The organism is Vibrio fluminensis (assembly GCF_015278125.1).
GTDB classification, from domain to species: domain Bacteria; phylum Pseudomonadota; class Gammaproteobacteria; order Enterobacterales; family Vibrionaceae; genus Vibrio; species Vibrio fluminensis.
Window position 1 is genome coordinate 57,672 of the sequence record NZ_JADILO010000007.1, and the last position, 57,671, is coordinate 115,342.

48 protein-coding genes and 1 riboswitch (2 of these 49 cut by a window edge) are annotated in these 57,671 nt (G+C 45.0%); of the genes, 25 read left to right on the top strand and 23 right to left on the bottom strand.

The window, feature by feature from the left end:
- From IRQ95_RS07270 to IRQ95_RS07280, 3 genes are all read right to left on the bottom strand, one after another.
- Window positions 1–1,072: the 5' portion of an ABC transporter permease gene (locus tag IRQ95_RS07270; protein WP_194436317.1), read on the bottom strand. It extends 53 nt beyond the left edge of the window; the window shows 1,072 of its 1,125 coding nt (coding positions 1–1,072); its start codon is at window positions 1,070–1,072; its stop codon lies off the left edge, out of view.
- Complete coding sequence (locus IRQ95_RS07275; protein ID WP_194436318.1) at window positions 1,069–2,631, bottom strand: ATP-binding cassette domain-containing protein; 1,563 nt, start codon at window positions 2,629–2,631, stop codon at window positions 1,069–1,071. The genes IRQ95_RS07270 and IRQ95_RS07275 overlap by 4 nt, the downstream gene beginning before the upstream one ends.
- A gap of 111 nt (window positions 2,632–2,742) precedes the next feature.
- Window positions 2,743–3,738, bottom strand: a complete 996-nt coding sequence (locus IRQ95_RS07280) for a BMP family lipoprotein (protein ID WP_348541587.1) — start codon at window positions 3,736–3,738, stop codon at window positions 2,743–2,745.
- Between the two features lie 325 nt (window positions 3,739–4,063).
- On the opposite strand from IRQ95_RS07280, the gene IRQ95_RS07285 reads away from it, so the two are divergent.
- The 6 genes from IRQ95_RS07285 (at window position 4,064) to deoD (ending at window position 11,298) form a co-directional block, all read left to right on the top strand.
- Window positions 4,064–4,834 (top strand): TatD family hydrolase, encoded by a 771-nt coding sequence (locus IRQ95_RS07285; RefSeq protein WP_194436319.1) that lies wholly within the window; start codon window positions 4,064–4,066, stop codon window positions 4,832–4,834.
- Window positions 4,835–5,042: 208 nt separating this feature from the next.
- On the top strand, window positions 5,043–6,326 hold the full coding sequence (locus tag IRQ95_RS07290; RefSeq protein WP_194436320.1) for a NupC/NupG family nucleoside CNT transporter: 1,284 nt from the start codon (window positions 5,043–5,045) through the stop codon (window positions 6,324–6,326).
- A 524-nt stretch (window positions 6,327–6,850) separates the two neighbouring features.
- The gene (deoC, locus tag IRQ95_RS07295) at window positions 6,851–7,630 is read left to right on the top strand and encodes a deoxyribose-phosphate aldolase (protein ID WP_075651278.1); all 780 of its coding nucleotides are present in this window, start codon (window positions 6,851–6,853) and stop codon (window positions 7,628–7,630) included.
- A 233-nt stretch (window positions 7,631–7,863) separates the two neighbouring features.
- Window positions 7,864–9,192 carry a thymidine phosphorylase gene (gene deoA, locus IRQ95_RS07300; protein ID WP_194436321.1) on the top strand — a complete coding sequence of 443 codons (1,329 nt, stop codon included), beginning with the start codon at window positions 7,864–7,866 and terminating at the stop codon, window positions 9,190–9,192.
- Window positions 9,193–9,249: 57 nt separating this feature from the next.
- Complete coding sequence (locus tag IRQ95_RS07305; protein WP_194436322.1) at window positions 9,250–10,470, top strand: phosphopentomutase; 1,221 nt, start codon at window positions 9,250–9,252, stop codon at window positions 10,468–10,470.
- Between the two features lie 108 nt (window positions 10,471–10,578).
- A complete protein-coding gene (deoD, locus tag IRQ95_RS07310; protein ID WP_194436323.1) occupies window positions 10,579–11,298 on the top strand; it encodes a purine-nucleoside phosphorylase in 720 nt (239 codons plus the stop codon).
- Between the two features lie 368 nt (window positions 11,299–11,666).
- Here the strand turns inward: deoD and IRQ95_RS07315 are convergent, their stop codons facing one another.
- A complete protein-coding gene (locus tag IRQ95_RS07315; RefSeq protein ID WP_194436324.1) occupies window positions 11,667–12,272 on the bottom strand; it encodes a YtjB family periplasmic protein in 606 nt (201 codons plus the stop codon).
- Between the two features lie 152 nt (window positions 12,273–12,424).
- On the opposite strand from IRQ95_RS07315, the gene serB reads away from it, so the two are divergent.
- Window positions 12,425–13,405, top strand: coding sequence for a phosphoserine phosphatase (gene serB, locus IRQ95_RS07320; RefSeq protein ID WP_194436325.1), 981 nt, complete (start codon window positions 12,425–12,427; stop codon window positions 13,403–13,405).
- Between the two features lie 63 nt (window positions 13,406–13,468).
- On the opposite strand, the gene IRQ95_RS07325 is transcribed toward serB, so the two are convergent.
- Window positions 13,469–15,811, bottom strand: a complete 2,343-nt coding sequence (locus IRQ95_RS07325; RefSeq protein WP_194436326.1) for a PilZ domain-containing protein — start codon at window positions 15,809–15,811, stop codon at window positions 13,469–13,471.
- 132 nt (window positions 15,812–15,943) lie between these two features.
- On the opposite strand from IRQ95_RS07325, the gene radA reads away from it, so the two are divergent.
- Window positions 15,944–17,323 (top strand): DNA repair protein RadA, encoded by a 1,380-nt coding sequence (gene radA / locus IRQ95_RS07330; RefSeq protein WP_194436327.1) that lies wholly within the window; start codon window positions 15,944–15,946, stop codon window positions 17,321–17,323.
- Between the two features lie 202 nt (window positions 17,324–17,525).
- Entirely contained in the window at window positions 17,526–19,613 is a 2,088-nt protein-coding gene (gene fusA / locus IRQ95_RS07335) for an elongation factor G (protein WP_075652249.1), read from the top strand.
- 83 nt (window positions 19,614–19,696) lie between these two features.
- On the opposite strand, the gene IRQ95_RS07340 is transcribed toward fusA, so the two are convergent.
- From IRQ95_RS07340 to chrA, 3 genes are all read right to left on the bottom strand, one after another.
- Window positions 19,697–20,605, bottom strand: a complete 909-nt coding sequence (locus IRQ95_RS07340; RefSeq protein ID WP_194436328.1) for a LysR substrate-binding domain-containing protein — start codon at window positions 20,603–20,605, stop codon at window positions 19,697–19,699.
- A gap of 405 nt (window positions 20,606–21,010) precedes the next feature.
- On the bottom strand, window positions 21,011–22,699 hold the full coding sequence (locus IRQ95_RS07345; protein WP_194436329.1) for an AMP-binding protein: 1,689 nt from the start codon (window positions 22,697–22,699) through the stop codon (window positions 21,011–21,013).
- A 295-nt stretch (window positions 22,700–22,994) separates the two neighbouring features.
- A complete protein-coding gene (chrA, locus tag IRQ95_RS07350; RefSeq protein WP_194436330.1) occupies window positions 22,995–24,140 on the bottom strand; it encodes a chromate efflux transporter in 1,146 nt (381 codons plus the stop codon).
- Between the two features lie 116 nt (window positions 24,141–24,256).
- On the opposite strand from chrA, the gene IRQ95_RS07355 reads away from it, so the two are divergent.
- Window positions 24,257–25,180 carry a LysR family transcriptional regulator gene (locus IRQ95_RS07355; RefSeq protein WP_194436331.1) on the top strand — a complete coding sequence of 308 codons (924 nt, stop codon included), beginning with the start codon at window positions 24,257–24,259 and terminating at the stop codon, window positions 25,178–25,180.
- A 61-nt stretch (window positions 25,181–25,241) separates the two neighbouring features.
- Here the strand turns inward: IRQ95_RS07355 and IRQ95_RS07360 are convergent, their stop codons facing one another.
- The 3 genes from IRQ95_RS07360 to IRQ95_RS07370 all read right to left on the bottom strand — a co-directional run bounded on the left by IRQ95_RS07360 (window position 25,242) and on the right by IRQ95_RS07370 (window position 28,100).
- On the bottom strand, window positions 25,242–25,901 hold the full coding sequence (locus IRQ95_RS07360) for a hypothetical protein (protein ID WP_194436332.1): 660 nt from the start codon (window positions 25,899–25,901) through the stop codon (window positions 25,242–25,244).
- Between the two features lie 154 nt (window positions 25,902–26,055).
- Window positions 26,056–27,399, bottom strand: a complete 1,344-nt coding sequence (locus IRQ95_RS07365) for an MATE family efflux transporter (RefSeq protein ID WP_194436333.1) — start codon at window positions 27,397–27,399, stop codon at window positions 26,056–26,058.
- Between the two features lie 146 nt (window positions 27,400–27,545).
- Window positions 27,546–28,100, bottom strand: coding sequence for a gamma-glutamylcyclotransferase family protein (locus IRQ95_RS07370; protein WP_194436334.1), 555 nt, complete (start codon window positions 28,098–28,100; stop codon window positions 27,546–27,548).
- 255 nt (window positions 28,101–28,355) lie between these two features.
- Here IRQ95_RS07370 and IRQ95_RS07375 point away from each other — a divergent pair, with 255 nt between their 5' ends.
- Window positions 28,356–29,540, top strand: a complete 1,185-nt coding sequence (locus IRQ95_RS07375) for an NnrS family protein (protein WP_194436335.1) — start codon at window positions 28,356–28,358, stop codon at window positions 29,538–29,540.
- Window positions 29,541–29,586: 46 nt separating this feature from the next.
- On the opposite strand, the gene mltC is transcribed toward IRQ95_RS07375, so the two are convergent.
- From mltC to IRQ95_RS07400, 5 genes are all read right to left on the bottom strand, one after another.
- On the bottom strand, window positions 29,587–30,699 hold the full coding sequence (gene mltC / locus IRQ95_RS07380; RefSeq protein WP_194436336.1) for a membrane-bound lytic murein transglycosylase MltC: 1,113 nt from the start codon (window positions 30,697–30,699) through the stop codon (window positions 29,587–29,589).
- A 139-nt stretch (window positions 30,700–30,838) separates the two neighbouring features.
- Window positions 30,839–31,870 (bottom strand): 2,3,4,5-tetrahydropyridine-2,6-dicarboxylate N-succinyltransferase, encoded by a 1,032-nt coding sequence (dapD, locus tag IRQ95_RS07385; RefSeq protein ID WP_194436337.1) that lies wholly within the window; start codon window positions 31,868–31,870, stop codon window positions 30,839–30,841.
- A gap of 261 nt (window positions 31,871–32,131) precedes the next feature.
- Entirely contained in the window at window positions 32,132–33,124 is a 993-nt protein-coding gene (locus tag IRQ95_RS07390; protein ID WP_194436338.1) for a GGGtGRT protein, read from the bottom strand.
- Between the two features lie 23 nt (window positions 33,125–33,147).
- Entirely contained in the window at window positions 33,148–33,840 is a 693-nt protein-coding gene (locus IRQ95_RS07395) for an iron-sulfur cluster assembly scaffold protein (protein ID WP_075650426.1), read from the bottom strand.
- Between the two features lie 127 nt (window positions 33,841–33,967).
- Window positions 33,968–34,044, bottom strand: a riboswitch (Fluoride riboswitch).
- A gap of 256 nt (window positions 34,045–34,300) precedes the next feature.
- The gene (locus IRQ95_RS07400) at window positions 34,301–34,909 is read right to left on the bottom strand and encodes a peroxiredoxin C (RefSeq protein ID WP_075650424.1); all 609 of its coding nucleotides are present in this window, start codon (window positions 34,907–34,909) and stop codon (window positions 34,301–34,303) included.
- Window positions 34,910–35,108: 199 nt separating this feature from the next.
- On the opposite strand from IRQ95_RS07400, the gene IRQ95_RS07405 reads away from it, so the two are divergent.
- Complete coding sequence (locus tag IRQ95_RS07405) at window positions 35,109–36,014, top strand: hydrogen peroxide-inducible genes activator (protein WP_194436339.1); 906 nt, start codon at window positions 35,109–35,111, stop codon at window positions 36,012–36,014.
- On the opposite strand, the gene IRQ95_RS07410 is transcribed toward IRQ95_RS07405, so the two are convergent.
- Window positions 35,977–36,342: a hypothetical protein gene (locus IRQ95_RS07410; protein WP_194436340.1), complete on the bottom strand. Its 366-nt coding sequence runs from the start codon at window positions 36,340–36,342 to the stop codon at window positions 35,977–35,979. The genes IRQ95_RS07405 and IRQ95_RS07410 overlap by 38 nt on opposite strands.
- A gap of 330 nt (window positions 36,343–36,672) precedes the next feature.
- Here IRQ95_RS07410 and aceB point away from each other — a divergent pair, with 330 nt between their 5' ends.
- Together aceB and aceA are read left to right on the top strand one after the other, a co-directional pair.
- Window positions 36,673–38,310 (top strand): malate synthase A, encoded by a 1,638-nt coding sequence (aceB, locus tag IRQ95_RS07415; RefSeq protein ID WP_194436341.1) that lies wholly within the window; start codon window positions 36,673–36,675, stop codon window positions 38,308–38,310.
- 120 nt (window positions 38,311–38,430) lie between these two features.
- Entirely contained in the window at window positions 38,431–39,738 is a 1,308-nt protein-coding gene (gene aceA / locus IRQ95_RS07420) for an isocitrate lyase (RefSeq protein WP_194436342.1), read from the top strand.
- A gap of 217 nt (window positions 39,739–39,955) precedes the next feature.
- Here aceA and IRQ95_RS07425 read toward each other — a convergent pair whose 3' ends face one another.
- On the bottom strand, window positions 39,956–40,399 hold the full coding sequence (locus IRQ95_RS07425; RefSeq protein WP_194436343.1) for a CBS domain-containing protein: 444 nt from the start codon (window positions 40,397–40,399) through the stop codon (window positions 39,956–39,958).
- 230 nt (window positions 40,400–40,629) lie between these two features.
- On the bottom strand, window positions 40,630–42,570 hold the full coding sequence (locus IRQ95_RS07430; protein ID WP_194436344.1) for a HAMP domain-containing methyl-accepting chemotaxis protein: 1,941 nt from the start codon (window positions 42,568–42,570) through the stop codon (window positions 40,630–40,632).
- Window positions 42,571–42,853: 283 nt separating this feature from the next.
- Between IRQ95_RS07430 and queA the strand changes: the two genes are divergently transcribed.
- From queA to IRQ95_RS07470, 8 genes are all read left to right on the top strand, one after another.
- Window positions 42,854–43,906 (top strand): tRNA preQ1(34) S-adenosylmethionine ribosyltransferase-isomerase QueA, encoded by a 1,053-nt coding sequence (gene queA, locus IRQ95_RS07435; protein ID WP_194436345.1) that lies wholly within the window; start codon window positions 42,854–42,856, stop codon window positions 43,904–43,906.
- Window positions 43,907–44,257: 351 nt separating this feature from the next.
- A complete protein-coding gene (tgt, locus tag IRQ95_RS07440) occupies window positions 44,258–45,391 on the top strand; it encodes a tRNA guanosine(34) transglycosylase Tgt (protein ID WP_194436346.1) in 1,134 nt (377 codons plus the stop codon).
- Between the two features lie 192 nt (window positions 45,392–45,583).
- Window positions 45,584–45,910, top strand: a complete 327-nt coding sequence (yajC, locus tag IRQ95_RS07445) for a preprotein translocase subunit YajC (protein ID WP_075650407.1) — start codon at window positions 45,584–45,586, stop codon at window positions 45,908–45,910.
- Between the two features lie 20 nt (window positions 45,911–45,930).
- On the top strand, window positions 45,931–47,787 hold the full coding sequence (gene secD / locus IRQ95_RS07450) for a protein translocase subunit SecD (protein WP_194436347.1): 1,857 nt from the start codon (window positions 45,931–45,933) through the stop codon (window positions 47,785–47,787).
- A gap of 14 nt (window positions 47,788–47,801) precedes the next feature.
- Window positions 47,802–48,749 (top strand): protein translocase subunit SecF, encoded by a 948-nt coding sequence (gene secF / locus IRQ95_RS07455; RefSeq protein ID WP_075650403.1) that lies wholly within the window; start codon window positions 47,802–47,804, stop codon window positions 48,747–48,749.
- 138 nt (window positions 48,750–48,887) lie between these two features.
- A complete protein-coding gene (locus tag IRQ95_RS07460; RefSeq protein ID WP_194436348.1) occupies window positions 48,888–49,220 on the top strand; it encodes a DUF1904 domain-containing protein in 333 nt (110 codons plus the stop codon).
- 16 nt (window positions 49,221–49,236) lie between these two features.
- On the top strand, window positions 49,237–50,115 hold the full coding sequence (gene mepA / locus IRQ95_RS07465) for a penicillin-insensitive murein endopeptidase (protein WP_194436349.1): 879 nt from the start codon (window positions 49,237–49,239) through the stop codon (window positions 50,113–50,115).
- Window positions 50,116–50,390: 275 nt separating this feature from the next.
- On the top strand, window positions 50,391–50,699 hold the full coding sequence (locus IRQ95_RS07470) for a hypothetical protein (RefSeq protein ID WP_194436350.1): 309 nt from the start codon (window positions 50,391–50,393) through the stop codon (window positions 50,697–50,699).
- 46 nt (window positions 50,700–50,745) lie between these two features.
- Here the strand turns inward: IRQ95_RS07470 and IRQ95_RS07475 are convergent, their stop codons facing one another.
- The 3 genes from IRQ95_RS07475 to rdgC all read right to left on the bottom strand — a co-directional run bounded on the left by IRQ95_RS07475 (window position 50,746) and on the right by rdgC (window position 53,510).
- A complete protein-coding gene (locus IRQ95_RS07475) occupies window positions 50,746–51,000 on the bottom strand; it encodes a YfhL family 4Fe-4S dicluster ferredoxin (RefSeq protein WP_075650395.1) in 255 nt (84 codons plus the stop codon).
- 2 nt (window positions 51,001–51,002) lie between these two features.
- On the bottom strand, window positions 51,003–52,418 hold the full coding sequence (trhP, locus tag IRQ95_RS07480; RefSeq protein WP_194436351.1) for a prephenate-dependent tRNA uridine(34) hydroxylase TrhP: 1,416 nt from the start codon (window positions 52,416–52,418) through the stop codon (window positions 51,003–51,005).
- 177 nt (window positions 52,419–52,595) lie between these two features.
- On the bottom strand, window positions 52,596–53,510 hold the full coding sequence (rdgC, locus tag IRQ95_RS07485) for a recombination-associated protein RdgC (protein WP_075650391.1): 915 nt from the start codon (window positions 53,508–53,510) through the stop codon (window positions 52,596–52,598).
- 269 nt (window positions 53,511–53,779) lie between these two features.
- Here rdgC and phoB point away from each other — a divergent pair, with 269 nt between their 5' ends.
- The 3 genes from phoB to IRQ95_RS07500 are packed head-to-tail and all read left to right on the top strand — an operon-like array spanning window position 53,780 to window position 56,779.
- A complete protein-coding gene (gene phoB, locus IRQ95_RS07490; RefSeq protein ID WP_114766381.1) occupies window positions 53,780–54,469 on the top strand; it encodes a phosphate regulon transcriptional regulator PhoB in 690 nt (229 codons plus the stop codon).
- Between the two features lie 18 nt (window positions 54,470–54,487).
- Entirely contained in the window at window positions 54,488–55,786 is a 1,299-nt protein-coding gene (gene phoR, locus IRQ95_RS07495) for a phosphate regulon sensor histidine kinase PhoR (RefSeq protein ID WP_194436352.1), read from the top strand.
- Window positions 55,787–56,779: a PstS family phosphate ABC transporter substrate-binding protein gene (locus IRQ95_RS07500; protein WP_228481330.1), complete on the top strand. Its 993-nt coding sequence runs from the start codon at window positions 55,787–55,789 to the stop codon at window positions 56,777–56,779. It abuts the gene before it with no gap.
- Window positions 56,780–56,838: 59 nt separating this feature from the next.
- On the opposite strand, the gene ppx is transcribed toward IRQ95_RS07500, so the two are convergent.
- A protein-coding gene (ppx, locus tag IRQ95_RS07505) for an exopolyphosphatase (protein ID WP_194436353.1) crosses the window boundary here: on the bottom strand, window positions 56,839–57,671 show its 3' portion. Its footprint extends 673 nt past the window's final position; 833 of the gene's 1,506 nt are visible here — the last part of the coding sequence; the start codon falls outside the window, past its right edge; it ends in the stop codon at window positions 56,839–56,841.

Here is a 57,671-nt window from a genome sequence, read left to right on the forward strand (position 1 = left end):
ATGCACGCTCTAAGTGAGGTCTGAACATATGCTCTAAAGCACCAGAGAAGAGAATCACCAGACCTTGCAGTACTACAACGATGTTACGGTCAACACCATATTCAAAGCTAAGCTCTGCACCGCCTTGGTAGAGGAAACCAAACAACAAACTTGCTAGCAGGACACCAATTGGGTGGTTACGGCCCATTAGCGCCACTGCGATACCGGTAAAGCCAAAGCCTTCGACAAAGTTAAGTTTGATTTGATGCAACTCACCTTGCAGTACGTTGAGACCAAAGAAGCCCGCTAACATGCCTGAAATGATCATTGTTATTACGATGACTTTAACGTACTTGATACCCGCATAGCCCGCAGCGGTTGGGTTTGCACCCACAGCACGGATTTCATAACCCCAACGCGAGTTCCACATCAACAGCCAAACGAATACACAGCAGAGTAGGGCAAAGATAAAGCTTAAATTGAGTGGGCTTGGCGCGGTTTCAATGCCAAATACCGCTAAGATTTCATGCATCTTAGGTAGCCAGCTACTAACAGCAAACACGCGGCTTTCGGTTGCCATCGTATTATCTGGTTTTAGGATATCAACCAGTAAGTAGGCCATTAGCGATGAGGCAATGAAGTTAAACATGATGGTGGTAATTACGATGTGCGAGCCACGTTTTGCTTGCAGGTATGCAGGGATAAACGCCCATGCTGCGCCAAATGCACCGCCGACCAGAATAGCTACGGGAAATACCACCCACCACGGAGCGACTTCACCTAGCGTCAGACAGATAAGACCGATGCCCAAACCACCAATGTATGCTTGACCTTCACCACCGATATTAAATAGACCTGCGTGGAAAGCGACCGCTACCGCGAGACCGGTAAATACAAAGCCAGTAGCGTAGTACAAGGTATAACCAAGCCCCTCAGCGTAGCCAAAGGCACCAGTCCACATCACTTTTGCAGCATCAATCGGATTAATGTCGATATAGATAAACAACAAAGCAGAAACAAGAAACGCGACTAACACGTTAATGGCGGGTAGTAACGCCATGGTTACCCAAGCGGGTACTTTCGCTTGACTCATGATTGGGCTCCTTGCGTCTCTGGTTGTTTAAGGTGATCCGGCAAAATGTTTGCCATCATCAAACCAAGGGTTTTCTCATCGGCTTGTGCGGCAGAAACTTCACCGACAATAGTGCCGTCAAAGACCACCAAAATACGGTCTGCAAGGGCCAAGATCTCATCCAACTCTACCGATACTAGCAAGACGGCTTTATTCGCATCACGAGCGGCAATTACTTGCTGGTGGATGTATTCAATCGCGCCGATATCTACGCCACGAGTTGGCTGACCGATGAGAATCACATCTGGGTCTTGCTCCATTTCACGGGCAATCACCAGTTTTTGCTGGTTACCACCAGAGAAGTTAGCAGTCTTCAGAGATGGATCATTCGGGCGCACATCCCATTTGTCCATGCTGGTTTGGCAGGCGTGTTCAATCGCTTTTTTATCTTGCAAGAACCCTTGGTTGTATTGTTCTAGGTGTTGATGGCCTAAAATAAAGGCTTCTTTGGCAGAAAACTTATTGATCAAACCTTGCTTGTGGCGATCTTCTGGAATATGGCTAACACCAATAGCGCGCACTTGTTGAGGGTCGAGTACCTGACTTGCGGTAATTTCACTGCCGTTAAGATGAATGGTTCCCGAGCTTGGTTGGATGATCCCAGAGAGTAGGCTTAAGATCTCTGATTGACCATTACCAGATACCCCCGCAATACCCACGACCTCACCTTGACGTACAGAGAAGTTGACTTTCTTCACTCGCTCTACGCCTGATTGGTCAAAGTACTGTAGGTCTTTGACTGTGATCAGCTCTTTTTTCGGTTGAGCTGGCTCTTTATCGACTTTGAGGCGAACTTTTCGTCCAACCATGAGTTCTGCAAGCTGCTCTTTATCGGTTTGTGCCGTGACGACGTGCGACACCATCGCGCCTTGGCGCATGACCGAAATATTGTCGGTAATTGCCAGCACCTCGCGCAGTTTGTGCGTGATAATCATGATCGTGGTACCTTGTTTACGCAGTTTATCGAGAATGCGGAACAAGTGATCGGCTTCTTGCGGCGTCAGTACGCCAGTTGGTTCATCTAAGATCAGAACTTTAGCGTCACGATAAAGGGCTTTAAGAATTTCAACGCGCTGCTGTAGTCCCACTGGTAGTTGGCCTACAGGGGTATCGAGCGGTACATCCAGTCCGTAGTCTGTTGCCAGAGCTTGGAGTTTTTTGCGCGCCTTTGATAGGGTGTCTTCCAGCTTCCAGCCTTCTTCCGCCCCTAGAATAATGTTTTCTAGTACGGTAAATGTATCCACCAACATAAAGTGTTGGTGCACCATACCTATCCCTGCACGAATAGCGTCTTGAGAGTTATTTGGTTTATATGGAGCGCCATTGACTGACATGGTGCCAGAATCAGCGTGATAGAAGCCGTAAATAATACTCATCAGAGTCGATTTGCCCGCACCATTTTCCCCGATAATGCCGTGGATTGTGCCTGCTGGGACTTTTAAATCGATTTCACGGTTTGCATGTACTGAGCCAAATCGTTTATCGATACGATTTAGTTCTATCGCAATTTTTTGTGTCACAGGATAAAGCCTTTTTAGATAACAACACGCCGCTACTACGTCAGCAGCGGCGTTTATCGTATTGCTAGACCAGCACTGTGGCAGTGCTGGTTTTATGCGTTACAGATAGTATTAGATGTCACATGAGTTGTTAGACATGTAGTCATGGACTGCAACTTTGCCGCTGATGATGTCTGCTTGGATTTTCTCCAAGTAAGCGCGCTCTTCAGCAGAAACAAGATCTTTGTTGTTGTCATCGTATGCCCACTCAACCGCACCTTCTTTTAGGCCTAGCACTTTAACACCTGGAGTCCACGTGCCTTTTTCTGCTTGATCCCAAGAGTTGTATGCTGCAACGCCTACTTTCTTAACCATTGAAGTCAGCATTGTGCCTGGTTGTAGGTGGTTTTGGTTTGAATCAACACCGATAGCGAATTTACCCGCATCTTTCGCCGCTTGGTAAACACCCATACCAGTACCGCCAGCTGCTGCGTAGATTACGTCAACGCCTTTAGAGAATTGAGATTTTGCTAGCTCAGAGCCTTTCGCTGGGTCAGCAAACGCTGCTGGTGTTGAACCTGTCATGTTTAAGAAAGTTTCAACGCCTGGATTTGCGTATTTAGCACCTTGACGGTAGCCACACTCAAATTTACGAATTAGCGGAATATCCATACCGCCAATGAAACCCACTTTACCTGTTGCAGATGCTTTAGCGGCAAGAGCACCGACTAGGAAAGAGCCTTCGTGCTCTTTAAACACAATCGATTGTACGTTTGGTTTATCAACCACAGAGTCAATAATCGTGAATTGAATATCAGGGTATTCAGTAGCAACTTTTTCAACCGCAGAAGACATGTTGAAGCCAACAGCAACGATAGGAGTAAACCCACGGCTAGCTAGGCGACGTAAACCTTGTTCACGTTGTGCTTCGTTTTGTGGCTCGAACTCACGTACAGTGACGCCTTTATCAGCGTTAAATACTTTCACGCCGTTTTGGTAAACTGCTTCATTGAAAGATTTATCGAATTTACCTGCAGTATCATAAACAACCGCTGGTTTCGCTGCGAAAACACTGAACGATGACATAGCAAGCGCTAGAGTAGAGAGTTTCAGAATTGGATTTTTCACTATCAGATCCTTAGTAGTGCAAATGCGATATGAAAGTAGCTGCTCTCTGTTTTCATGATTTATTAACAAATATGAAATCAATGTTTCGCTACATAGAGTAAATTAGGTGGAAATGTTGCCTAAAATACAGGTAAGTCCCATTTATAGGTCAGACCATTAACTAGTCATTTTATCGTTTGCTTGGTGTATTTGAAACCAGTAAAGAATACAAAAATGTGATGCATATCAATGGAAAACGTTACCGTCATACAGGTAAACGTCATATTTGTGATGTACGCATTTGTTACTCAAATGTAGTGCAATAGTGTTGGGGGAAAAGTTAACTATGAGCTTGTTTGATACGCACTGTCATTTGGACCTAATGGTTGAAAAAGACATTGATCTTGATGCTGCTTTGCGTGAGGCAAAACAGGCAGGCGTTGACCAGATATTGGTACCTTCAGTTGATGAAAGCAATTGGGACCGAATTGCCAACTATGCAAAAGAGTATTCAATGGTTAAGTGGGCGATTGGCATCCATCCAATGTTTGTTACCCGACAAAGCCTTGAGCAGCTCAATCATATGCGGCTGCGATTGGAAGCCAGTGCGAGTTGCGTAGCCATTGGTGAGTGTGGACTTGATTTTTATCATGGTCGAGATAATCAGCAACTCCAAACAGAGGTGTTGATCGAGCAGCTTAAGCTCGCTCAACAGTTTGAGTTGCCAGTATTGCTTCATGTAAGAAAAGCGCACCAAGAACTGGTTAAAGTGCTTAAGCAATATCCATTATCTTGCGGGGGAATTGTACATGGGTTTACGGGCAGTTATGAGCAGGGGATGGATTACATAAAGCTCGGTTTGTGTCTCGGGGTCGGTGGCTCGATAACGTATGCAAGGGCCAATAAAACTCGTAATGCCTTCGCTCGTTTTCCTTTAGAGAGTTTAGTTTTTGAGACAGATGCACCAGATATGCCATTGAGTGGCTATCAAGGAGAGGCAAACCAACCCAAATTCGTCAAAGATGTTCTATCTTCTTTTATATTGCTACGAAATGAGTCCGAGCAAACGATTAGCCGAATAGTGGCAAAAACAGCCAAAAAAATGTTTAATTTTTGAGGTTTTATTGTGGTTTTTGTGTGAAATGACTCATTTAAACGGTTGCGTTTTGTGATTGATATCTCAATTGTTAATGTATCGTACCTGTTGTGTGGTAAAAAGTGCGATGCGGGTACTACTTTTACTGAGTTCGATAAGTATAATCCACCGCGCTTTTGTAGCTCCACTTTGTAACACGCCAATAAATAACATAAGGAAGTCATAAACTATGAGCCTGTTTATGAGCCTAGTCGGTATGGTAGTGCTTCTTGCTATTGCATTTGCATTCTCATCAAACCGAAAAGCTATCAACTTAAGAACTGTAGGTGGCGCATTCGCTATCCAATTTGTACTTGGTGCATTCGTTCTATACGTGCCTTGGGGTCGTGATCTACTAAACGGTTTCTCTCAAGGTGTATCAAACGTTATCAACTACGGTAACGACGGTATCTCTTTCCTATTCGGTGGTCTTGTTTCTGACAAGATGTTCGAAGTATTTGGCGGCGGCGGTTTCATCTTCGCATTCCGTGTACTTCCGACACTGATTTTCTTCTCAGCACTGATTTCAGTACTGTACTACCTAGGCGTGATGCAATGGGTTATCAAAATCCTTGGTGGTGGTCTACAGAAAGCGCTAGGTACATCTCGCGCGGAATCAATGTCTGCGGCAGCTAACATTTTCGTAGGTCAAACTGAAGCACCTCTAGTGGTTCGCCCATTTGTTCCTAAAATGACTCAATCTGAGCTGTTTGCGGTAATGTGTGGTGGTCTAGCTTCAGTTGCTGGTGGTGTACTTGCTGGTTACGCTTCAATGGGCGTGCCTCTAGAATACCTAGTAGCGGCATCATTCATGGCAGCACCTGGTGGTCTACTATTCGCTAAGATTCTTCACCCAGAGACTGATAAGCCTGAAGAAGATATCGCAGCGGCAATGGACGGTGGCGATGACAAACCAACGAACGTTATCGACGCAGCAGCAGGCGGTGCGGCATCAGGTCTACAACTAGCACTTAACGTAGGTGCAATGCTAATCGCATTCGTAGGTCTAATCGCTCTAGTTAACGGTATGCTAGGTGGCATCGGTGGTTGGTTCGGTATGCCGGATCTAACGCTACAACTAATCCTAGGTTACCTATTCTCTCCACTAGCATTCCTAATTGGTGTGCCGTGGGATGAAGCAATCGTTGCAGGTTCATTTATCGGTCAAAAACTGGTAATCAACGAATTCGTAGCTTACTTGAACTTCACACCTTACATCGGTGAAAGCGCACAAGTAGTTGCAGCAACAGGTGAGATCATGTCTGAAAAGACAGTGGCAATCATCTCGTTCGCTCTATGTGGTTTTGCAAACCTATCGTCTATCGCGATTCTACTAGGCGGTCTAGGTAGCTTGGCTCCAGCTCGTCGTGGTGATATCGCACGTATGGGTATGAAAGCGGTTCTTGCTGGTACATTATCTAACCTAATGGCAGCAACAATTGCAGGCTTCTGTCTAAGCCTAGCAGCTCTATAATTCGAGCTCGCTTAATATAGACGCCACTTGAAATTATGCCCTGTAGCACTCATATGCTGCGGGGCATTTTTTGTTTTTACCTAGGGCTATTTTCTTTTTCACAAGGCTTGTGAATAAAGGCGAATACCCGGTAAAATTTTTTGAGATACAAACCGTTTGCGCGCTATTTGCCACTACAGTTTTACGCGGTTTCTTTATAAGGTAAGCGTCATTGATTGAATTTGGATTGAATTGCGTTCAATTTAGCAATGAATTCTCACTATCAGATAAATGATTTATCTGACAAAGCATATAGCACGAGCCAGAGGCAAGGTTATATGCTATTAAAGACACCACAATCATTGATTGTTGTGCCATAGGGCCAAACTGGTACTGTGCGGTGACAAGGATAGCAATTGGGGCAAATTCGCTATTTGCCACCGAGTCTTCAAGGAACCAAGTCCGTTCATCAATAACTGTTTTCTCAGCCTATACTCAGAGTGCAGAGAATCAGTCACATTTTTGAATATTGATCGGAGATAGAAATGAGCGATTTAAAAGCAGCAGCGTTACGTGCACTTCAACTTATGGACCTAACGACGCTAAATGACGACGACACAGATGCGAAAGTTATTTCACTTTGTCACGATGCAAAAACAGCTGTTGGTAACACAGCTGCGATCTGTATCTACCCTCGCTTTATTCCTATTGCTAAGAAGACACTTCGTGAGCAAGGTACGCCAGAAGTACGTATCGCAACTGTAACTAACTTCCCTCACGGTAACGACGATATCGAAATCGCAGTAGCGGAAACGAAAGCGGCTGTAGCATACGGTGCTGATGAAGTAGACGTAGTATTCCCTTACCGCGCCCTAATCGCAGGTAACGAGGAAGTGGGCTTTGAGCTGGTTAAACAATGTAAAGCAGCTTGTGGTGACAGCGTACTACTGAAAGTAATTATCGAAACTGGTGAGCTAAAAGAAGAAGCGCTAATTAAGAAAGCATCACAAATCTGTATCGAAGCAGGTGCTGACTTTATCAAAACTTCAACGGGTAAAGTGCCAGTGAACGCAACACCAGAATACGCACGCATGATGCTAGAAGTGATTCGTGACATGAACGTGGCTGAAACTGTTGGTTTCAAACCAGCAGGTGGTGTACGTACAGCGGAAGATGCACAAGCTTACCTAGCAATGGCAGATGAAATTCTAGGTGACAACTGGGTTGACGCTCGTCACTACCGTTTCGGTGCATCAAGCCTACTAACTAACCTTCTTAATACATTAGAAGTGACAGACGAGAAAGCGGATCCAGCTGCTTACTAATATACCCGTCATATTTGACGCTGCAGCGTTGTTGACTTCGTAAGTTCATCCTAATCACATAGTTATCTATGCTCATAGGAATGAACTTACTTGTCGCCTAGCTGCAACGCCAACTATTTAGGGTATGACTGATCGAATCAGTTTATGTCTGAACTAAGATAGGTCGGCAGACCGCCGTCCTGTTTTGACCTCTTTACCTTACAACCTTACTCATGCGAGTACGGGAGGACCTAATGTATTTACCACAAGAGATCATTCGTAAAAAGCGTGATGGCGAAGTGCTAACCGCTGACGAAATTAACTTCTTTATTCAAGGCGTTGCCAACAACACCGTTTCTGAAGGTCAAATCGCAGCGTTTGCGATGACGATTTTCTTCAATGAGATGACAATGGATGAGCGAATTGCACTGACGTGTGCGATGCGTGATTCTGGCATGGTTATCGATTGGAGCCACATGAACTTTGGTGGTCCAATTGTTGATAAACACTCAACCGGTGGTGTGGGCGATGTAACTTCACTGATGCTTGGCCCAATGGTGGCAGCATGTGGTGGCTTTGTACCAATGATTTCTGGTCGTGGTCTCGGACACACGGGTGGTACGCTAGATAAGCTTGAGTCAATTCCAGGCTACAACATTACGCCAACCAATGATGTGTTTGGTCAAGTAACCAAAGACGCTGGCGTTGCCATTATTGGTCAAACTGGCGATCTAGCGCCTGCCGATAAGCGTGTATACGCAACTCGTGATATCACCGCTACCGTAGACAACATTTCTCTTATTACTGCGTCAATTCTATCGAAGAAACTGGCGGCAGGTCTTGAATCACTAGTGATGGATGTAAAAGTAGGTTCTGGCGCATTTATGCCAACTTATGAAGCATCTGAAGAACTCGCGAAGTCTATCGTGGCTGTGGCAAATGGTGCTGGCACCAAGACCACGGCAATTCTAACTGATATGAACCAAGTGTTGGCTTCATCAGCGGGTAATGCTGTGGAAGTGCGTGAAGCGGTCCGTTTCCTAACGGGTGAATACCGTAACTCACGTCTACTTGAAGTGACTTTGGCCTCGTGTGCGGAAATGCTAGTACTTGGTAAGTTGGCAGAAAACACCGAAGCTGCGAACGCTAAGTTGATGGAAGTATTAGACAACGGTAAAGCGGCTGAATGTTTCGGTAAGATGGTTGCGGGTCTTGGCGGTCCAGCAGATTTTGTTGAAAACTACGACAACTACCTAGAAAAAGCAGAGATTATCAAACCTGTGTTCGCAGAACAGCATGGTGTGGTTTCTGCGATGGATACACGTGCAATTGGTATGGCAGTAGTCTCTATGGGTGGTGGTCGCCGAGTTGCGACTGACAGCATTGATTATGCGGTAGGCTTTGATGGCTTCATTCGTTTGGGTGATGTTGCTGATGAAAGCAAACCACTGGCAGTGATTCACGCACGTAGTGAAGCGCAGTGGCAAGATGCAGCGAACGCGCTGCGCAAAGCGATTACTATTGGTGGTGAGTACACCCCAACTCCAAACGTTTACTGCCAGATCCGCGCAGAAGACGTTTAATAATAATAAGGCCTGCTTTCACAATAACGATTTCTAAGTGGGCCTGAGGAACGAGCAATGAAAAGAGCATTTATTTTAGTCCTAGACTCATTTGGTATCGGCGCGACAGCGGATGCTGATAAGTTCGGTGATGTAGGTTCAGATACGCTAGGTCATATCGCAGAGCAGTGTGATAAAGGTTTGGCAGACAATGAAAAGCGTAGCGGTATGCTAACGCTACCAAACCTATCTAAATTGGGTTTGGCGATGGCACATAAAGAGTCGACTGGCTATTTTGCGCCTGGTTTAGACGCAGATGTTGAGATCATTGGCGCTTACGGCCACGCTGCAGAGCTATCTTCTGGTAAAGATACTCCGTCTGGTCACTGGGAAATCGCTGGCGTACCAGTATTATTTGATTGGGGTTATTTCACGGATAAGGCAAACAGCTTCCCTAAAGAGCTAACCGACCGCATTCTTGCTCGCGCAGGTCTTGATGGCTTCCTAGGTAACTGCCACGCATCGGGTACGCAAGTATTGGATGATCTTGGTGAAGAACATATGAAAACTGGCTTGCCAATTTTCTACACCTCAGCAGACTCGGTATTCCAAATTGCCTGTCATGAAGAGACATTTGGCTTAGAACGATTACTTGAACTTTGCCAAATTGCGCGTGAAGAATTAGTTGATTACAACATCGGTCGTGTTATTGCCCGTCCATTTATTGGTTCTGGAAAAGGTCAATTTGAGCGTACTGGTAACCGTCGCGATCTATCGGTTGAGCCGCCAGCGACGACTGTTTTGCAAAAACTTGCGGAAGAGAAGCAAGGTGAAGTGGTTTCTATCGGTAAGATTGCCGATATCTATGCGAACTGCGGTATTACCAAAAAAGTGAAAGCAACCGGTATTCCAGCGCTGTTTGAAGCCACGCTAGAACAGATCAAAGCGGCGGGTGACAATACTATCGTATTCACTAACTTTGTTGATTTTGACTCTGCATTCGGTCACCGTCGTGATGTTGCAGGCTACGCTGCGGCGCTAGAATACTTCGACGGTCGCATTAACGAAGTACTAGAATTGATGCAAGAAGATGACATCTTGATCCTAACGGCTGACCACGGTTGTGATCCAACATGGCCAGGTACTGATCATACACGTGAACATATTCCAGTGCTGGTATATGGTCAAAAGATCCCGGCTGGCTCACTAGGTCGTCGTGAATCATTTGCTGATATTGGTCAGACGTTAGCTGAATATTTTGCAACGTCACCAATGGATTACGGCAAGAGCTTCTTGTAAATTATAAGACTTGGGCTGCTTTGGCGGCTTGAGTCAGAGTAAACTGAATACTATTGGCGTCAATGCCGTTCATTTGGCGCCTTCTTCTATATTGAAAAGGAAAACACGATGGCAACTCCACATATTAATGCTGAAATGGGTGCGTTTGCAGATGTAGTACTAATGCCGGGTGACCCGCTACGTGCTAAATACATTGCAGAAACATTCCTAGAAGACGTAGTTCAAGTATGTGATGTTCGTAATATGTTTGGTTACACAGGCACTTACAAAGGTCGTAAGATCTCTGTAATGGGCCATGGTATGGGCATCCCTTCATGCTCAATCTACGTGACTGAACTAATTAAAGACTTCGGCGTGAAGAAAGTGATTCGCGTGGGTAGCTGCGGTGCAGTAAACGAAGATATTAAAGTACGCGACGTTGTGATCGGTATGGGTGCTTGTACAGACTCTAAAGTAAACCGTATCCGTTTCAAAGGTCACGATTTTGCGGCTATCGCGGACTACAAAATGGTTCGTGCAGCAGAAGAAGCAGCAAAAGCTCGTGGTGTTGATGTAAAAGTGGGTAACCTATTCTCAGCTGAGCTTTTCTACACGCCAGATCCAGAAATGTTCGATGTAATGGACAAGTACGGTATTGTCGGCGTTGAAATGGAAGCGGCGGGTATCTACGGCGTTGCAGCAGAGTACGGTGCAAAAGCACTAACGATCTGTACTGTTTCTGACCACATCAAAACAGGTGAGCAAACCACTTCTGAAGAGCGTCAAAACACGTTCAACGACATGATGCTTATCGCACTAGATTCAGTTCTACTGGGTGACGCAGAGTAATCGAGCGAAGCTCCAGGAACGCGGTGCTTACGGAGTCGGGAACGTTTCACTTACGGAACGCTCAGCTACGGATAAGCAAAACTGCGTAAGAATTATAAGGGTTGGCTTAAGTGCCAGCCCTTTTTTATGCGCATACGTTTTTTTCACCTGTCATTGTAGATATGTGCAGGTTTACTAAAAACTTGCCATTGTTGATATAAATAGCGTTGCAAAAAAGTTGTCATTCTCGAGAGCGCAGCGAGTCGGGAATCTTGCTTTTGTTTACGCATGGTATTGAATGACAACCTGATAGCGCTATTGCTTTCCCGCATCCCGCATCCGTAGCGTCAGCGTTCCCGAATAAAAAACCGGCTTACGCCGGTTTTTGTCTAATTCATTTCTTTCAGTAACAAATTCTCGCCTTTGGCTTGTGGCTTACGGCGAATAATAAACGCCAGTAAGAAGCCGGCGATAAAGCTCACACCCACCATTGAGTACATGTAGCGGTCACTCTTGCGGTAGTAGTGATCAGAGAATGCGGTTAGCTTGCCGGTTTCAAACGTCATGCGGATAAAGCCGACAATCGCGTTGTCGTGCATGATGGGTTCAACTAACTGTTGGCGTCCAATACGCGCGGTTTCTAATGGGGTATCTAAGCCTAAAATTTCACGCACCGACTTTGCTTTATCACTCGAAGCGAGGCGAATACCCTCGGCGTCATAAATTGTTGCGTCAAATACTAGCTTATCCTCAGCCAACTGGTTGGTTAGATTGAGCAGACGCTCTTGGTCCGCATCGGCAATCATAGAGCCAGCAGATAACGAAGCTTGAGAGATAAGTACTTTAGTTAGCGTCTCTAATTGATTCGTTTGGATCTGCTCATTACCTTTGGTGATCTTAACGCTGTTGATTGCGATCATGATACCGCCTGCAATCAAGAACAGGATGATCAGCGCTCGAATGACCATACGGAATGAAAACAAAGATGAGTTCATAAGTTACCTTCCAAACCTCACTACACTATGCTTTGATGGTAGTGATTATGGGCTAAAAATCTATATTTATCGTGTACAGTGCGCATATTGAGACTTGCGCAACCAAATTGCAATAGGTTAACTTGGAAGCAACTTTAATAGGAATGCTTTACATGGATATGTTGAAAAAACTGGCGATTAAACGTCGTACTACATTGCTAAACCGCCTACCAGAAGCGCAAACGTCGACCAACTTTGATCGAAGCAAAGCTGGGTGGATTGTTTTTGGGCACTATTTGAATCCGCAGCAGTTTGAAGATATCGATTTCTTCACCGGAGAATACAACCCTATCGTTGATGTGTGGCAAGTTGGCTCTTACGAAGTGGCCTTGATGGCCGGTCAACTAACAGCTGAGCATGAAGAAATCCTTCAAGCGCTCGAGCTAGACTATGCTTCGCTACGAGAGTTTCCAGAGCTTACCAAACCCGGACTGATGGTGTTTGATATGGACTCGACTGCGATTCAGATTGAGTGTATTGATGAGATTGCCAAATTAGCGGGTGTCGGTGAAGAAGTCTCAGAAGTCACCGAGCGAGCCATGCAGGGTGAATTGGATTTTGAGCAGAGCCTGCGACAACGGGTTGGCAAATTAGCTGGTGCAGATGAGTCTATTTTGGAGCAAGTAAGGCAGTCTTTACCGCTGATGCCAGACTTTCCAGAACTGATTGCAACTCTGCAACAGTTTGGTTGGAAAACTGCAATAGCTTCAGGTGGTTTCACTTATTTTTCCGATCACCTTAAGCAGATGTTGAATTTAGATCATGCACAGTCAAACCAATTAGAAATCATTGACGGTAAGTTAACCGGGAAAGTATTGGGTGAAGTGGTAAGCGCGCAAACAAAAGCGGAGATCTTAGTCCAATTATCAGAGCAATATGATATTGAACCACACAATACTGTTGCGGTGGGTGATGGGGCCAATGACTTAGTGATGATGAGTGCGGCGGGCTTAGGTATTGCTTACCATGCGAAACCTAAGGTCGAGCAACAAGCGCAAACAGCGATTCGTTACATTGGTTTAGGCGGAGTATTGTGTATTTTGTCTGCTCAATTGCTTAAGCAACAAAAGGTAAGCTTTAAACCTTTGCCATAATTCTGTTCAACTTAAACAAAAGCGAGCTGTTTAGCTCGCTTTTCTGTTGCTGTCAGTAAAGCATTACGTTGTCAGCTCAAGGCGAATTAATACTTCCTCTGTAATATCAACATACTCACTGTAGCCGACTAAGGTCGATATCTCTTTTTCCAAGCTTCGAGCTTGATGCAAGCTAATACTAGTGAGTTCTTCAATATCCCTTCTTAACATTGCGGTGATAGGATCGAAGATCGGGGTTGAGCAGATACGTATCGCATAGAACTCGCCCATATGCTGGCTGGTTTTGATAAATTCGATGCGTTCCTTGGTTGATTCGAATTCGCTACAAAGTTTGGCCTTTAGTGTTTGTAAGCGAGTGCCAAATTTAATGGCACAAATGTACAACTCATGAGCTTGTGGAACTGCTCCTTGCACTCGTTTCATTGGTGCTGCTAAAAGAGTCGTTGTTCGCCCTTTATACACAGAATCTAGTTGCAATTGGTTGTTTTTACTTACTTTGGCAAAAAGAGCCAAGTAGTTACGCAGAGGATAGCTTACCCCAATAACTTTAGGGGTGAGTGTGTTGCCTTTCTTTTCAATAAATAATGGTGTGCTGACCATTTTTTCAAGCAAAATGTTATGCAGATTCTCTAACATGCTCTGACTTGGCAGCGTTTCTTTGGTGGCAACGAGTTTGTTCTGGTTGTGTGCGATGAGTTTGCCAAAAAACGTGATCGTTTTTAGATTGGCGGAGTGATCATCCATCACTAGCTGAACCCTTTTACCGCCGGGGCTGATACGAATGATTTTGTATGGTACAGCGTTGAGAGGCAGAGATTTGTCATAAAGTTGCAGTTCGCTAAAATCAATCGTACACAGATCGCCTGCTTTAACGTCAATGGGTGAATTTAACGCGATATACAACCCACGCTTAGATATGTCGAGCGTCACTCCAGCCGCTTGCTGTCCTTCGACGGAGATAAATAGAGGTGAACGTAGCTGGTATCGTGGTTCTTTACGACGATTTTGTGCATCAAAATAGAGACTCACCGGTGTATTGGTACAGTTTCGCTTATGACAAAACTGCTTCAGTACCGAGCTGTTCAAACGAGGCTTCTCACTTAAGAGATAGTCGGTACCTACACGATGATCTGAGATTTCTTGTAACATGGCGAAGTGAGTCAAACCATTATCCAGATCGATGATATCGCTGGGTAAATCTTTAAAAACTTGTTGCTCTACTTCGCCAAGTTCAAACACCGATATACGGAAGACTTTCCAACTATCGCGATGAGCGCCAATATGCCAAAACAGCTGACGTAATTCCCGATCAGCTTCGGGGATCATCATGGAAAAGAAATAGTCTTTATCGTTTTTATTGTGTTTAAACGTATAAAGTACACTGTTACCGCCGCGCATACCTGGCTTAATCATTTGCTCCATACGTTCAGGGCTGAACAGATTGGATAGAGTGAACTGATTGCGTTCGTCATTCCAATATTGCCAAATGCTTTGGTTATTCTCTGTCATTAAGACAATTTTGAGTTCATTGCCGCTAAAGAAAATCGGCAGACTAAAAGTATGTTTGAGGTGATTATGTTCATAGCCTCGTGATCGAGCTCGAATGACCTTGTCTTGGTTATCATGACGCGATTTTTGCGCTTGATTTTGTAGGCTGTAAGCCATGATATTGTCGATAAGATCTGCGTTATCAAGCCGAATGACTCTTAGGAAGTTGATCGCGTCGTTTTCAAAAGACTCATCAATACCTACTATACGGTAGCAAACCTGTTGACTGATTTTGGCAATGTTGGCTGACTTCTCCAATTCAACAAACTGGATGGAAATGACTTCCCCTAATTTGTAGTTGAATGCAGAAGGGACTTTAAACTTTCCTCCAGATGAGGAAAGGTCGATAGTGACGCCATGTACTTGCTGATTGTTTGCCAGCTGAATAACAATTTGGCTGGAGATTTTAAGGCGATTCTCTTTTCGCTTTAAATCAAACCCCATGACAATAGGCTCGACGCAAAAGCTTGTTGAACTTTTATCATTATCGGAGGTGGAGGCTTTGTTTCTTTGATTTATGACTTTGAAGCTATTGTGAGTATTCGATAAAGCTTCAAAGACGCCTTCGGTATAGCCTTGATATTTGCGCACGTTTTTGTGGTAGGTGTTAAAAGCCACATCATCAAGCCAGTGTGTAATCCCATCCAACTCATATTCTCTACACTCACCCTTTACCCTCCCACGAAGATCGATAGTGCGGTAGCATGGAGATGTAATGCGTTTTAGCTCCATCTTCACTAAGATCTTCAGAGATGGGTGCTCACCATCTGTTAACTTAGATAGCAAGAGATCAAAATCTTCCGTGTTATATGCTGGGAGCAATTTTTCGGTCAGTGATAGAATTTCAGTTTGTAGCATGCTTTCTTAATGAATGTTCCGTGTCAAAGTAATATCGGCCTTGATAAATAGATCTTTAGTGATATGTTACGGCGAATCAAGCCCATAAACGTTACATGGGTTGTCATTTTTACAAAATTTAGATGAGGTCACATGGCAAAAGCAAAGCGAGCGTATGTGTGTAATGATTGTGGGGCAGATTTCCCTCGCTGGCAGGGGCAATGTAGCGCCTGTGGAGCTTGGAATACGATCAGTGAAGTACGTTTAGCCGCGTCACCGACCGTTGCGCGCAATGAACGATTATCGGGTTATGCCGGTGCCGTTTCTGAGACTCAAGTTCAGACATTATCAGAAATCGATTTGCAAGAAGTGCCTCGATTTACCAGTGGTTTCAAAGAGCTCGATCGTGTTCTTGGTGGCGGTATTGTACCTGGTGCAGCGATTTTGATCGGTGGTAGCCCTGGTGCAGGTAAATCGACTTTGTTGTTGCAGACCATGTGTCATCTGTCGTCACAAATGCCAACGCTTTATGTCACGGGTGAAGAATCACTTCAGCAAGTTGCCATGCGAGCTTCGCGGTTAGGCCTACCTAAAGATCATCTCAAAATGCTCTCAGAAACCAATGTCGATCGCATTTGCCAAATTGCTGAAAAAGAGCAGCCAAAGATCATGGTGATTGACTCAATTCAGGTAATGCATGTATCGGATGTTCAATCTTCGCCGGGTAGTGTGGCGCAAGTTCGAGAGTCGGCAACCGCGCTTACTCGCTATGCTAAGCAAAACAACGTTGCAGTCTTTATTGTTGGCCACGTAACCAAAGATGGTACCTTGGCGGGCCCGAAAGTTCTTGAGCATATTATTGACTGTTCTGTGTTGCTTGATGGTGGAACAGATAGTCGGTTTAGAACTTTACGTAGTCACAAAAACCGCTTTGGCGCAGTCAATGAGCTCGGTGTTTTTGCCATGACCGGACAAGGATTGCGCGAAGTGAGTAACCCATCCGCTATCTTCTTATCTCGTGGGGAGGAAGAGACATCAGGCAGCTCTGTGATGGTGTTATGGGAAGGTACGCGACCTCTATTGGTTGAGATCCAAGCGTTGGTGGACTATTCACAGCTTGCTAATCCCCGTCGTGTTGCCGTGGGTCTCGAGCAAAACCGTTTGTCTCTATTATTAGCCGTACTGCACAAGCATGGCGGGCTACAAATGGCTGACCAAGACGTATTCGTGAATGTCGTTGGCGGTGTGAAAGTAACAGAGACCAGTGCTGACCTTGCATTAGTGATGGCGCTCCTTTCTAGCTTTAGAGATCGTCCATTACCGAAAGACGTGGTGGTGTTTGGTGAAGTTGGCTTGGCTGGTGAGATTCGCCCGGTACCGAGCGGACAAGAGCGTCTCAACGAAGCATTTAAACACGGCTTTAAGAAAGCAATTGTGCCAGCGGCCAATATGCCCAAAGGCGGCATTGAAGGAATGCAGATTCACGGCGTGAAAAAGCTATCAGAGGCGTTAGATGCGTTTGATGAGCTGTAAGTTGCTGCCAACTTAGACACTCACAATAATTGAAAGGCGAAAAACTGGGATTTTTAACCGCAAAATACTACACTTGGCTATTATTTTGGGGTAGATTCGCCCGCTAAATATTTTTTATACATAGCCGCACGCAAGGGTATCAGTCTTGACAGAATGTGATATACTCTGCGCGCACTTTATACCTTATTAACAGAGTAAGACAATGACTGATTTATCAAAATACAGAAACATTGGTATTTTTGCTCACGTAGACGCGGGTAAAACTACCTCTACAGAGCGTATCCTTAAGCTAACTGGTAAAATCCACAAGATCGGTGATACACACGACGGTTCAACTACTACTGACTTCATGGAGCAGGAAGCTGAACGTGGTATCACAATCCAGTCTGCAGCTACTACTTGTTTCTGGAACGATCACCGCCTAAACATCATCGATACTCCTGGACACGTTGACTTCACAATCGAAGTTTACCGTTCTCTAAAAGTACTTGACGGTGGTATCGGTGTATTCTGTGGTTCAGGTGGTGTTGAGCCTCAGTCTGAAACTAACTGGCGTTACGCGGACGAGTCTCACGTATCTCGTCTAATCTTCGTTAACAAACTAGACCGTATGGGTGCTGACTTCTTCAAAGTTGTTGACCAAGTACAAAACGTTCTAGGTGCTACTCCACTAGTTATGACTCTACCAATCGGTATCGAAGATGACTTCTGTGGTGTTGTTGACGTACTAAGCCAAAAAGCTTACATCTGGGATGACTCTGGTCTTCCAGAAAACTACTCAGTAGAAGATATCCCTGCTGATCTAGTAGACCAAGCAGCTGAATACCGTGAAATGCTAATCGAAACTGCTGTTGAGCAAGACGATGAGCTAATGATGGCTTACATGGAAGGTGAAGAGCCTTCTCTAGAAGACATCAAGCGTTGTATCCGTAAAGGTACACGTGACCTAGCATTCTTCCCAACTTACTGTGGTTCAGCGTACAAGAACAAAGGTATCCAACTTATTCTTGACGCAGTAGTTGACTACCTACCTTCTCCAACAGAAGTAGATCCTCAACCACTAACTAACCCAGACACTGGTGAAGCAACTGGCGAATTCGCAACTGTATCTGCAGATGAGCCACTAAAAGCGCTTGCGTTCAAGATCATGGACGACCGCTTTGGTGCACTAACGTTCATCCGTATCTACGCTGGTAAGATGAAGAAGGGTGACACTATCCTTAACTCAGCTACTGGTAAAACTGAGCGTATCGGCCGTATGGTTGAGATGCACGCGAACGACCGTAACGAGATCGATTCAGCACAAGCTGGTGACATCATCGCAGTTGTTGGTATGAAGAACGTGAAGACTGGTCACACTCTATGTGATCCTAAGCACGAAGTTACTCTTGAGCCAATGATCTTCCCAGAACCAGTAATCTCTATCGCTGTTAAGCCTAAAGATAAGAACGGTTCTGAGAAAATGGGTATCGCGATCGGTAAAATGGTTGCAGAAGATCCATCATTCCAAGTTGAAACTGACGAAGATTCAGGCGAAACCATCCTTAAAGGTATGGGCGAACTTCACCTAGACATCAAAGTTGATATCCTGAAGCGTACTTACGGCGTTGAGCTAGAAGTAGGTGCTCCACAGGTTGCTTACCGTGAAACTATCACTCAAGCAATTGAAGATAGCTACACGCATAAGAAACAGTCTGGTGGTTCAGGTCAGTTCGGTAAGATCGACTACCGTATCCGCCCAGGGGAGCAAGGTTCAGGCTTCACGTTCAAGTCAACAGTTGTTGGTGGTAACGTACCTAAAGAATTCTGGCCTGCAGTTGAGAAAGGTTTTGCTAGCATGATGGACCACGGTGTTCTAGCTGGCTTCCCAACTCTAGACGTAGAAGTTGAACTATTCGACGGTGGTTTCCACGCAGTTGACTCTTCAGCTATCGCTTACGAAATCGCTGCTAAAGGCGCATTCCGTCAGTCTATGCCTAAAGCTGGCGCGCAACTTCTTGAGCCAATCATGAAAGTTGACGTGTTCACTCCAGAAGACCACGTTGGTGACGTAATCGGTGACCTTAACCGTCGTCGCGGTATGATCAAAGATCAACAAGCTGGTACTACTGGCGTACGTATCAAGGGTGATGTACCTCTATCAGAAATGTTTGGTTACATCGGTACTCTACGTACTATGACTTCTGGCCGTGGTCAGTTCTCTATGGAATTCTCTCACTACAACCCATGTCCAAACAACGTGGCGGAGCAAGTGATTGCAGAAGTTAAAGAGCGTAACGCTAAGAAGTAATTCTTAAGTTAAATGCTTGAATAGAAAGCCTCGCGGATGCGAGGCTTTTTTTATGCCAGTAGAAAGGGGGCATTCAAGGGCGGTTAAATCATCGTTCCGCTTTCATCGATTTCACTTTTAAGCCAAGTCGTGAAAACATTGATACGTTCGCGGCGGGCAGACTCATCTAGAGTGAAAAGATGGAACCGAATACCTGGAGATAAGGGCTGATCAAAAGGCTTCACTAGTAGTCCACGCTCGATAAAATCTGTCGTGATTGAGTCGCTAGCCAAACATGCTCCGTGCCCAGCGATGACAGCGCTCATTGCCATATCAAACGTACCCACTTCCATCCATTGTATCGCTTGTTTATCCATTATGATGCCTGCTTGCTCAAACCATTTGCTCCACTCAATTTCGGAGTTTTCAAAGTGGATTAGCCAGCAGTCGAGTAGTTGAGCTGGCTGTGTAAACTGCAGTGATTCGGCGAGGGTTGGCGAGCAATAAGGGTAAATCGCCTCTTCGAGCAGTAATTCTTGCCTAATTCCGTCAGCGGATGTGAACTGTTCACCTTGCCATATCGCAACATCAACTTCGCCATGTTGGATATCCAATGCTTCACATGTCGTGATAATGCGGATTGGAATACCGGGATGAGCCAGTGAGAACTTCCACAATCTTGGCAGCAACCAACGAGAAGCAAATGAAGGAGGAACACTGACTTTAAGTAAACCTTCCAGAGGCTCTTTTTGAATCTTATTCAGGCCTAATAAGACTTGTTCAAAACCTTTCGACACATGGTAAAGCAGCGTTTCCCCTTTAGCTGTCAGTACCATATGACGTCCTTTACGCATAAATAATTTACAAGTTAAATCATCTTCAAGACGGCGGATCGTTTGGCTGACTGCAGCTTGGCTAACGCACAGTTCATCAGCTGCTTTACTGTAGCTTTGATAGCGAGCGGCGACTTCAAAGTAACGAAGCGCGGCAAGATAACGTAATCGCTTATCCATAACTCTCACTTATACCTTTTGTAAGAAATGGTGGTTGGTTAAAACGCCACTAGATTTCAATAATACTCAGCAGGAAAGTGAAAAAAAGGGAGAACAGGATGTTACTTGCTTTGCATGTTGATTTTAAGATCGAGCTTAAGTTGTCGAAAATCAGCAAGAAAATTTGTTTTAAGTGGGGCATTGGTAATAAAAGTGCTGAGCTGCCGCTTATGCTTACGCCTCATTTACAGAAGGATTTAGGGCTGTTAGCGAGAGAGCAAGAAAAGCCGAATTATCTTAGATATAGGTAGTTAACTATAACTACAGCTGATTGTTTCATTGTCCTTGGCATATGCTCTGACCATGGTAATAAAGGTGTGCACAAATAAGAAAAGGGCGCTGAGCGCCCTTCTGATTAGATAGGATTTACTCTTCCCAAACCACCAACTTGCCTTTTGGCCAGTTTGCACCCACGTCATGGTATTGTTTTTCCAACACATGACGTTTGATTTTGAGCGTTGGAGTCAAAATACCGTTTTCGATGCTCCATGGGTCTTTGATCATCAACACCCCTTTGATCTGTTCATGGGATTCGAGTTCTTGGTTCATGCGTTTAACGACACGTTCAGTGGTGCGCTCATAACGCTCGCGATCAAAGTTTGGAAAGTCATGTGGGACGACTAAAAGCACTGGCGCGGGTAGACCCGAGCCAATTAAACACATCATCTCTACACGGCTATATTCGAACAGCTTTTTCTCGATTGGTACCGGAGCGACGAATTTACCTTTGGCAGTTTTAAAGGTGTCCTTTTTACGTCCTTGAATGGTGAGGTAGCCTTCAGAATCTAAGAAACCAATATCACCAGTGTGTAACCAACCCTGATCATCGAAGGTTTCTTGAGTCGCCTCATCATTTTTGTAGTAGCCAGAGAATAAGCCTTTACCTCGCACCATGATCTCTTCATCTTCAGCAATTTTTAGCTCAATACCAGGGCCAGCATCACCTACCGTACCGATCTTATCGGCTCGGAATGGGTAATTTAGTGTGCTGTAAGCAAATGATTCGGTCATCCCCCAAGCCTCAGTGATGTTGAGGCCGACACTGTGGTACCACTCAAGTAGGGCGGGTGAAACGGGTGCAGAGCCACAGCCGAGTACACGCGCTTGATCAAGGCCTAGGCCATCGGCGAGCTTCTTCTTAATTAATGAGTTCACAAATGGAATTTTGAGCAAGAAATTCAATTTCTTCTGCGGCAGCTTATCTTGGATACGCTGTTGGAATAAGGTCCATAGGCGTGGAACCGAAATAAACAGTGTTGGGCGTTGCATCTTCACATCTTCGATAAAGGTATCGAGTGATTCAGGAAAAGCGGTTTGAACGCCACCCATAATTGAAGAACCAAAGATATAGACACGTTCAGTAATGTGTGCGAGCGGAAGGTATGAGAACAAGCGATCTTGCTCTTCAATACCGATATGATTGATTAATTGTTGTGCTGACCAAGAGAATGCGCCATAAGTGAGCATCGCCCCTTTTGGTAAACCCGATGTACCGGAGGTATAAACAATCGACATCAGCTTATCATCGTAATGAATGGGCCTTTCTTCACTTGGTGCGGCATCTTGAATCAATTGCTCAAATTGATACTGGCAGTTTTTCGGTGCACTATCGTAAGCAAGGCTGATCGTCAGTAGTCCGTCTAGCTTATCAATGATTTGCTCAGTAGCCGCAGCATCATCTAATTTACCACCAATTAAAACTTTACTGCCGCTGTGTGTGACGCAGTGCTCGATGGTATCCGCTCCGGCAGTGGGAAAAACGGGCACGCTGATAAAATCGCCAAGCATCATAGCAATGTCACAGATAAACCACTCTGCGCAGTTCTTCGATATTAGCGCGACTTTATCTCCTGGTTTAATCCCTAGTTTACGTAAGGCCGTCACTAAGCGCAGTGCTTTGTCCGCGACTTCGGCATAGGTGTATTCAACAAACTGGCGATTAATAATTTGTTTGAGATAGACTTCATTAGGCCGTTCAGCAGCCCATTTCAAAATCATTTCATTCGGTGGTGGTAAGGTACATCCTTTTATTTTCAACTCGTGCGGCTGATTCATTGGTTAACTCCCTGTTATTTATGATGCTCCTTCTAGATTTGAAACTCACCACACTGTAGAGAGCAAACCGCATGTACAACGTTATCAATTCAGAAGGATGTATTTTGTTAACACAATGTTAACTTTAGCATGTTGAAGTGTGTATTGGGAAGCATAACGCGATCAAGATCTCTCTAAATTGATTGAGCGATCACGAGTAAGCTATTGGCGGGGTGAAGTTTATTTGAATTAAGCTGATTAGTAAGACTGACAGTAAAAAACAGCCGTGCTAAGCACCGCTGTTTTTTGTCCTAGGTTATTTAATCATCCCCATGCTCAGTCCAGCGAGGATAAAGGTAATCACCATCCAAATAATCGGCAGTTTTAATTGTTTCATTAAATAGAAGCCGACTAAAACGAGTGCGACATCGAATGGATTGAATACGGCACTGGTGAAGACAGGTTGGTACAAAGCTGAGACCAGTAACCCCACCACTGCAGCGTTTACGCCGCTTACTGCACCCGCTACTTGTGGCTTTTGTGCCAGTGATTGCCAGTTTTTTAGTACGCCAAGTAGTAGCAAGAAACCAGGCAAGAATACTGCAATCGTGGCAATTAAAGCGCCAGTAATTGGTGCATTTGGCTGCAGCTCGTAGCCAATGTATGTTGCAAAGGTAAACATTGGTCCCGGTACGGCTTGTGCCGCGGCATAACCCGTTAAGAAAGCGTCTTGGCTTAGCTGATCGCCAACAATATTTTGCAGTAGTGGCAGTACGACGTGGCCGCCGCCAAATACTAGGCTACCTGCTTGGAAGAAGTCGTTAAACAAGCCTAAAGTTGGCGCTAAATGCGCAATAAATGGCAACCCTAACAAGATCGCTGCAAATAACGCTAATGGTAAAATGCTAGGCTTAAATGGTTTTGGTTCACTAGGTGATTCACCTTTAAGGTATTTCGCACCAATCAGCGCGGCAATCACGAGAACAATCATTTGAGTTGCGATGCTTGGCATGGTTAATAGTGCAATAGCAGTAATTAAGCATAGACTGACTGATAAAGTGTTTTTGCAGAAGTTTTTGTACATTCCCCATGTTGCGTCAGCCACCACAACCACTGCCAGTAACTTCAAACCATGAACAATACTTTGAAACGCGGTGGTCTCAGTAAGTTGGTTGGATACCACGGCGAGTAATACCATGATCAGTACGGATGGTAGAGTAAAACCAATGAATGCAGCACAAGCACCAGGTAGACCTCCGCGCTTGTAACCAAGTGCAAAACCGACTTGGCTTGAACCAGGTCCAGGTAGAAACTGGCTCAGTGCGACAATTTGAGCGTACTCGCTGTCATCTAGCCATTTGAGTTTTTCTACAAAGGTTTGGCGAAAATAGCCAATATGGGCTGCTGGACCACCAAAACTAATCCAACCAAGCCAGAAAAAGGTTTTAAAGATTGTGAGCATGTGAGCACTTCCTTCTAAATTCATTACTGCTCGTTACTGCATCTAGAATAAAAAAAATAGTATGATGACTCAAATTGATAGTTTTAATTCTATCTATGAATCAAATGGGATGAACTATGCCAAATTCTGAAGATCTTCAATGGCGTAATATTGATCTGAATCTGTTGGTGACATTTTCTTATCTTTACCGTTATCGCAGCGTCAGTGCTGCAGCGGAAAAAAGCTTTGTTAGCCAGTCTGCGATGAGCCATAGTTTGGCTCGTTTACGTCAGCTATTTGATGACCCACTATTTGAGCGCAAAGGGCATAAAATGGAGCCAACAGAACACGCTCATCACATTTCGCCAATTGTTACTCAATTGCTTGATTCAATCACCCACAACCTTTTGACCAAAGAACATTTTTCGCCGCAGAAATATTCAGGTGTGTGCCGAATTGGTTTGACTGATTACGCTGAGTTCATTTTTGCGCCTGCTATTTATGACCGCATCCGTCAGCAAGCGCCAAGCGCGCAAATTAGCTTTATCAACGTCAATCGCAGTAACTATGTTGCGCTTACTGAACAAGAGAAACTTGATGTTGTGATCGGCAGTATGCCGATTCTCGATGATGAGTTTGAAAGTCAGTTTCTTTATACCGAAAAGCACGTCTGTCTAGCAGACAGTAATGCTCTGGGATTAGCAGGAGAGTTGAGCTTAGAGGTCTTTGCTGGCATTGAGCAGGCGCTGGTTAGCCCGGATGGTAGTCTTGCGACACAAGTGGATAAGAAGCTGGCTGAGCATGGTTTGTCGCGCAGAGTGACTGTTGCATCACGCAACTTTCTAACGGTGAGAAGTTTGCTTAAACAGCGCCGCTTGATTGCGATTGTGCCGGAAAAAATGGCGGATGCAGAGGGATTTGATGACAGCTTAAGTACATTTAAGCCACCTATTCCAGTTGCAGATTTTGATATCGCGATGTTGTGGCATTCCAGTCGGGCTGGTGAGGAGAAAAATATCTGGCTAAGAAACTTGGTTGAAGACGTTGTTGTACCGAAATAAGAGTAATTTCTCGCGCTATCGGCTGTGATAGCGCGAGTCACATAAAATAGTGTGCAGATTATTATTTACGGAAGCCGCGCACCACTTTAATTGAAGAGAAGGCAATGATGCAGTAAGCCAATAGCTCAGTACCTTCTTCGGCGATGTTTTTCACATCACGCACGTAGTGCTCTGCCATTACACCTTTCCAGAAATCCCCCATACCGAAAAGACGTGAATAAACGAGCAGCAAAACAATGCCAAGAATAAGCATGTTCATATAGTTGCTGCTTAAAATCACAGCCATTTGATCAAGCGTTTGTTTACCGTTTTTTAAAGCATAAAAAATAGCAGAAAAAGTGACGAACAGCGCTGGGTAAACCCAAGAACCGTGGGCAATATGATCAAGGAAACCGTCATTTTCACGGATTAACATAACCAAGAAAAATGAGCCGACCAGCACAGCAGCACGCTTTAGCTGAGGTTTGGTTTTTGCTAAGTAGTAGAATGAGCTAGCAGAAATTATGAGCATAATTTGCTCCATAAATTCTGTCACTGACTCCTCGCCTAAGGTATTTCCAAGGACAACATAATCAATGCGTAATGCAAGATTTACCAGTGCACAGAACGCGACAGCAATCAGAAAGTTTAAGCCAGACTTTAAGATTGCGTGTGATGTTGAAGGAGTAAGTGAATAATCGTTCTCGATTTTTTTTTCGTTAGAATATGTGGTTGTTTTCATAGCAGCACCCAATAAGATGGAGACTCACAATGATCGATTATTTTAATGATAGTATTGTCAGAGCAATGTCATGAAATGAACGCTGTACAATTGTTGACATCGCCTAATTTCATATAGTGAGAATCCAGAGTTCTTTGTGTAACAATAACTTACATTAAGTTAATTGGTATCGTGTCCACACTTTGCTACGCCAGCGTTTTGCCATGATTAGTCCTCGGAGCCATTCATCCATCGCAATCGCGATCCAAGCTCCCAAAACGCCATAGCCCCAGTGCACACCAAATAGGTAACTGAAAGCTACGCCAAGTCCCCACATGCTGATGATGCCCATTTTGACTGGGAACTGAATGTCACCCGCCGCTTTAAGCGCAGAGATAAAGATCAGGTTAAAGACACGCCCCGCTTCAAGCAAAATGGAGCCTGCGATTAAGCTAGCTGTTAAGGCGGCAATCTCAGGTTGATCGGTAAATAGCGGAATGATCATATCGCTACAAAGAAAGGTCGTGATGGTGACGATGTTGGTCATAATGAAGCCGACAACAAAGTACTTTTGCACTCTAAGCAAAATAGAATCTATCCAGCCACGCCCAATAAAGTAGCCCGCTTGAATTTGGCTGCCTTGCCCAACTGCGAGGGCAAAAGCAAAAGCGACGCGGGCAATGTTTTGTGCATAGGTAAAGGCGGCGAGTGAGGCTGTACCCATCTGCACCACAAAATAGATGATGGTTAATTGTGCCAAGTTATAAGAGAGCATTTCTCCCGCGTTCATCATGCCAATGCGAACAATACGCTGGTAGATGGCTTTAGGAATTTTGCGCCAGTTGGCAAAAGGTAGATCTATTTCTGTATGGCGCAGTTTATAGCAAAGCATTAATGTGCCAATGATTTGGCTAATAACCGTAGATATGGCAACCCCTTGCACACCGTACACAGGCAGGCCAAAAGGTTGATAAAGCGCGACGTAGTTACCGCCAATGTTAAGCAAACCAGCGATTAGGTTAATCACCATCGGTGCGCGAGAGAAACCATGGCTACGTAATATAGTGGTGAGGACAATACCCATGGTGACGTTAAAGGTCATTGACCCACTGATTAGCAAGTACTCTTGCGCGTAGTTTTGTACTTGCGACTCAAGGCCGTAGTAAGGCAGTAAATAGTAAGCGGCGCTAACGGCAAAGAGGCTAAGGAAAATGCCGACAATAGCCGACATGATGATGCTTGCTATGGCAACATGTGAGGATTCGGTATGGCGATCCGAACCATTGTATTGTGCGATGAGAATTCCCGTGCCGCTACTCACCATTGAAGAGATGATGATGAGGAAGAATGATATTTGAGTGATCACACCTACTGCCGACACGGCTTTATCGGAGTAGCCACTTAACATGAATACGTCGCTGGTATTGATCGCTGTACGTAGCATGATTTCGACAAAAAGTGGCCAAGTAAGCGCGAGGATACTCATGCGCTTATCAATGGCGTTAGGTAGTGATGACATTCGGTTTGCTCAATGGGTTGACAGAAATAGCCACAAGAAATGGCGGGCTATTATATAGATGAAAATTTGAGCGTATAGAGTTTTTCTTATTTGATGGTAAAACGACCGCTAAATCAGCGATCGCAGAGAGATAAAATGAGCGAAAGCTAGTAGGAGGCGAGCAGTTTATCGATCAGTAAATGATGCTCGCGTGTTACGCCAGCAAGGTTGCCATATTTTGGCTGGTGGCGATCATTTTCACGAGGGTGATGCCAGCCTATGGTGTGGTGAATAAATTGCTCGGCAAATTGCTCGGAGATTTCTAAACATCCTGCCAGTACCGTATCGACGTAAGTTTGCACGATAGGACTGCGTTCACAAGGAGGCACGGCTTGGTCAGTCACATAAATCCAAACGTTATCACCGCTTGAAAGGGAGAGTTGGCTATCTAGCTTGTCATGATCGATTTTGATGCGTTGGTAACCACGCTCACGGCGGTCAAACTCGACGAGTTGCTCATCATCAACCTGCAAAAGTACTCCGTTGACGAGACCATCTCCTTGGGTCACGACTAGTGGCGCCAGGATATAACTGTCATCCACTTTCCCCCAATAACGGCATAGACCATGCGCGATGGCAGGAATCGCTTCTGAGGTTTGCCCAGTAAGCTGACGAGAAGCGGAGTTCATAAGGCTGCCATAACCAAAAATATATTGCGTCATATTGCTACTATAGTTAACGAGAGAAAACTCATAGTACTTAGAACTTGTGCATCAACCAAGATCGTTGTGTTTTTGGTTATGGCCGTAAGTTATAAGTCTAATTGCATTTAAAGTGTCATTTTGACTTTATTTGTGGTGAGTTAAATTGACTTGTTTTGTTTTGGTTGTTTGTTTAAATAATTGAATTTTAAAGCGAAATCAAATGTGGCTTAAATTGTGCTATAAGGTTTTGGTTATCAATATAGGAGTCTTATAGTGCTCAACATTACCGATAAGCGGGTTGAAGAAAAAATTCCCGCAATTTTACGCCTAGGTTTTCGGCCGTTTTTCTTTCTCGGCGCATTATATGCCCTTATTGCAATTCCGACTTGGGTGTGGATGTTTCATTCTGGTCAGCCTCAGTCATTACAAGTACCAGCCTTATGGTGGCACGTACATGAAATGTTGTTCGGCTTTTCGATGGCGATTGTGGTGGGTTTTGTGCTTACTGCAGTACAGAATTGGACGGGCATAAACGGTACCAAAAGCTATCGACTTTTAGCGATAGTGGTGCTCTGGCTGACACCACGTTTGCTGCTCTGGACGCCTGTACCACTTTGGCTAATTTCTGTTATCGATGCACTATTTTTGGCATTCGCCGCTTATGAAGTCGCATGGCGAGTGATAAAAGCCAAAGGTTACCGTAACCTATTTTTCGTCCCTTTGTTTGTGCTAGCAATTGTTGCAAACTTTGCTAGTTATGCATGCGTCAAAGGTATGCCGCCATTTTCAGCATCGGCAGTGTGGCAGGCGATGTTATGGTGGTTTACGTTATTGCTCTCGATTATGGGGGGACGCGTGATCCCATTTTTTACCGCAAGACGCTTTAACTTTGATAAGCCTCAGCCACAAATTTGGCTAGAATGGACGGCAAACTTACCTTTGGTTGCTCTGTTCTTGCTCAGTTTCTTTCCTTTGGCAATGGCACAACTCGGCGGTTATTTAATGGCGTTGGCTGGTATTGCTCAATTAATTCGAGTGTTACGTTGGCAACCATGGAAAACGTTAAATGAGCCTCTCGTTTGGTCATTGCATGCGGCTTATCTTTGTATTCCATTAAGTTTATTAGCGCGTGGTTTGTGGCAAGATGCATTCGCCGCCCATAATATGATCCATCTATTTGCGATTGGCGCTTTAAGTGGTTTGATATTGGCGATGATTGCTCGCGTTACAATGGGCCACACTGGACGCAACATTTACCAAGGGCCTAAGATGGGGCTGGCATTTGCAAGTTTGGTAGTTGCGGCAATAGTGCGTAGCTTTGGGGTTGCCATGTTCCCTGCCCATATGATGTTGATGATCGATATTAGTGGTGCACTATGGATATTGGCTTTCGCGTTATTTATAGCCAAGTTCGGCTATATGCTGCTGACGCCGCGAGTGGATGGACACCCGGGATAGAGACTCGAAACGACAAAGGCTTGGTCAATGACCAAGCCTTTGTTTGTTATAGATTGCCTACATTGAAGTCTTTTTGGAAATAGAGCACTTTTTGTAAGTAACGGCGCGCTTCTCCCTTCGGGTGCTTAGTGGTCAAAGTGTCATACACTTGTCGTGGCGTTGAGCTGTTCAATTTCACCATTGCACGTTTACGGTCACTACTATCAAAGGCGGATAACACGCCGCCAGTGCCGCCGTTATAGGCTGAAATCATACTGAAATGCATCGAAGTTGGGTTTTTAACTTCTTTGAGGTAGCGATTTTTCAGGATGTAAAAGTACGCCGCGCCAGTATCAATGTTGTTGGCAGGATCAAATAGGTACTCTTTAGTTGGAATGCCAGGTTTGTTCTTCACCAAGTTAAATACATCCGCACCAGCGGTTTTTGGAATCACTTGCATTAAACCATATGCGCCAGCATGACTTACCGCGTAAGGGTTAAAGCTACTCTCGGTTTTAATAATTGAGTAGATAAGATCTTCAGACAAACCATAACGACGCGCGGCATCGCGGATCAAACCAGCGTATTGGTATTCGCGTTGCTCAAGGTGGTCGCTCACCATGTTAATCACTACATAGTGTGCTTGACCGCGTTTGATCGATTTAGTTTGCAGTGAATTAGCCATTAAGTAATCGGCGTAGCGATTTGCGCGCCATTCCCACTCAATCGGTTTACCTTCATGATCCAATACTTGACCAAGCAAGAAGGGCTTACCACGTAAAATAGCCTCTTTATCGCTAAACAGTTCGGCATGAGCAGGGTCGGCAGGCATGAGCAGCGTTTGGACTATCGCTTTTTGTAGCTTCTGTTCAGGCTGATATTGAGAGATCGTCGAGACATAAATCTTACCGGTTTCAAAATCAATATGGGCGCGAGTTGAGTAACCATCCAAATATTTTACGTAACGATGTTTCCCCGCTTCTACAAATTCATCTTCTCCCCAACGGTCTTTTGCCAACTTAGCGACATATGCCAATAGTTGGTTGATGTTTTCTTGGTTAGAGGTCGTCGGTGGAGTGACAACTGGTGGCGGTGTTGAAGGGCAATAGCACGATTCTTGTTCTGGCGCGAGAGAACAGCCACTAAGCAGTAAAAGTAGTAAATAAGTGAGTTTTTTCATTATCGTCATTAGGCAACATTAAGCGGCTTGATGATAAGTAGCGAAAGGACGTTGAGATAATCAATTTTTTTTGTCGAAATAATAAAAAATCCCCACAATAAAGTGCGGGGATTCCTATCTAATTTAGTGGCTTACTAGATTAGTTGTTTTTGTGCAGTTCCGCGTTAAGTTCAACCGCGCTCTTGTTTGCCAAACATTCGATTTGACCAGTCACAGAGTTACGGCGGAATAATAGGTCAGAAACATTAGCAAGGTCGCGTGCTTTCACCACTTCTACTTCATTGCCATCTGCATCAAGCATACGTACTTTTGAACCAGCAGTAACATAAAGACCAGACTCGATAGTACAACGATCACCCATTGGGAAACCTAAGCCGGCGTTTGCACCAAGTAGTGAGTTTTCACCGATAGAAACTACAACTTTACCGCCGCCAGATAGCGTACCCATGATAGAAGCGCCACCGCCAATATCAGAGCCATTACCAACGACCACACCCGCTGAAATACGACCTTCAACCATGCTCACACCAGTGGTACCCGCGTTGAAGTTGATAAAGCCTTCGTGCATAACAGTGGTGCCTTCGCCCACGTGTGCGCCAAGACGAACGCGAGAAGTATCAGCAATACGCACGCCAGTTGGTACCACGTAATCAACCATTTTAGGGAACTTGTCGACACAATCTACGCTTAGAGCACGACCAGCAAGACGCGCTTCAATTTGACGCTCTGCCAGTTCTGGTAGATCGATTGGACCCTCATTGGTCCATGCGATGTTGTGCAGTAGACCAAAGATGCCATCTAGCACAGTACCGTGAGGTTTCACTAAACGGTTAGAGATCAGTTGTAGTTTTAGGAAGCCTTCAGCGACTGATTGAGGCTGCTCATCTGTTGCTAGGATAACCAATACAAGTGGCTGCGCTGATTCTGCCGCTTTTGCTGCGAAAGAGGCGTTTGCTGCGTCACCATTTGCTTCAAATGCAACCGCTAGCTCGGCGCTTTGTGCTGCAGAGATTTCGATTGCTTGGTTACCTTGCTCGTAGCCGGCTACCGCTGCTAGTGCTTTAACAAGTTCATCTGTTGGGTTAAGCACTGGATTTGGGAAAAATGCCTCGATGATTTTGCCATCGCGGTTTTTAGTTGCAGTACCAAATGCTAGGGAAAAGAAAGCCATAGTCATCTCCATCTGTTGAGTCTTTTTGATTCTCGCCGCTTCATGGCAAGAACTTGGAATTTGTTGTTAGCCATCATAGTGACAGCGAGAGTAGCTGAAAAGAGTTAAAGAGAAGAAAGTCTGTAGAAGGATACGCTTTGTCCGATTGGCGATAGTTTTGTCTGATTGGAAAGAGAAGAAGAGAGGGAGAATTGAGAGTTGAGATCTGAGGAAATAGAAGTGAGAGAAGAGCAGCGCTTGGGCTGCTCTATGTTTTCGTGATTAAGCAGCGTGTTGTTGAAGTTCACTAACGGCGACTGCGAGTGCGACCGTTGCACCGACCATCGGGTTGTTGCCCATACCGATAAAGCCCATCATGGCTACGTGTGCCGGTACCGAAGAGCTGCCTGCAAATTGCGCGTCAGCGTGCATGCGTCCCATGGTATCAGTCATGCCGTAAGAAGCCGGACCTGCCGCAACGTTATCTGGGTGCAAAGTACGACCGGTACCACCGCCTGATGCTACTGAGAAGTAGGGTAGACCTGCGCGGTTACGTTCGGCTTTGTAGATACCAGCAACTGGGTGTTGAAAGCGTGTCGGGTTGGTTGAGTTGCCTGTGATACTTACGTCTACTTGCTCTTTGTGCATGATGGCAACGCCTTCACGTACATCATCAGCACCGTAGCAAAGGATCTCACCACGTGGACCTTGTGAGAAACGGCGGCGTTCGACTTCGTGCAGTTCCCCTGTTTGGTAGTCAAATTGAGTCCGCACATAAGTAAAACCGTTAATACGAGAAATCAGGTAGGCTGCATCTTTACCCAAGCCATTTAAGATCACTTTAAGGGGCGATTGGCGTGATTTATTGACGTTTAAGGCAATTTTGATTGCACCTTCTGCTGCGGCAAAGGATTCATGACCAGCGAGGAATGCAAAACAACCGCTTCCTTCGTTTAAGAGACGTGCGGCTAAAGCGCCGTGACCAATCCCTACTTGACGCTGCTCAGCGACACTGCCAGGTTTAGTGAATGCTTGAAGCCCTTCACCGATGATGTTTGCGGCTTGCTCTGCCGAGTTTGCGCCGCGAAAAAGTGCTAATGCGGCACCCAGCGTGTAGGCATCGGCTGCACTTTCAAAAGCAATGGGCTGAGTGTCGAGCACTAGTGCTTTAGGGTCAATGCCGCGATCAGTACAGTATTGGTATGCCTCTTCAAGAGAAGAAAGCTGCATCTCGTTTAATGTGCGACGTACAGATTCAGTCATTGGAGTGTTCATAATCTCTTTCCTCTTGGTGGCAATTATTGTTGGCGTGGGTTGATGGTAGTTACGGCTTCGTCAAAACGGCCGTAAGTGCCCGTAGCTTGAGCTGCTGCCTCTGCGGCTGGGGTGCCTTCATTGATGGCTTTCATCATTTTGCCGAGGTTGAGATATTGGTATCCAATCACTTCACGATTGTCATCCAGAGCCAATTGAGTCACGTAGCCTTCAGCCAGTTCCATGTATCGTACCCCTTTTGCTTTAGTGGCATAGCTGGTACCCACTTGGCTGCGCTGGGTTTGACCAAGATCTTCCAGTGCTGCGCCAATTTCTAAGCCGCCTTCGGAAAATGCCGATTGGCTGCGACCATAAACAAATTGGAGGAAGATTTCTCGCATCGCGACGTTGATCGCATCGCATACAAGGTCGGTGTTTAACGCTTCAAGGATGGTTTTACCAGTAAGAATTTCTGCGGCCATCGCGGCCGATTGAGTCATGCCTGAGCAGCCGATGGTTTCAATTAATGCTTCTTCAATGATGCCGTTTTTAACGTTTAAGGTCAGTTTTGCCGCCCCTTGTTGTGGAGCACAAGCCCCAACACCGTGGCTAAGACCAGAAATGGCGATCACGTCTTTTGGGTTAATCATCGCGCCTTCAATTGGGATTGGCGCAGATGCATGAAGATCGCCGCGTTGGATCGGGCACATTGACTGAATTTCGTGTGAGTATTGCATAGTGTTTTCCCATTGAGAGTGTGAGAAAACAGGGGCAGGTTGGAGAGAATGTTAGTGCTCACTACAGAACTCGCGCTGCACACCACCTAACGTGTGTACAACAGATCCAACAGGCAAACCTGTTCTCGTTTCTGTAGGAGTCATCAGCTATGAACAGCGGTTTGAATCGTTTGATTCCGGTGGCACCCCATCACCGTTGCTACATCATAGCGCTAGAAAAGTGTGATCGACAACCAACTTTTTAGACTAAGTTGCACTATTAAAATCAATCAATATATCGATAGCAATATATGACGGGTGATAAAAACAAAAAAGCCCAATGCGATGCATTGGGCTTCTACTAAAGACTTTACTATTACTGATTGGCGCTGCGCTTTTTGCGCTTATGCTTTATTTTTATCCAACCGATTACCCGTTGAGCGGGGGTAATAGTGAGCTAATTCTAGCTCGTGCCTGCTAATTACTTAGCTAGGTCAGATGAGTGCTCAGATAGGAACGCTGCAACACCTTTTGGCGATGCGTCCATACCTGCTTTACCTTCTTCCCACTGTGCTGGGCACACTTCACCGTGTTTTTGGTGGAAGTTTAGTGCGTCAACCATGCGTAGCATTTCGTCGATGTTACGACCTAGTGGTAGATCGTTCACTACTTGGTGACGTACTAGACCTTCTTCGTCGATTAGGAATGAACCACGGAACGCAACGCCAGCTTCTGGGTGCTCAACGTCGTAAGCTTTACAGATTTCGTGCTTAACGTCAGCAACTAGAGGGTATTTAACTTGACCGATACCGCCGTTTTCAACAGCAGTGTTACGCCATGCGTTGTGAGAGAACTGAGAATCGATAGACACACCGATTACTTCTACGCCTTTCGCTTGGAAGTCTTCAAGACGGTTGTCGAATGCGATCAGCTCTGATGGGCAAACGAAAGTGAAGTCTAGTGGGTAGAAGAAAACAACCGCTTTCTTACCTTTAGTGAATTCTGCAAAGTTGAAGTTATCAACGATTTCGCCGTTACCTAGAACAGCTGCTGCAGTAAAGTCAGGGGCTTGACGACCAACTAGTACCATTTTTTTGCTCCTAAATATTTGGTAAGTTCCAAACCTTTTTAATCAATTCTGGTTTGGTCCGTGTTTGTACGGGACAAACTATAGTACAGATTGTAGTATTGAAAAAAGCGAATTAAATAGATTAAGTTAATCGAAAAAAGCGATAAAATCGCAATCTGCTATTCTGATCACTGCCCGAGCAAGAGTTAACGATAAAACTATGAATAAATGGCCTAGTCTCAAGCAACTGCACTACTTGGTGACATTGCATGAAACCCGTCACTTTAGTGATGCGGCGGAAAAATGTTTTGTTAGTCAATCCACCTTAAGTAAAGGTATTCAAAATCTTGAAGAGTTGATTGGTTGTCCGCTTTATGAAAAGAAGGACAAAAAAAGCCCGCTAGTTTTTACTCATGCTGGTGAGTTGGTGGTGCAGCAAGGGCGTGATCTGCTCGCGAAAGGACAAGACTTAGTGGAGCTTGGGCTTTTGTGCCAAGGTGGGGATATGGAAGGGCAACTCAAGGTTGGTTGTATTCCAACTATTGCGCCTTTTTTACTGTGCGATTTAGTGCAAGAGGTGAATAAACGCTTCCCAAGTTTAAATATGTTGCTTCGAGAAGATACCACCACCAACTTGCTGGCGGCTTTGCGTCATGGTGAGTTAGATGTCTTGATTCTTGCCTTACCTGTCGATATTGATGGAATGGAAAGTAAGATTGTTGGTAGCGATCCATTTCGCATGATCATTAGCCGCAATCAAGCCGAAGCGATTAAAGTGCCGATCCACTATGACGATCTGCCAGACGAGTTTGTCTTCTTATTAGAGAAGGAACATTGTTTGACAGAACATGCCGTTTCCGCTTGTCAATTAACTGAAAAAGAGAAGATAAATCCATTCTCAGCGACTAGTTTGCACACCTTAGTGCAAATGGTGGCGAATGGCTTAGGCACTACCTTCATACCGCAAATGGCGATCGATCATGGCCTTATCGATAATCAAAACTTAGTGGTTGTCGATCCTCCTGGTCAGCAAGCTCACCGCCATATTGGGCTGGTTTGGCGACCAAGTTCGTCTCGCGTGAATACATTTACTCAACTGGCAGACGTGGTTTCAGAGCTGCTGTAGTCCCTCTTTGCAGCGAAAAGTCATACTCAAGAACTAAATGAACCATTGTTAAAGTTACTTTGAGAAGCTGCTTAGCTATAAGTATTAGCCGCCCATTATGATATTCCCCATCAAAACGCACTGCATATAGTGCGTTTTTTGGTGTTAAATTCTGTTGGTGCAGTTTAACTTGTAAAATTTTACAGAAAAATATTTTTGAAGCTTTCATGAAATAGTGAAATTTCACAGTGTGAATTTTACATTTAGCTATTTTCACACTGTTTGAAATTCGCTTAAAAAGCAAGCGCAAGCTGTTGATGTAACTGCTCAATTTAGACTGGTTAGGCATTTAAACATCCGTTTGATTTATTTTTACAGTCTAAATTTCACTGAAATTAAATTACGTAACTCATTACATTTTTGTGCGCTAGGTAAGGGCTTTTACGCCTACCGCATAAAACTTCAAACTTCACTTCCCCTCTTTTTCTATCAATTATCCTGATGTAAGTTAATTAAAGGCTCGGTAAGACTTATGTCTAGATTGAATCTCCCTCTTTTTTGAGAGAATGTAGAGCCTAAGAGCACAATCAAAGTTGTCTGGTAAAGTCGGAAATATAAATAGAAATGTCGTCCATAAATTACAAATGTAATTGCGACAACGGATTTAAAGGAAGAAATCATGTTTGCTCAAACGCCTGATAAAACAACATCGACCAAGGAAGCCCAAGATTCCTTATCTCAATTGCAAACGACGGGTGAGCTGTCACAAGAGCAGCAAGCCGTTTTCCCAACAGAAGCGCAGATATTTCTAGCGCTGCTTTGTGAACGATTTGCCCCACGTGTTGAAGAGTTACTCGTTGCGCGTGAACAGAAACAGGCGAGCATTGATGCTGGCGAATTACCTGATTTCTTACCAGAGACACAAGATATCCGTGAGGGTAGTTGGAAAATTTTAGGCATTCCATCTGACTTGCAAGATCGCCGTGTGGAGATCACCGGTCCGACAGATAGAAAGATGGTGATTAATGCTCTAAACGCTAACGTTAAAGTGTTTATGGCGGACTTTGAAGACTCAATGTCACCCGCGTGGGATAAAGTACTGGATGGACAAATTAACTTGCGTGACGCGATACGAGGCACGATTAGTTATACCAATCCAGGTAACGGTAAACACTATGAACTGACGCAAGATCCTGCGGTACTGATTTGTCGAGTACGTGGTCTTCACCTTAAAGAAAAACACGTGACCTTTAATCATCAGATCATTCCAGGTGCTTTGTTCGACTTCGCGCTTTATTTCTACAACAACTACCAAGCATTATTGAAGAAAGGCAGTGGTCCTTATTTTTACCTTCCTAAATTGCAGTCTCATCATGAGGCGAAATGGTGGAGTGACGTGTTCCACTTTACTGAAGACTACTTTGGTCTCAATACCGGCACAATTAAAGCGACCGTTTTGATTGAAACCCTACCGGCGGTATTTGAGATGGATGAAATCCTGTTCTCATTGAAAGAGCACATTGTCGGTCTGAATTGTGGGCGCTGGGACTATATCTTTAGTTATATCAAAACATTAAAAAGACACCCAGATCGCGTGCTGCCGGATCGCCAAGTGGTGACTATGGATAAGCCTTTCCTCAATGCCTATTCGAGACTGCTGGTTAGAACTTGTCACAAGCGAGGTGCGTTTGCGATGGGAGGCATGGCGGCGTTCATTCCAGCTAAAGATCCTGTAGAGAACCAGCAGGTGCTCGACAAAATTCATAACGATAAATCATTGGAAGCGAACAACGGTCATGATGGCACTTGGGTTGCTCATCCAGGTCTTGCCGACACTGCCATGGATGTATTTAGCAAGGTTCTGGGTGAGCGAACCAATCAGTTAGATGTCAGTCGTGACGATGATGCGCCGATTAGCGCGGAACAATTGTTAGAAGCATGCGCCGGTGAGCGAACTGAGCAAGGTATGCGCCACAACATTCGTGTTGCACTGCAGTACATTGAAGCGTGGATCTCCGGAAATGGCTGCGTACCAATTTATGGCCTGATGGAAGATGCCGCGACAGCAGAAATTTCTCGTGCTTCGATTTGGCAATGGATTCAACACGGCAAAGATCTTGATAACGGGCAGGTCGTGACTAAAGCACTGTTTGAACAATACCTCAGTGAAGAGGTTGAAGTTGTGAAACAAGAAATCGGTGAGGCGCGTTTCCAAGCAGGGCGCTTTGCAGAGGCTGCTGAGTTGATGTCACAACTGACTACAAGCGATGAATTAACCAATTTCTTAACCATTCCAGGTTATGACTACTTGGATTAGTGAAGATACCGATTACCTAATCAACAACCTACCAATAACGTGAAGGAATACTGGCGGAGAAGGATGTACCGCTAGCCAAGATAACAAAGCGTACAACGCATAAATATGAGGGATAGACCAATGACATTAACTCGACGCCAACAAATCGAAGCTCTAGAGAAAGACTGGGCAACCAATCCACGCTGGAAAAATGTAAAACGTCCATACACGGCTGATGAAGTCGTCGAGCTACGCGGCTCAATGGTGCCAGCGAACACTATCGCTCAACGTGGTGCCGATAAATTATGGTCACTGGTAAATGGTAGTGCGAAAAAAGGTTACGTAAACTGTCTTGGTGCACTAACGGGTGGCCAAGCGGTACAACAAGCGAAAGCGGGCATTGAAGCTATCTACCTATCAGGCTGGCAAGTGGCGGCAGATAACAATACAGCATCAACGATGTACCCTGACCAATCACTATACCCAGTAGATTCTGTACCATCAGTGGTTAAGCGCATTAACAATTCATTCCGTCGTGCAGACCAAATTCAATGGGCAGGTGGTAAGTCACCGGAAGAAGGTGGTATTGACTACTTCCTACCCATCGTTGCCGATGCAGAAGCCGGCTTTGGTGGTGTACTCAACGCTTATGAACTAATGAAGTCGATGATTGATGCCGGTGCGGCAGGTGTTCACTTTGAAGACCAACTTGCTTCAGTGAAAAAATGTGGCCACATGGGTGGCAAAGTATTGGTTCCAACTCAAGAAGCCGTGCAAAAACTGGTGGCCGCTCGCTTAGCCGCTGACGTTGCAGGTACGACAACACTCGTTATTGCTCGAACTGACGCGAACGCAGCAGATCTACTCACTTCAGATTGCGATGCTTACGATAAAGATTTTATCGAAGGAGAGCGCACACAAGAAGGTTTCTATCGCGTTCGTGCTGGTATTGACCAAGCGATTTCACGCGGTCTTGCTTATGCACCATATGCAGACTTGATCTGGTGTGAGACAGCGACGCCTTGTCTAGAAGAAGCGCGTAAGTTTGCGGAAGCAATTCACGCTGAGTACCCAGATCAATTGCTTGCTTATAACTGCTCACCTTCTTTCAACTGGGAGAAGAATCTAGATTCAGAAACCATCGCGAAATTCCAACAAGAGCTAGCGAACATGGGTTACAAGTACCAGTTCATTACTCTAGCGGGTATCCACAACATGTGGTTCAACATGTTTGAATTGGCACATGCTTACGCACAAGGTGAAGGTATGCGCCACTACGTTGAGAAAGTTCAACGTCCAGAATTCGAGGCAGCTGAGAAAGGTTATACTTTCGTTGCTCACCAGCAAGAGGTGGGTACTGGTTACTTCGATAAGATGACGAACACCATTCAAGGTGGTAAATCATCGGTTACGGCTCTAACTGGTTCTACTGAAGAAGATCAGTTCTAGTCAAACTCGTTGTTGAAGTTAAGTGATTGCTCGAGTCGGACGTACGCAGTCACTTAACCTTACAACGAAAGCAATTCTGTTCCTATTTACACCCCTAGGAATATACCCAGTAATCTGGGTAGACACATTTTTTAGGCATAAATTTTGATGTTCTTTGAGCGGCTCGGGCCGCTCTTTTTTTTGTTTGTGCAGCAGTTCACGCGAAATTTACTAATGCTTAATCTTCAATTTCTTCCGGTTCCACTTCTTCTTGCAATTCCAATAAGTTAATCGCAATGCTGACAAAGTCACTGTTGGTCATAATGCCAACCAAACGTCCTTTATCGACGATGGGTAAGCAACCCACTTTATGTTTTTGCATATAGATGGCGGTCTCTTTCAACCCCGCTTTAGGGCTGACGCTCATGACATTGGTGCGCATCACTTCGTACAGTGGGGTACTTAAAGTGAACGACTGTTCATCGGTCTCTTTTTGTAAGCTAGAGTCCTGGGCAGCCAGTACGTCACGTTGAGTAATGATGCCGAGTAAGTGTCTATCACTATCAACGATTGGGATGTGTCGGATACCTAACGCTTCCATGGTGTGTTTGGCGTCGGAAAGGAGATGAGAGCGTAACAAGGTGTGCGGGTTACGGGTCATCATGTCTTCGACTTTTATCATGGTAACCTCCTTGGTTTTTTGCGCAGATTGTTACCGCGTGAATGCAGGTAATTTGTTTAAACTCTGTACTAATTACTATAGGAGTAAATGGGGGAAGGTTTTGGGAGCTAAGCCGAGATTCTTAGTAAATTATCCTTAAAATTGGTAAGGATTTTTATCCACTGAGAGGTTTGGTTGAAGTTGTAGGTAAAGTGAGGCGCTCACAATGGTGAGCGCCAGGAGAGAGTCGTTCAGAGTTTGAAGAAGTTCAATAAGTGTTTTTGCTCGGCAGCAAGGCTTGAAAGCTCTTCGCTCGCTTTTTGGCTCTCTTGTACTCCGGTCACATTCTGGTTAACGATTTCAAAAGTCACACTGACGTTTTGTGAGATGTCTTGTGTCACACTGGACTGCTCTTCGGAAGCTGTCGCGACATGAGTATTCATATCTGAAATCTGTGCCACGGACTCAGATATAGCCACAAATGAATCCCCCAGTTTCTGGCTCAATGCGCGCGAGTCTTCAGCCAACATTACATTCGCAGACATAAACTTGTTCGCTTCTTCAGCTTGGCCTTGTAAGCGAGAAATAATCTCTTGAATATCAATGGTCGATTGTTGTGTTTTCGCCGCTAAAGAACGAACTTCATCGGCGACGACAGCAAAACCTCGACCTTGCTCACCGGCACGAGCCGCTTCAATCGCTGCATTAAGTGCCAGCAGGTTAGTTTGTTCTGAAATCGTGTTGATTACTTCGACCACTGTGCCTATTTCAATTGAATAGTCACGTAGTTGGTTGACGATATTGGTTGTTTCCTCAATCGAGTGTTCCACTTTTCGTGAAAGATCGTCTGAAGAGCGCAATGCTGACTGACCTGCCATGACGTTATCATTGGCACCTGATGCCGCTTGCTCCGCGGAAGAAGCATTGTGACTGACTTCATTTGCTGTACTCGACAGTTCGTTAATGGCAGTAGCAATTTGCTCAATCTGGCTCAGCTCTTGTTGAGCGTTAGCTTCAGTTTGTGTCATGACAGCGGCAAGTTCGACGGAAGCTGAAGATACGCTGTCGGAAATGGAATGGAAACCTTCAATGATGCGGCGTAGCTCAGAACGCATCTCGAGGATATTGGCGTAGATACCGCTCTCTTTACCTGTGATAGACACATCAGTTGAAAGATCACCTTTTGATACCTGTTGGACAAGAAGTTGGATATCACTTGGCTCTCCGCCGACGACACGGTTAATGCTACGGTAAATTACGATAGCGACAGCCAGAGCGATAAGGGTTGAGATTGCTGATAGCCAAAAAATAATTGTTTCGGCACTGTCGAGCTGGGCCACCATATTTGGCCCTACAGTATCTTGTTCTAACTTACTAGAGTGTTGGATGCTCTCAATAGATTGTGCGGCCTGTGCACCAATCACATCGAGTTGCTGGGTGATAATCTGATTACGTTGCTTGATCGTTGCTGTGATAGTGCTGAACGCATTCTGATAGATCGTGAACGCATCTTGGTAGGTCTCAAATTGTCTTTTTTGTTGCTCAGTGACGAGATAGCTTTGCAAGCTTTGACCACGTTGTTTGATTAAATCAAATTGCTTAAGTGCAGCTTGTTCGTCGACCGAGCTGTTGTTGACCAAAAATTTAACCGCAGAAAGGCGAGCGCCAAGCACGCTTTCTTGTAATTCACTGGTGTAGAGAGCGAGTTCGATACTGCCGGAGTTATGCGCTTTGGTTAGCATATCTGAGAGCGTATCGCGCATTACCGCACCATTGGGATCCAACTTTTGATTAACTAGCTGATTGCGCTGAGCAATTAGCGTAGCAACTTGCTGCACTGCCTGCTGGTAGCGGTTGATTTTCTGTTGCAGGTTATTGAACTCACGACTATGTGACTCGGAGAGATCGAGTTGGGTTATTTCAGCGATCGCGGCATTGATGGCTTGGATTCTGCGTTCGAAAGTATCTAAATCGTTCGTCTGGTGCGTTTTGATGTACTTGTTGACGGCTAAGCGAGCATCCAGCAGATACGCTTCAATCTGGCCGCTGTTAGTACTGGTTCGAGCTAAGTTTCGGTAACTATTAAACCCTTGGTGTGTTTCACTGAAGCGAAATATCGAGATAGCGCTGGTCATTAAAAGCAATAGTATGATGCATCCAAACCCATACGTAAGTTGCTGCTTTAACTTCATATTGATTATCCACCTTAATAATATGATTGATTGCGAGTATTTGAGTTTTTTATCGTTATTATTATTTTTATTAATTAGGGTAATATCTTGTTACAAATGCAACCAAAGTACCATGCTTTTGCAATTTTATTTTTTGCAGGATTAGATAAAGTGGCGAGCAGGGCTCAAAGATTAAATTTAGATACAACATCTATTCTTGCTATTGCGCTTGGGCGACATATACTAGTCGGCTGCGAAAAGCTTCGTGACCCCTATTGTTAACCCGACTTAAGACACCAAAAACATGCAAGTATCTGATTTCCATTTCGACCTTCCTGATGAATTGATTGCGCGTTACCCACAACCGGAACGTACTGCGAGTCGCTTATTGCAACTTGATGGTAATAGTGGCGTGCTGGTGGATGGCACATTTACCGATGTTTTGAATCACATTGAAGCGGGCGATCTTGTAGTATTTAACAATACTCGAGTGATTCCTGCGCGCATGTTTGGTCGTAAAGAGTCTGGCGGCAAACTGGAAGTACTAGTAGAGCGCATGCTGGATGAGAAGAGCATCCTTGCGCATGTTCGCTGCTCAAAATCGCCAAAACCGGGTTCTACCATTTTACTTGGGGAGAACGATGAGTTTTCGGCTGAGATGGTGGCTCGCCACGATGCACTGTTTGAATTGAAATTTAATGCTGAACAAACCGTTCTAGAAATTCTAGAGCAGATTGGTCACATGCCACTGCCGCCATATATTGATCGCCCTGATGAAGACGCGGATAAAGAACGCTACCAAACGGTTTACAACCAAAAACCAGGTGCAGTCGCGGCACCAACAGCGGGTTTACACTTTGATGAAGTATTGTTAGAAAAAATCAAAGCGAAAGGTGCCGAACTGGCATATGTTACTTTGCACGTAGGTGCGGGTACCTTCCAGCCAGTGAAAGTGGATAATATTCACGATCACCACATGCATGCGGAGTACGTTGAAGTAACCGAAGACGTGGTTGAAGCGATTAAAGCGACTAAAGCTCGTGGTGGACGAGTAATCGCGGTGGGAACGACATCTGTGCGCTCGTTAGAAAGCGCAGCGCAAGACGCTGTGAAAAAAGGCACCGAGCTTGCGCCATTTTTCGGTGATACTGAAATCTTCATTTTCCCGGGTTATGAATACCAGCTGGTGGATTGCTTAATTACCAACTTCCACCTGCCAGAATCAACGCTAATTATGCTAGTGAGCGCGTTTGCTGGCTACGAGAACACCATGAATGCGTATTCGCATGCGGTCGAGAATAATTACCGCTTCTTCTCATACGGTGATTCTATGTTTATTAAGAAAAAGACAAGCTAACGTTACTTTGTACATCAACTTGCTATCAGGTTTATTGAAGCAGATAAAAGTAAAACAGAGATTCCTGAGATCTCGTTGCTCGATTCAGGAATGACAAAAGCGTTATTTATAGTGGGTGGCAGCATATAATGTTGTCGTCACTCGGAGTGAAATAATCTCAGACTTTGTCATTCCCTAGATGAGGAACGAACGAGTAGGGAATCTCTTTGTCTTAAAAGTTTACGAGTGCTAGCAGTAGGCTAGGGGTGAAAAGGCAACTTTTCATATCTCGCAAGGAATATGCGACCGCTCCTTTATGGGCTTATATGCCCGAGATCAAAGTCAGACTGTTTCTCTGACATTGGAGGCTTCGTGAAGTTAAAATTTGATTTAAAAAAGACTAACGGCAATGCACGTCGTGGTCAGCTAACGTTTGAACGCGGTACGGTTCAAACACCAGCTTTCATGCCTGTTGGTACTTACGGTACGGTTAAAGGCATGACTCCGGAAGAAGTGAAAGATACGGGTGCAGAAATCCTGCTAGGTAACACTTTCCACCTATGGTTACGTCCTGGTCAAGAAGTGATGAAAATGCACGGTGACCTGCATGATTTCATGAACTGGCAAGGTCCTATCCTGACTGACTCAGGCGGCTTCCAAGTATTCAGCCTTGGTGATATCCGTAAAATCACTGAAGAGGGTGTGCATTTCCGTAACCCAGTTAACGGTGACAAGATTTTCATGGACGCAGAAAAGTCGATGGAAATCCAAAAAGACCTAGGCTCTGACATCGTAATGATCTTTGACGAGTGTACGCCATACCCAGCGACACACGATGAAGCGAAGAAATCGATGGAAATGTCATTGCGCTGGGCGCAACGCTCACGCGATCACTTCGATAAGCTAGACAACCAGAACAACCTATTCGGTATCGTTCAAGGTGGTGTTTACGAAGATTTGCGTGACGTATCGGTGAAAGGTCTGACTGAAATCGGTTTTGACGGTTACGCAGTAGGCGGTCTAGCAGTAGGCGAACCTAAAGAAGATATGCATCGCGTTCTTGAGCACACTTGTCCACAACTTCCAACTGACAAACCTCGTTACCTAATGGGTGTTGGCAAACCGGAAGATTTAGTAGAAGGTGTACGTCGCGGTATCGACATGTTCGACTGTGTAATGCCAACGCGCAACGCACGTAACGGTCACCTATTTGTGACGGGCGGTGTGATCAAGATCCGTAATGCGACACATAAAACCGATACAACACCATTGGATCCGCACTGTGACTGTTACACTTGTAAGAACTACTCTAAGTCATACTTGCATCACTTAGATCGTTGTAATGAAATCCTAGGTGCGCGTCTAAATACTATCCATAACTTGCGTTACTACCAACGTTTGATGGAAAGCATTCGCAGTGCGATTGACGAAGATCGCTTCGACCAATTCGTGGAAGAGTTCTACGCACGTCGCGATCGTGAAGTGCCGCCACTAGGCAAACAGTAATCATATTTAAGCCTTAGGTTTCGCCTAAGGCTTTTATTAATGGCTGGTCTGTAAAGTAACAACCAGCCTAACAAATGAGCAAAAGCTCGATATTTTTGAGAGTGCGATCTCTAATAGCGATCAGCACGCTTGAATATAACCAGCCAAAGCCCAATTTGTTGGATAATCAAAAATATAATAGAGGATATTTTCATGTTTATTTCTCAGGCTCACGCAGCAGCAGAAGCACCAGCAGGTGGCGGTTTCGAAATGATTATCATGCTAGCGATGTTCGCGGTGATCTTCTACTTCATGATCTACCGTCCACAAGCTAAGCGCGTTAAGGAACACAAAACCCTAATGTCTTCGATGGGCAAAGGTGATGAAGTACTAACTAACGGTGGTCTAGTGGGTAAAATCACTAAAATCGCTGAAGACAACGACTACATCACTATCGAGCTAAACGCGAACAACGAAGTTGTTATCAAGAAAGACTTCGTATCAGCAGTGCTACCAAAGGGTACACTGAAATCTCTATAGACAGCTAAAGGATCCTCGCTGTGCTAAACCGTTATCCGTTATGGAAGTACTTGATGGTGATGTTTACCATCGCTATCGCTGCATTGTATGCACTTCCTAATATCTACGGTGAAGATCCGGCAATTCAAGTTACAGGGGCGCGTGGCGCCTCTGTAGATATGGCTACGCTGGATTCTGTCACTCAAGCTCTTGATAAACAGAGCCTCTCATTTAAATCCATTGCTTTAGAGAATGGATCGATTCTTGTTCGTTTCAACGACACCGATACCCAAATCAGTGCGCGCGACATTATTAGTGAAGCCCTCGATAAAGATACTATTGTGGCGCTTAACCTTGCTCCGGCAACACCAACTTGGCTCGAAGCAATTGGCGCTTCACCAATGAAACTAGGTCTTGACCTACGTGGTGGTGTTCACTTCTTAATGGAAGTGGATATGGACGCGGCAATGGAAAAACTGGTCGGTCAGCAAGAAGAAGCTTTCCGTAGTGAACTACGTGAAGATAAGATCCGTTATCGTGCAATTCGCCCATCAGGTAAAGACGCTGTAGAAGTGCTACTTCGTAATGAAGAGCAATTAGCAGAAGCGAAAGCCCTGTTGGAGAAGAACCATCCTGATATGGTATTTACGGATTCAGACTCAAATGGTCGTTTCTCTTTGATCGCTTCGTTCACTGAGCAGCGTCTAACTGAAATTCGTAACTATGCCGTTGAACAGAACATTACCATTCTTCGTAACCGCGTAAACGAACTCGGTGTTGCTGAACCATTGGTTCAACGCCAAGGTGCTAGCCGTATTGTGGTTGAGCTACCGGGTGTACAAGACACTGCGCGTGCAAAAGAGATCCTTGGTGCGACTGCAACGCTAGAGTTCCGTGAAGTGGACTCAAAAGCGGACCTTGCAGCGGCGGCTAATGGTCGTGCACCAGCAGGCTCTGAAATCAAGTTCGATACTGACGGTCGTCCCGTTGTTCTGAAAAAACGTGTCATTCTAAGCGGTGCGAGCATCACAGATGCAAGCTCAAGTGTCGATGAGTACGGTCGCCCACAAGTTAACATCACGCTAGATAGCGAAGGTGGTAACAAGATGTCGGCGTTCTCGAAAAAGAATATCGGTCAGCTGATGGCAACGGTATTTGCTGAATACAAAGACAGCGGTCGTAAGACAGCTGAAGGCAAAGTTATCCTGTCTAAGCACGAAGAAGTGATTAACCAAGCGACGATTCAATCGGCACTTGGTCGTAACTTCCGTATCACTGGTATTGATTCAGCAGCAGAAGCGCACAACTTAGCGTTACTACTTCGTGCTGGTGCCCTAATTGCGCCAATCTCGATTGTTGAAGAGCGTACGATTGGTCCATCAATGGGTCAACAAAACATTGATATGGGTATCCAAGCGTGTATTTGGGGTATGGTGGCAGTAATGCTGTTTACCGTAGTCTACTACCGTAAGTTTGGTCTGATTGCTAACTTGGCATTGATGTCTAACCTCGTACTGATCATCGGTATTATGTCGATGATTCCAGGGGCGACAATGACGCTACCAGGCATTGCCGGTATTGTTCTAACGGTCGGTATGGCGGTCGATGCCAACGTACTGATCTTTGAGCGGATACGTGAAGAGTTGCTTGAAGGTCGCTCGCCGCAACAAGCAATCCACCAAGGTTATGCTAACGCGTTTAGTACCATTGCCGATGCCAACATCACGACACTAATGACAGCGATTATTCTGTTTGCGGTAGGTACAGGTGCGGTTAAAGGTTTCGCTGTTACATTATCAATTGGTATTTTGACCTCAATGTTTACCGCTATTATTGGTACCCGCTGTGTGGTTAACCTACTGTATGGTGGCAAACGCGTTGATAAATTGTCGATCTAAGGCTAGGAATTAATATGTTTCAGATTCTAAAAGCAGAAAAAACGATCGGCTTTTTACGTTGGTCAAAGTTCGCCTTTATGTTCTCTTTGTTGATGATCGGTGCGTCAATCTACACTCTTTCAACTAACTGGTTGAATTGGGGCCTAGATTTTACCGGCGGTACATTGATTGAAGTTGGCTTTGAACAGCCAGCTCAGTTAGATGAAATCCGTACATCGCTTGAAGCGAACGGTTTTGGCGATGCGATTGTACAAAACTTTGGTAGTGCACGTGATGTCATGGTGCGCTTAAGCCCACGTGAAGATGTTTCAGGTGAGACTTTAGGCAACCAAATCATTTCGGCAATCAAAGATGGCACAGGCAAAGAAGTTGAGATGCGCCGCATCGAGTTCGTGGGTCCTAACGTAGGTGACGAACTGACTGAAGCGGGCGGTCTAGCGATTTTGGTATCGCTGATCTGTATCTTAATCTACGTATCGGTACGTTTTGAATGGCGTCTTGCTGCGGGTGCTGTATTAGCTCTAGCACACGATATCATCATTACGTTGGGTGTGTTCTCAATCATGAAGATTGAGGTTGATCTAACTATCGTAGCTGCTTTGCTGACGGTAGTGGGTTACTCACTCAACGATACCATCGTAGTATTTGACCGTATCCGCGAGAACTTCCGTCGTATGCGTAAAGGTGGTCCAGCTGAAATTATTGATAGCGCGATCACTCAAACCTTAAGCCGTACATTAATCACCTCAGGTACCACGCTGTTCGTAGTAATCGCGTTGTTTACTCAAGGTGGTGCAATGATTCACGGTTTCGCAACGGCGCTGTTACTCGGTATCACGGTTGGTACATACTCTTCTATCTATGTGGCTTCGGCACTAGCATGGAAGCTGGGTATTACCAAAGAACACTTAATGCCACCTCAAGTTGAAAAAGAGGGTGCAGAGTTCGACGAGATGCCATAACGCATTAAAAGAGTTAAAAGCCGCTGTCACCAGCGGCTTTTTTTGTTTGCTTTGCGAGCCTTGCTCAATGTTGAGCATGCTGTTTGCACAGTAAACGATTATCATAGTGAAACCATAACCATAATTAGGAAGCAAAAGATGCCACATTTTCGTTTTAGAGCAGTTGAGCCGCAAACGGTACAAACGCTGTCGAAACCTCTAATTGATGAACTACAAGAAATCATGGGCTCTCCTCGTGAAGACTTCACTTTTGAGTATGTCTACACTACGTTTTACCATGAAGGTGAAGTGAACCCTGCTTACCCATTTGTCGAAGTACTTTGGTTTGACCGCGGCCAAGAGAAGCAAGATACAGTGGCTAAAATCATTACTGATCAAGTCCGTGGAATTATGGGACAAGATGTGAATGTCGCGGTTATCTTCACAGCGCTTAATCCTAGCGCTTACTACGATAACGCAGAACATTATTAAATTAAGAGGTGAAGCAATGAAAATGACATGGATAGTTACTTTCGCTTGGTTCTTGTCGTTTTCATTATCCGCTTCCCCTTGGGAGTCGTTTGCTAAACCAAATCGACTCACTCCAGAAGCCATTGGTAGTTATGCCAATGGCTGTCTGCTTGGTGCTCAGGCACTACCTTTAAATGGCTATGGATACCAAGTACTGCGCAGCCAAAATAAGCGTTACTACGGTCATCCTAGTACCATTGCCTTTATTGAGCGTCTATCCACTCAAGCACGTAAAGATCTGCGTACCCACCTGTTGATCGGTGATATGTCGCTACCACAAGGTGGGCGCTTCTCATCCGGGCACACTAGCCATCAAACTGGTTTGGATATCGACATTTGGTTTCGTCTTGCTGATACCAAACTCTCGGCGAATCAGCTAAAACTGCCAAAGCCAAAAACCTTAGTAGATATGTCCGCGTACAAGATCAGCTCGACTAACTGGGAGAATCGCCATTTTCGTTTAGTTAAGATGGCCGCTCAAGATGAAGAGGTGGCAAGGATCTTTGTCCATCCGGTGATTAAAGAGAAATTGTGCAGCTTAGAAGGGGCAAATCGCACATGGTTGCGTAAAGTAAGACCTTGGTGGGGACACAACTATCATATGCACGTTCGCTTGAAATGCCCGAAAGATGACGCGAGTTGTGTTGATCAAAAACCGCCACCTAAAGGGGATGGCTGTGGTGCAGAAGTCGCCAGTTGGAAACCGAAGCCAAAACACAGCGTCAAAACTTATCGCGGCTCAAAAGATAGCACTAAAGTTGAGAAAAAAGAGCCGGTAGTGGTTGCCAAAGCAAAGCCAAAACCAAAAAAAATACTACCGTTACAATGTGCACAGCTTATTGATCAAACTAGATAAATATCCTGTTTAGCTAAGAGAAATGATACTTTGATGATGATATTTGACCTATATCGGCTGGAGAATCATCTCATACTCACCTAGATTTAAAAGGTCTAAGGATTGATATGTATCTAGATGCGTTAACTGAATGTTCCGACAGTGCTGCTGATACACATCCTGCTTGAAGTCGTAAATAATAACAATGACATGAACGAAGTTGGTTAACTCGACGTTTAGATTATAAATAGGATGCTCGGCTTACTTCCTATGAGAATATAAGCAAGGACACTCCCATGACTATGGTATGCGCAAAAGATTTTGCCGAGTGGCTCAAGCTGAGATTTGGCAGTGCTACTGAGTCAGTAACGATTTCCCGTGACGAGGTAAATCATCTTACTGGAAGGCAGAGATTAGACCCAGGTTTCGTTCATGATGTACATTTTGAGTTGATGCCACATGGTTTAGCATTTGTAACCGATACTTCGCGTGAAACTTTCTTCCTAGTACCGATAGGTAAAGCAGTTAATTGGCGAGAACATTTGGAGTATCAATATGAGAAAGAGTTGTACTGTAACATCTTTCCGATCATCAAATCTGGCTGAGGTCGATGATACAAAAAAGGCTCATCACTGGATGAGCCTTTTAGTCTTACGCTAAACCTTGAATGATAACGAACTTTTCAAGCAGTTCTTCGTCCGTTTCAACATGGTCCGGATCAGTGATAATACACTTGGTGATTGGGCACACAGATTGGCACGTCGGCTTTTCATAGTGACCTTTACACTCTGTACACAGATTAGGATCGATTTCGAAAATGCTGTCACCCATTGAGATAGCGCCATTTGGGCACTCAGGGTCACACATATCGCAGTTGATGCACTTATCTGTAATTAGTAGTGCCATGATTACTTACCCGTTGGGTTACGAGTATCCTGACCATCGTTCAGGTTACGCATCAGTAGTGCGTACTCAAGATCCAAATCTTGTGGAACAGGAATAAATACAAAGTGACCGTTGCCTTTTGCATCATCAATCACTTCAGATTTACGGTTTTCCATCGCTTCTAGCGTGAAGTTAATGTTACCTTTTGGCGTCATTAGCTCTAGGTTGTCACCAACCACAAACTTGTTCTTCACTTCAACTTCAACCAAGTCGCCACGGCGTTTACCAGTAAACTCACCCACAAATTGCTGTGCGTCAGAGACTGAGTAGCCGTAGTCGTAGTTTTGGTATGCATCGTGAGTATGACGACGTAGGAAGCCTTCGGTGTAACCACGGTGCGCTAGGCTTTCTAGAGTACCCATTAGAGATTCATCAAATGGACGGCCCGCAACTGCGTCATCAATCGCTTTACGGTAAACTTGCGCAGTACGAGCGCAGTAGTAGAACGACTTAGTACGACCTTCGATTTTCAGTGAGTGCACACCCATCTTAGTCAAACGCTCAACGTGTTGGATAGCACGTAAGTCTTTTGAGTTCATGATGTAAGTGCCGTGCTCGTCTTCAAACGCCGCCATTTTTTCTTCAGGGCGGTGGCTTTCAGATAGCAATACAACATCGTCAATTGGTTTGCCGCGACCGATAGTCGTTTCAGGACGCTCGTCTGCTACTTCGATAGCTTGTGCTTCGTTTGGATCAAATGCAACCGGCTCTGCCGCAGAAACAATTTGACCGGTCTCGTCTTCTTTCGCTTCTTCTACTTTGTATTCCCAACGACATGCGTTAGTGCAAGTACCTTGGTTTGGGTCACGTTTGTTGATGTAACCAGACAGTAGACAGCGGCCAGAGTAAGCCATGCAAAGAGCGCCGTGAACGAATACTTCGATTTCAGTTTCAGGGCACTGCTCGCGAATTTCTTCGATTTCTTCTAGAGAAAGCTCACGCGACACGATTACGCGCTCAACACCTTGAGTCGACCAGAATTTTACTGTTGCCCAGTTTACCGCGTTCGCTTGAACAGACAGGTGAATAGGCATTTCTGGGAACGCTTCGCGAACCATCATGATTAGACCTGGGTCAGACATGATCAGTGCGTCTGGGCCCATTTCTACAACCGGTTTAAGGTCACGAATGAAGGTTTTTAGCTTAGAGTTGTGCGGCTGGATGTTACATACCACGTAAAGCTTTTTGCCTAGGGCATGCGCTTCATTGATACCAATTTGAAGGTTCTCGTGGTTAAACTCATTGTTACGTACACGTAAGCTGTAGCGAGGTTGACCTGCGTATACTGCATCTGCGCCGTATGCGAATGCGTAACGCATGTTTTTAAGGCTACCGGCTGGTGATAGTAGCTCAGGTACGAATACTTTATCTGTCGTCATTGCTCAATTCTCTATTTAATCTGATCTCAAGTCAGGGCAATTCCACCTGATGGAATTGGGGCGCAAATTTTACGTCAAAATGTGATATGTGACTAGGAAAAACTCTGAAGCGAGCGAGCCGTAAGATCAAAAAAGCCTTCCGAAGAAGGCTTTTGAGCAAGTAATTAGTACGATTGCTTACGCATTTGGGTTTGGTAGACCACCCAGTGCTTCATACAAATTCGGTAAGAAGGCACCCATTTCGCCACACATTAGTGAGAAATCAGCATCAAATCGTGCAGCTTGGTCTTCACGAGGAATGTCATCATTTTGATCTTTTAGCTCATCAGAGAACTTCAAGCGTTTAATGCTGCTGTCTTCGGCCAAAATGAACTCAATGCGATCTTGCCAGTTAAGCGCCAGCTTCGTCACCATCTTGTCCGCTTCAATATGGCTACGAATTTCATCAGCAGTTAACTCTTGCTTCTTACAACGGATCACGCCGCCTTCTTCAAGTACTGACTTCAGTTCCGCTTCATCAAGCATCGTGATGCCGGCTGGGGTATTGCCAGTTTTCACCCACTCAGTCAGTGTTAGCTCTACGGCATTTTCTGGGATCGCAGGAACAACCGGCAGGCTGCCCATAGTTTTACGTAGCAGAGCAAGCACATCTTCCGCTTTTTTGTAGCTGCTAGCATCAACAAGGATAAAACCGAGCTTTGGCATGATCAGCACATAAGTGTGATTGCTGCGGCTAAATGCGCGTGGCAGCAGATCCATCACGATATCGTCTTTCAGGTTGTCTTTCTCTTTTTTCTTCAGAGGGCGACCTTCTTGTGCTTCCATCGCTTCTACCTTGGCATTCAATGACTCTTTAATCACTGAAGCTGGCAGCATTTTCTCTTCTTTTTTAGCACAGATTAGGATGTGGTTTTCTGATACGTGAGTCATCATATCGCCATGGCGACCCATTGCTGAAACCCAACCAAATTTTTGCTTATCTTGGCTGCCGCAAGGGGTAAAACGAAACTCAGCCAGTTGCTGTTCTAGCTGGTCTGCTTTGAAGTCGATTTCACGGTTAACGCGATATACCAGACAGTTTTTAAACCACATACTTTTTCTCTAATTGAACATTGAAGACGCCCATCTTAGGCAAATTTTCTTCGCTTGTCTGTCAGGATGTGAAAAATATGAATGACGTCGTGAACATTTGATAAATCACTAGCTCTTATTGATTGAATTACAAGCATTCAACAGAGAATCTTGTATGAAAATTTGTTTGCAAAGGTCACAAAAGTGTCATAATTGCTAGTAATAATGCCTATGCATCGAGAGGTGAGATCCTCTCTTCACTCAAGCTTAACGAAAAAGGTTTATTTATTATGTCTAGAAGGATTCTAGTTGTTGAAGATGAAGCACCAATTCGCGAAATGCTGTGCTTTGTTCTTGAACAGAAAGGTTACCAAGCAGTAGAAGCAGAAGACTACGACACGGCGGTAACTAAACTAGCAGAACCCTTCCCAGATCTAGTATTACTGGATTGGATGCTACCAGGAGGTAGTGGGATCAACTTCATTAAGCACATGAAACGTGAAGAACTCACGCGCAATATTCCTGTGGTTATGTTGACGGCTCGTGGTGAAGAAGAAGATAAAGTGCGTGGTCTTGAAGTGGGCGCGGATGATTACATTACTAAGCCATTCTCACCAAAAGAACTCGTCGCTCGATTGAAAGCAGTGATTCGCCGTGTAACACCAACAGCGCTAGAAGATGTGATTGATGTGCAAGGCTTAAAGCTCGATCCAGTATCTCATCGCGTGACAGCGAACGATCAACCGCTGGATATGGGACCAACAGAGTTTAAGATGTTGCACTTCTTTATGACGCACCAAGAGCGCGTATACAGCCGTGAACAACTACTGAACAATGTTTGGGGCACCAATGTTTACGTTGAAGATCGCACAGTTGATGTTCATATTCGTCGTCTGCGTAAAGCACTTGAGGCAGAAGGTCATGATAAACTGATCCAAACTGTTCGTGGTGCTGGCTATCGTTTCTCAACCAAAGCTTAGGACCGTATGGAGAAGTAAGTGGTTGAAAGGTTAACTTGGAAAAGGCTGGTCTGGGAGCTGGCTTTTTTTTACACCCCTTGGGTGATCGTTGGTTTGATTTTCGGATATATGCCGTGGTTGCTTTTAGCTGCCACGGTTTTGCAGCTTGTATGGCATCTACATAACCAAATGCGTCTGTCGGCGTGGTTGTGGGATGAGAAACGTCTAACGCCACCATCGGGTACCGGAAACTGGGAAGAGTTGTTTAACGGGATCTACCGTCTTCAACAACGTCAGCGTCGTAAGCGCAAAGAACTGACCAACCTGATTCGTCGTTTTCGTAATGGTGCAGAATCACTACCCGATGCGGTGGTGGTGTTCCGTAGTGAAGGTAATATTGTTTGGTGCAACAAGCTTGCTCAGCACTTACTCGGTTTTCGTTGGCCGGATGACTCTGGTCAGCCGATTTCGAACTTGATTCGTACGCCTGATTTTATCAAATACCTCAATAAACAAGATTACTCCGAGCCACTTGAGATGCGTTCACCACTCAATGTTGAGCGTATGCTGGAATTGCGTATCGTGCCGTACACGGAAGGTGAACACCTAATGGTGGTACGTGATGTGACCCAGCTAAAACAGCTTGAAGGGATGCGTCGTAACTTCTTTGCTAACGTTTCTCATGAACTTCGAACGCCAATGACTGTGTTGCAGGGTTATCTTGAGATGACCGAAGATCCCGATATGTTGGTGGGACCAATGTGGTCTCGTGCACATGGCGTGATGACAGAGCAGCTTAACCGTATGAATAGCTTAGTTAATCAGCTATTGACGCTCTCAAAGATCGAAGCGGCACCGATGCATGAGTTGGAAGAAGTTGTTAATGTACCAGCTATGCTAGAAGTGCTCGAGAAAGAAGCCTCCAGTTTAAGTGGTGATCAAAACCACAAACTTAAATTTGAAGTGGATGAGTCATTGTTGGTTCTAGGTGATGATGATCAGCTACGCAGCGCAATTTCCAATCTCGTTTATAACGCAGTGAAATACACACCCGCGGGCGCCGAAGTGAATGTACGCTGGTATCTCACGCCGCAAGGAGCTTGTTTAGCCGTGGAAGATAGCGGTGAGGGTATTGAGCCGCAACATTTACACCGTCTCACTGAGCGTTTTTACCGAGTTGATAAAGCCCGCTCGCGCGATACCGGTGGCAGTGGTTTAGGTTTGGCAATTGTGAAGCACGCCCTGACTCACCACGACTCTCATCTTGATATAGAAAGTAAAGTCGGGGTTGGCAGTAAGTTCTCTTTCATTCTGCCTGAACGCTTGGTGGTGAAGTAAATGAAAGCAAGGATAGCGCTTACTTTAGTGTCAATGATGACTGGCTTACTTACTGTACCCGTTCATGCATCAGTGCATGCATCCGATACTGCTCAAGACCAGTTCCGCGTCTATAACAAAGTGCCGGGCATTAGTGGTGAGCTAACCAGTGTGGGTTCGGATACGCTGGCTGGGATGACTACTTTGTGGGTGGAAGAGTTTAAACAACTCTATCCTGGCGTGAATGGTCAGGTACAGGCTTCGGGTTCTTCGACGGCGCCGCCAGCGCTTACCGAGCAAACCGCTCAGTTTGGCCCCATGAGCCGGCCAATGCGAAATAGTGAAATTGAAGCGTTTGAACGTGCTCATGGTTATAAGCCAACAGCACTGCGAGTGGCGATTGATGCGATTGGTATCTTTGTTCACCAAGACAATCCAATCAAAGGTATGAATTTCTCGCAGTTGGACAGTATTTTTTCTGCTACTTTACGCTGCGGTGCGACTAAGCCAGTGCACACTTGGGCAGATCTCGGTATGAACTACTCTTGGGCAAAGCGAACAATTCAAAAATTTGGCCGCAACTCGGTATCGGGTACTTATGGCTACTTTAAGAAAAATGCTCTGTGTGGTGGAGATTTTCGCAATACCGTCAATGAGCAGCCAGGCTCAGCTTCAGTGGTGCAGTCAGTTGCGTCATCAATTAACACGATTGGTTATTCCGGCGTTGGTTATCAAGTCTCTGGTGTAAAACGCATTCCAATTGCCCGTGAGGGCAAAAACTATGTCGAACCAACGAGAGATAATATTCTTTCTGGTGAGTACCCACTATCACGTTACTTGTATGTTTATATAAACAAGCATCCGAGTAAGTCGCTCTCTCCATTAGAGCGCGAGTTTATTCGTTTTATCTATTCTAAGCAGGGACAAGACTTGGTAGAAAAAGATGGTTATGTGGCCATTTCTCCCCACATTGCGGAGCAAGAACTTGCCAAGGTTGGAATAGGGGCTAATTAACTGTCGTTAAGCAATAAGGGCGCGTCGAGCGCCTTTATTGTTTTTGAATCTAGCGGCTGTTAACTAAACGCCAAACACCACTCTGCATCTTGCCAATAAGCTTGCTCACTCATCAGATCGGCATGGAGTAATTTGTTGCTCTCAAGCCAATTTAATTCTGTGCAAGTGAGTGACCACTTATCGTTTGAATCCACGGCGAGTGAAATGTCAGGTAATGGGTCATCGCTTCTTTGTCCGTTAAGCACAATCGCGAGACGAAGGATTCGAACTAGATTCACCACATGTTTTTTCTTATACAGGGCGAACTCTTCCATTTCATTGAGCTTGAAAGACTTCCTTTGAAAGCGAGCCAAAGTTGCCAGTACACGTTGCTGTTCAACGTTAAAGCCCGGCATGGTGGTATGGCGAAGAATATAAGCAGAATGCCGATGGAAGCCTTTTAAGCTGATACTTAATCCTACTTCGTGCAACAGTGCACTCCAATCCAATAAGTCGAAGAGCTCAGACTTAGATTTGATACCGATGTCTTTGTGTATTTGGGTCAGAAATTCGCCAGCTTGCCCTTTGATTCGCGCAGCATGTTCGAGATCGACGAGATGTTTTTGCGCAAGATTCTCAGTAGTGCGCATGCGAATATCAGAGCGTTTAAAGCGCTCTTCCATTTCGTACAACAAGCCTTCACGTAATGCGCCTTCAGAAAAATGCATTTCACTGATTTTAAGATCAAGAAAGATAGCGTACATAATAGCAACACCGGCAGCAAAGACGGGTTTTCGTTCAGGTGTTAAGCCTTCAAGCTCGATATCCTCAATCTGTTTCCATTCGCACAGTTTGGTTATCAATGCATTGAGACGCTTTGCGGTAATGATACCATCCTCATGGCCTAAGCCGA

Bases quoted from the DNA above. Each gene is read 5' to 3' on its own strand.
- IRQ95_RS07395 (WP_075650426.1), bottom strand. From the start codon at position 33,840: ATGCAATACTCACACGAAATTCAGTCAATGTGCCCGATCCAACGCGGC.
- IRQ95_RS07470 (WP_194436350.1), top strand. From the start codon at position 50,391: ATGACTATGGTATGCGCAAAAGATTTTGCCGAGTGGCTCAAGCTGAGA.
- IRQ95_RS07365 (WP_194436333.1), bottom strand. From the start codon at position 27,399: ATGTCATCACTACCTAACGCCATTGATAAGCGCATGAGTATCCTCGCG.
- IRQ95_RS07430 (WP_194436344.1), bottom strand. From the start codon at position 42,570: ATGAAGTTAAAGCAGCAACTTACGTATGGGTTTGGATGCATCATACTA.
- IRQ95_RS07290 (WP_194436320.1), top strand. From the start codon at position 5,043: ATGAGCCTGTTTATGAGCCTAGTCGGTATGGTAGTGCTTCTTGCTATT.
- IRQ95_RS07410 (WP_194436340.1), bottom strand. From the start codon at position 36,342: ATGCCTAACCAGTCTAAATTGAGCAGTTACATCAACAGCTTGCGCTTG.
- phoB (WP_114766381.1), top strand. From the start codon at position 53,780: ATGTCTAGAAGGATTCTAGTTGTTGAAGATGAAGCACCAATTCGCGAA.
- rdgC (WP_075650391.1), bottom strand. From the start codon at position 53,510: ATGTGGTTTAAAAACTGTCTGGTATATCGCGTTAACCGTGAAATCGAC.
- mepA (WP_194436349.1), top strand. From the start codon at position 49,237: ATGAAAATGACATGGATAGTTACTTTCGCTTGGTTCTTGTCGTTTTCA.
- aceB (WP_194436341.1), top strand. From the start codon at position 36,673: ATGTTTGCTCAAACGCCTGATAAAACAACATCGACCAAGGAAGCCCAA.
- IRQ95_RS07345 (WP_194436329.1), bottom strand. From the start codon at position 22,699: ATGAATCAGCCGCACGAGTTGAAAATAAAAGGATGTACCTTACCACCA.
- deoD (WP_194436323.1), top strand. From the start codon at position 10,579: ATGGCAACTCCACATATTAATGCTGAAATGGGTGCGTTTGCAGATGTA.
- IRQ95_RS07425 (WP_194436343.1), bottom strand. From the start codon at position 40,399: ATGATAAAAGTCGAAGACATGATGACCCGTAACCCGCACACCTTGTTA.
- IRQ95_RS07285 (WP_194436319.1), top strand. From the start codon at position 4,064: ATGAGCTTGTTTGATACGCACTGTCATTTGGACCTAATGGTTGAAAAA.
- trhP (WP_194436351.1), bottom strand. From the start codon at position 52,418: ATGACGACAGATAAAGTATTCGTACCTGAGCTACTATCACCAGCCGGT.
- aceA (WP_194436342.1), top strand. From the start codon at position 38,431: ATGACATTAACTCGACGCCAACAAATCGAAGCTCTAGAGAAAGACTGG.
- mltC (WP_194436336.1), bottom strand. From the start codon at position 30,699: ATGAAAAAACTCACTTATTTACTACTTTTACTGCTTAGTGGCTGTTCT.
- IRQ95_RS07400 (WP_075650424.1), bottom strand. From the start codon at position 34,909: ATGGTACTAGTTGGTCGTCAAGCCCCTGACTTTACTGCAGCAGCTGTT.
- IRQ95_RS07315 (WP_194436324.1), bottom strand. From the start codon at position 12,272: ATGAACTCATCTTTGTTTTCATTCCGTATGGTCATTCGAGCGCTGATC.
- IRQ95_RS07355 (WP_194436331.1), top strand. From the start codon at position 24,257: ATGCCAAATTCTGAAGATCTTCAATGGCGTAATATTGATCTGAATCTG.
- fusA (WP_075652249.1), top strand. From the start codon at position 17,526: ATGACTGATTTATCAAAATACAGAAACATTGGTATTTTTGCTCACGTA.
- IRQ95_RS07360 (WP_194436332.1), bottom strand. From the start codon at position 25,901: ATGAAAACAACCACATATTCTAACGAAAAAAAAATCGAGAACGATTAT.
- radA (WP_194436327.1), top strand. From the start codon at position 15,944: ATGGCAAAAGCAAAGCGAGCGTATGTGTGTAATGATTGTGGGGCAGAT.
- deoA (WP_194436321.1), top strand. From the start codon at position 7,864: ATGTATTTACCACAAGAGATCATTCGTAAAAAGCGTGATGGCGAAGTG.
- chrA (WP_194436330.1), bottom strand. From the start codon at position 24,140: ATGCTCACAATCTTTAAAACCTTTTTCTGGCTTGGTTGGATTAGTTTT.
- yajC (WP_075650407.1), top strand. From the start codon at position 45,584: ATGTTTATTTCTCAGGCTCACGCAGCAGCAGAAGCACCAGCAGGTGGC.
- IRQ95_RS07340 (WP_194436328.1), bottom strand. From the start codon at position 20,605: ATGGATAAGCGATTACGTTATCTTGCCGCGCTTCGTTACTTTGAAGTC.
- IRQ95_RS07370 (WP_194436334.1), bottom strand. From the start codon at position 28,100: ATGACGCAATATATTTTTGGTTATGGCAGCCTTATGAACTCCGCTTCT.
- deoC (WP_075651278.1), top strand. From the start codon at position 6,851: ATGAGCGATTTAAAAGCAGCAGCGTTACGTGCACTTCAACTTATGGAC.
- queA (WP_194436345.1), top strand. From the start codon at position 42,854: ATGCAAGTATCTGATTTCCATTTCGACCTTCCTGATGAATTGATTGCG.
- IRQ95_RS07475 (WP_075650395.1), bottom strand. From the start codon at position 51,000: ATGGCACTACTAATTACAGATAAGTGCATCAACTGCGATATGTGTGAC.
- IRQ95_RS07405 (WP_194436339.1), top strand. From the start codon at position 35,109: ATGAATAAATGGCCTAGTCTCAAGCAACTGCACTACTTGGTGACATTG.
- IRQ95_RS07390 (WP_194436338.1), bottom strand. From the start codon at position 33,124: ATGAACACTCCAATGACTGAATCTGTACGTCGCACATTAAACGAGATG.
- IRQ95_RS07500 (WP_228481330.1), top strand. From the start codon at position 55,787: ATGAAAGCAAGGATAGCGCTTACTTTAGTGTCAATGATGACTGGCTTA.
- serB (WP_194436325.1), top strand. From the start codon at position 12,425: ATGGATATGTTGAAAAAACTGGCGATTAAACGTCGTACTACATTGCTA.
- IRQ95_RS07305 (WP_194436322.1), top strand. From the start codon at position 9,250: ATGAAAAGAGCATTTATTTTAGTCCTAGACTCATTTGGTATCGGCGCG.
- IRQ95_RS07460 (WP_194436348.1), top strand. From the start codon at position 48,888: ATGCCACATTTTCGTTTTAGAGCAGTTGAGCCGCAAACGGTACAAACG.
- dapD (WP_194436337.1), bottom strand. From the start codon at position 31,870: ATGGCTTTCTTTTCCCTAGCATTTGGTACTGCAACTAAAAACCGCGAT.
- secF (WP_075650403.1), top strand. From the start codon at position 47,802: ATGTTTCAGATTCTAAAAGCAGAAAAAACGATCGGCTTTTTACGTTGG.
- IRQ95_RS07325 (WP_194436326.1), bottom strand. From the start codon at position 15,811: ATGCTACAAACTGAAATTCTATCACTGACCGAAAAATTGCTCCCAGCA.